General features: G+C 73.7%; 50 protein-coding genes (1 of these 50 only partly in view). 22 read left to right on the forward strand and 28 right to left on the reverse strand.

The annotated features are described in order from the left end of the window. Positions 1-867: the 3' portion of an MFS transporter gene (locus IE287_RS28120; RefSeq protein WP_189852017.1), read on the forward strand. 687 nt of this gene lie to the left of the window's left edge; the window shows 867 of its 1,554 coding nt (coding positions 688-1,554); its start codon lies off the left edge, out of view; the stop codon is at positions 865-867. Positions 868-916: 49 nt separating this feature from the next. Here the strand turns inward: IE287_RS28120 and IE287_RS28125 are convergent, their stop codons facing one another. Genes IE287_RS28125 through IE287_RS28135 form a run of 3 tightly spaced genes read right to left on the reverse strand, consistent with a single transcriptional unit; the run spans position 917 to position 3,865 of the window. Beyond that, positions 917-1,831, reverse strand: coding sequence for an ADP-ribosylglycohydrolase family protein (locus tag IE287_RS28125; RefSeq protein ID WP_189852018.1), 915 nt, complete (start codon positions 1,829-1,831; stop codon positions 917-919). Positions 1,832-1,843: 12 nt separating this feature from the next. Then, a complete protein-coding gene (locus IE287_RS28130) occupies positions 1,844-2,503 on the reverse strand; it encodes a histidine phosphatase family protein (RefSeq protein WP_189852019.1) in 660 nt (219 codons plus the stop codon). 33 nt (positions 2,504-2,536) lie between these two features. Continuing rightward, on the reverse strand, positions 2,537-3,865 hold the full coding sequence (locus tag IE287_RS28135) for an ATP-binding cassette domain-containing protein (RefSeq protein WP_189852020.1): 1,329 nt from the start codon (positions 3,863-3,865) through the stop codon (positions 2,537-2,539). A gap of 91 nt (positions 3,866-3,956) precedes the next feature. Between IE287_RS28135 and IE287_RS28140 the strand changes: the two genes are divergently transcribed. Continuing rightward, entirely contained in the window at positions 3,957-4,622 is a 666-nt protein-coding gene (locus IE287_RS28140; RefSeq protein ID WP_189852021.1) for a TetR/AcrR family transcriptional regulator, read from the forward strand. 32 nt (positions 4,623-4,654) lie between these two features. Here IE287_RS28140 and IE287_RS28145 read toward each other — a convergent pair whose 3' ends face one another. Next, a complete protein-coding gene (locus tag IE287_RS28145) occupies positions 4,655-5,260 on the reverse strand; it encodes a YdbC family protein (protein WP_189852022.1) in 606 nt (201 codons plus the stop codon). 242 nt (positions 5,261-5,502) lie between these two features. Between IE287_RS28145 and IE287_RS28150 the strand changes: the two genes are divergently transcribed. After that, positions 5,503-6,033, forward strand: a complete 531-nt coding sequence (locus IE287_RS28150; RefSeq protein WP_189852023.1) for a TerD family protein — start codon at positions 5,503-5,505, stop codon at positions 6,031-6,033. Positions 6,034-6,135: 102 nt separating this feature from the next. Here IE287_RS28150 and IE287_RS28155 read toward each other — a convergent pair whose 3' ends face one another. Further along, positions 6,136-9,036 carry a vitamin B12-dependent ribonucleotide reductase gene (locus tag IE287_RS28155; RefSeq protein WP_189852024.1) on the reverse strand — a complete coding sequence of 967 codons (2,901 nt, stop codon included), beginning with the start codon at positions 9,034-9,036 and terminating at the stop codon, positions 6,136-6,138. 173 nt (positions 9,037-9,209) lie between these two features. Continuing rightward, the gene (nrdR, locus tag IE287_RS28160; protein WP_189852025.1) at positions 9,210-9,716 is read right to left on the reverse strand and encodes a transcriptional regulator NrdR; all 507 of its coding nucleotides are present in this window, start codon (positions 9,714-9,716) and stop codon (positions 9,210-9,212) included. A gap of 440 nt (positions 9,717-10,156) precedes the next feature. Between nrdR and lexA the strand changes: the two genes are divergently transcribed. After that, positions 10,157-10,945: a transcriptional repressor LexA gene (gene lexA, locus IE287_RS28165; RefSeq protein ID WP_189852026.1), complete on the forward strand. Its 789-nt coding sequence runs from the start codon at positions 10,157-10,159 to the stop codon at positions 10,943-10,945. A 133-nt stretch (positions 10,946-11,078) separates the two neighbouring features. Here the strand turns inward: lexA and IE287_RS28170 are convergent, their stop codons facing one another. From IE287_RS28170 to IE287_RS28190, 5 genes are all read right to left on the reverse strand, one after another. Continuing rightward, positions 11,079-13,052: an ATP-dependent DNA helicase gene (locus tag IE287_RS28170; protein WP_189852027.1), complete on the reverse strand. Its 1,974-nt coding sequence runs from the start codon at positions 13,050-13,052 to the stop codon at positions 11,079-11,081. Positions 13,053-13,102: 50 nt separating this feature from the next. Then, on the reverse strand, positions 13,103-14,923 hold the full coding sequence (locus IE287_RS28175; RefSeq protein ID WP_189852028.1) for an IucA/IucC family protein: 1,821 nt from the start codon (positions 14,921-14,923) through the stop codon (positions 13,103-13,105). Positions 14,924-14,983: 60 nt separating this feature from the next. After that, entirely contained in the window at positions 14,984-15,778 is a 795-nt protein-coding gene (locus IE287_RS28180) for a GNAT family N-acetyltransferase (protein ID WP_189852029.1), read from the reverse strand. 96 nt (positions 15,779-15,874) lie between these two features. After that, entirely contained in the window at positions 15,875-17,752 is a 1,878-nt protein-coding gene (locus IE287_RS28185; RefSeq protein WP_189852030.1) for an IucA/IucC family protein, read from the reverse strand. Positions 17,753-17,790: 38 nt separating this feature from the next. Further along, positions 17,791-19,158, reverse strand: a complete 1,368-nt coding sequence (locus tag IE287_RS28190; protein ID WP_189852031.1) for a diaminobutyrate--2-oxoglutarate transaminase family protein — start codon at positions 19,156-19,158, stop codon at positions 17,791-17,793. 826 nt (positions 19,159-19,984) lie between these two features. Between IE287_RS28190 and IE287_RS28195 the strand changes: the two genes are divergently transcribed. Together IE287_RS28195 and IE287_RS28200 are read left to right on the forward strand one after the other, a co-directional pair. Next, a complete protein-coding gene (locus IE287_RS28195) occupies positions 19,985-21,160 on the forward strand; it encodes a trypsin-like serine peptidase (protein ID WP_189852032.1) in 1,176 nt (391 codons plus the stop codon). A 96-nt stretch (positions 21,161-21,256) separates the two neighbouring features. Then, the gene (locus IE287_RS28200; protein ID WP_189852033.1) at positions 21,257-22,456 is read left to right on the forward strand and encodes a trypsin-like serine peptidase; all 1,200 of its coding nucleotides are present in this window, start codon (positions 21,257-21,259) and stop codon (positions 22,454-22,456) included. A 93-nt stretch (positions 22,457-22,549) separates the two neighbouring features. On the opposite strand, the gene hflX is transcribed toward IE287_RS28200, so the two are convergent. The 6 genes from hflX to miaA all read right to left on the reverse strand — a co-directional run bounded on the left by hflX (position 22,550) and on the right by miaA (position 30,854). Beyond that, complete coding sequence (gene hflX / locus IE287_RS28205) at positions 22,550-24,043, reverse strand: GTPase HflX (protein WP_189852034.1); 1,494 nt, start codon at positions 24,041-24,043, stop codon at positions 22,550-22,552. A 143-nt stretch (positions 24,044-24,186) separates the two neighbouring features. Continuing rightward, positions 24,187-25,707: a M1 family metallopeptidase gene (locus IE287_RS28210; protein WP_189852035.1), complete on the reverse strand. Its 1,521-nt coding sequence runs from the start codon at positions 25,705-25,707 to the stop codon at positions 24,187-24,189. 166 nt (positions 25,708-25,873) lie between these two features. Further along, positions 25,874-28,009, reverse strand: a complete 2,136-nt coding sequence (locus IE287_RS28215; protein WP_189852036.1) for a RelA/SpoT family protein — start codon at positions 28,007-28,009, stop codon at positions 25,874-25,876. Positions 28,010-28,402: 393 nt separating this feature from the next. Continuing rightward, a complete protein-coding gene (gene dapF, locus IE287_RS28220; protein ID WP_189852037.1) occupies positions 28,403-29,278 on the reverse strand; it encodes a diaminopimelate epimerase in 876 nt (291 codons plus the stop codon). Between the two features lie 76 nt (positions 29,279-29,354). After that, positions 29,355-29,807 (reverse strand): hypothetical protein, encoded by a 453-nt coding sequence (locus tag IE287_RS28225; RefSeq protein WP_189852085.1) that lies wholly within the window; start codon positions 29,805-29,807, stop codon positions 29,355-29,357. A 108-nt stretch (positions 29,808-29,915) separates the two neighbouring features. Further along, on the reverse strand, positions 29,916-30,854 hold the full coding sequence (miaA, locus tag IE287_RS28230; RefSeq protein WP_189852038.1) for a tRNA (adenosine(37)-N6)-dimethylallyltransferase MiaA: 939 nt from the start codon (positions 30,852-30,854) through the stop codon (positions 29,916-29,918). Between the two features lie 255 nt (positions 30,855-31,109). On the opposite strand from miaA, the gene IE287_RS28235 reads away from it, so the two are divergent. Together IE287_RS28235 and IE287_RS28240 are read left to right on the forward strand one after the other, a co-directional pair. Further along, positions 31,110-31,481 carry a hypothetical protein gene (locus tag IE287_RS28235; RefSeq protein ID WP_189852039.1) on the forward strand — a complete coding sequence of 124 codons (372 nt, stop codon included), beginning with the start codon at positions 31,110-31,112 and terminating at the stop codon, positions 31,479-31,481. 28 nt (positions 31,482-31,509) lie between these two features. Further along, entirely contained in the window at positions 31,510-31,773 is a 264-nt protein-coding gene (locus tag IE287_RS28240; protein WP_189852040.1) for an antitoxin, read from the forward strand. A 127-nt stretch (positions 31,774-31,900) separates the two neighbouring features. Here IE287_RS28240 and IE287_RS28245 read toward each other — a convergent pair whose 3' ends face one another. From IE287_RS28245 to miaB, 3 genes are all read right to left on the reverse strand, one after another. Further along, positions 31,901-32,605: a class III extradiol dioxygenase subunit B-like domain-containing protein gene (locus tag IE287_RS28245; RefSeq protein WP_189852041.1), complete on the reverse strand. Its 705-nt coding sequence runs from the start codon at positions 32,603-32,605 to the stop codon at positions 31,901-31,903. Positions 32,606-32,740: 135 nt separating this feature from the next. Then, positions 32,741-33,106, reverse strand: a complete 366-nt coding sequence (locus IE287_RS28250; RefSeq protein ID WP_189852042.1) for a hypothetical protein — start codon at positions 33,104-33,106, stop codon at positions 32,741-32,743. A gap of 22 nt (positions 33,107-33,128) precedes the next feature. Beyond that, entirely contained in the window at positions 33,129-34,658 is a 1,530-nt protein-coding gene (gene miaB / locus IE287_RS28255) for a tRNA (N6-isopentenyl adenosine(37)-C2)-methylthiotransferase MiaB (RefSeq protein WP_189852043.1), read from the reverse strand. Positions 34,659-34,791: 133 nt separating this feature from the next. On the opposite strand from miaB, the gene IE287_RS28260 reads away from it, so the two are divergent. From IE287_RS28260 to IE287_RS28280, 5 genes are all read left to right on the forward strand, one after another. Continuing rightward, positions 34,792-35,859, forward strand: coding sequence for a GlxA family transcriptional regulator (locus IE287_RS28260; protein WP_189852044.1), 1,068 nt, complete (start codon positions 34,792-34,794; stop codon positions 35,857-35,859). A 133-nt stretch (positions 35,860-35,992) separates the two neighbouring features. Continuing rightward, a complete protein-coding gene (locus IE287_RS28265; protein ID WP_189852045.1) occupies positions 35,993-36,613 on the forward strand; it encodes a cysteine hydrolase family protein in 621 nt (206 codons plus the stop codon). 192 nt (positions 36,614-36,805) lie between these two features. Beyond that, positions 36,806-37,468, forward strand: a complete 663-nt coding sequence (locus IE287_RS28270; RefSeq protein WP_189852046.1) for a DedA family protein — start codon at positions 36,806-36,808, stop codon at positions 37,466-37,468. Positions 37,469-37,527: 59 nt separating this feature from the next. Further along, on the forward strand, positions 37,528-38,775 hold the full coding sequence (locus IE287_RS28275; protein WP_189852047.1) for a sensor histidine kinase: 1,248 nt from the start codon (positions 37,528-37,530) through the stop codon (positions 38,773-38,775). Further along, on the forward strand, positions 38,766-39,410 hold the full coding sequence (locus IE287_RS28280; RefSeq protein ID WP_189852048.1) for a response regulator transcription factor: 645 nt from the start codon (positions 38,766-38,768) through the stop codon (positions 39,408-39,410). Before IE287_RS28275 ends, IE287_RS28280 begins: the two co-directional genes overlap by 10 nt. Here IE287_RS28280 and IE287_RS28285 read toward each other — a convergent pair. Then, positions 39,395-40,630 (reverse strand): four-carbon acid sugar kinase family protein, encoded by a 1,236-nt coding sequence (locus tag IE287_RS28285; RefSeq protein WP_189852049.1) that lies wholly within the window; start codon positions 40,628-40,630, stop codon positions 39,395-39,397. The two genes, IE287_RS28280 and IE287_RS28285, sit on opposite strands and share 16 nt — an antisense overlap. Before the next feature lie 636 nt (positions 40,631-41,266). Here IE287_RS28285 and IE287_RS28290 point away from each other — a divergent pair. Further along, positions 41,267-42,265 (forward strand): TAXI family TRAP transporter solute-binding subunit, encoded by a 999-nt coding sequence (locus IE287_RS28290; protein WP_189852050.1) that lies wholly within the window; start codon positions 41,267-41,269, stop codon positions 42,263-42,265. Between the two features lie 79 nt (positions 42,266-42,344). On the opposite strand, the gene IE287_RS28295 is transcribed toward IE287_RS28290, so the two are convergent. Beyond that, positions 42,345-43,742, reverse strand: coding sequence for a sensor histidine kinase (locus IE287_RS28295; RefSeq protein ID WP_189852051.1), 1,398 nt, complete (start codon positions 43,740-43,742; stop codon positions 42,345-42,347). Positions 43,743-43,760: 18 nt separating this feature from the next. Further along, positions 43,761-44,483, reverse strand: a complete 723-nt coding sequence (locus IE287_RS28300) for a response regulator transcription factor (RefSeq protein WP_189852052.1) — start codon at positions 44,481-44,483, stop codon at positions 43,761-43,763. 261 nt (positions 44,484-44,744) lie between these two features. Between IE287_RS28300 and IE287_RS28305 the strand changes: the two genes are divergently transcribed. The 8 genes from IE287_RS28305 (at position 44,745) to IE287_RS28335 (ending at position 51,701) form a co-directional block, all read left to right on the forward strand. Then, a complete protein-coding gene (locus IE287_RS28305) occupies positions 44,745-45,530 on the forward strand; it encodes an amino acid ABC transporter ATP-binding protein (protein WP_189852053.1) in 786 nt (261 codons plus the stop codon). 54 nt (positions 45,531-45,584) lie between these two features. After that, positions 45,585-46,406, forward strand: coding sequence for a glutamate ABC transporter substrate-binding protein (locus IE287_RS28310; protein ID WP_189852054.1), 822 nt, complete (start codon positions 45,585-45,587; stop codon positions 46,404-46,406). Positions 46,407-46,523: 117 nt separating this feature from the next. Further along, positions 46,524-47,198, forward strand: coding sequence for an amino acid ABC transporter permease (locus tag IE287_RS28315; RefSeq protein WP_189852055.1), 675 nt, complete (start codon positions 46,524-46,526; stop codon positions 47,196-47,198). After that, positions 47,195-48,085, forward strand: coding sequence for an amino acid ABC transporter permease (locus IE287_RS28320; protein WP_189852056.1), 891 nt, complete (start codon positions 47,195-47,197; stop codon positions 48,083-48,085). The genes IE287_RS28315 and IE287_RS28320 overlap by 4 nt, the downstream gene beginning before the upstream one ends. A 327-nt stretch (positions 48,086-48,412) precedes the next feature. Then, positions 48,413-50,488, forward strand: coding sequence for an FAD-dependent monooxygenase (locus IE287_RS28325; RefSeq protein ID WP_189852057.1), 2,076 nt, complete (start codon positions 48,413-48,415; stop codon positions 50,486-50,488). Between the two features lie 47 nt (positions 50,489-50,535). After that, on the forward strand, positions 50,536-50,607 hold the full coding sequence (locus tag IE287_RS39515; RefSeq protein ID WP_350813796.1) for a putative leader peptide: 72 nt from the start codon (positions 50,536-50,538) through the stop codon (positions 50,605-50,607). A 138-nt stretch (positions 50,608-50,745) separates the two neighbouring features. Then, on the forward strand, positions 50,746-51,291 hold the full coding sequence (locus IE287_RS28330) for a cupin domain-containing protein (protein ID WP_189852058.1): 546 nt from the start codon (positions 50,746-50,748) through the stop codon (positions 51,289-51,291). Then, a complete protein-coding gene (locus tag IE287_RS28335) occupies positions 51,288-51,701 on the forward strand; it encodes a rhodanese-like domain-containing protein (RefSeq protein ID WP_189852059.1) in 414 nt (137 codons plus the stop codon). Before IE287_RS28330 ends, IE287_RS28335 begins: the two co-directional genes overlap by 4 nt. A 129-nt stretch (positions 51,702-51,830) precedes the next feature. On the opposite strand, the gene recX is transcribed toward IE287_RS28335, so the two are convergent. The 5 genes from recX to IE287_RS28360 form a co-directional block, all read right to left on the reverse strand. After that, complete coding sequence (gene recX, locus IE287_RS28340) at positions 51,831-52,397, reverse strand: recombination regulator RecX (protein WP_189852060.1); 567 nt, start codon at positions 52,395-52,397, stop codon at positions 51,831-51,833. Positions 52,398-52,401: 4 nt separating this feature from the next. Continuing rightward, entirely contained in the window at positions 52,402-53,526 is a 1,125-nt protein-coding gene (recA, locus tag IE287_RS28345) for a recombinase RecA (protein ID WP_189852061.1), read from the reverse strand. Between the two features lie 257 nt (positions 53,527-53,783). Then, positions 53,784-54,326 carry a hypothetical protein gene (locus IE287_RS28350; RefSeq protein ID WP_229883788.1) on the reverse strand — a complete coding sequence of 181 codons (543 nt, stop codon included), beginning with the start codon at positions 54,324-54,326 and terminating at the stop codon, positions 53,784-53,786. A 260-nt stretch (positions 54,327-54,586) separates the two neighbouring features. Next, positions 54,587-55,360, reverse strand: coding sequence for an SGNH/GDSL hydrolase family protein (locus tag IE287_RS28355; RefSeq protein WP_189852062.1), 774 nt, complete (start codon positions 55,358-55,360; stop codon positions 54,587-54,589). An 89-nt stretch (positions 55,361-55,449) separates the two neighbouring features. Then, positions 55,450-56,586: an AI-2E family transporter gene (locus tag IE287_RS28360; protein WP_189852086.1), complete on the reverse strand. Its 1,137-nt coding sequence runs from the start codon at positions 56,584-56,586 to the stop codon at positions 55,450-55,452. Positions 56,587-56,690: the final 104 nt, after the last annotated feature.

Consider the following 56,690-nt stretch of genomic DNA (forward strand, 5'->3'; position numbering starts at 1 on the left):
CGCGCCTCGGAGAACGGCTGGAAGGACTCGCTGACGATCGGCTCGTTCGTCGCCGCAGTGCTGCTGCTCGCCTCCTTCGCCCTGGTCGAGTCGCGCGCGAAGGAACCGATCACGCCGCTGAGGATGTTCGCCGACCGGAACCGCTCCGGCACGTACGTGATCATGCTGAGCCTCGCGGCCGCCATGTTCGGCATGTTCTTCTTCATCGTCCTGTGGGTGCAGGGCGTACTGGGGTACTCCCCGATCGCGTCCGGTCTCGCCTTCCTCCCGGTGACGGTGGCCATCGTCACCGGCGCGGGGCTGTCGCAGCGCTTCCTGCCGACCGTCGGTCCGAAGCCGTTCATGGTGGCGGGATCCACCATCACGGGCCTCGGCCTGTTCTGGCTGACCTTCATCGAGGCGGACAGCAGCTACGTCGGCGGGGTCCTCGGCCCGATGGTCCTCTTCGGCTTCGGGATGGGCCTCAACTTCGTCACCCTGACGCTGACGGCCGTATCGGGCGTGGCCCAGCACGAGGCCGGTGCCGCGTCCGGACTGCTCAACGCGACGCAGCAGGTGGGCGGCTCGCTGGGCCTCTCCATCCTGGTGACGGTCTTCGGCACCGCGAGCCGTTCCGAGGGCGAGAAGCAGGCGGCGGACTTCCTCGCCACCGCGACGCCGGAGCAGCAGGCCGCCTTCCTGCGGACGAAGGAGCTCCCGGCGCCGTGGAGCCACGAGGTGCTGACCTCGGGGATCTCGACCGCGTTCGTCGCGGGTGTGGCGATGGTCGCGGTCGCGCTGCTCACCGCCGTCCTGGTGATCCGGGTCCGCAGGAGCGACCTGGAGGCGCTCAGCGGCAAGGCCGGGGCCGCGGGGCCCGCGGCCTGACGGCCGGCGCGGATGCCCGGGCCCCGAGGGGCCCGGGCATCCGCCGCGTTCAGCCCCGGGCGGCTTCCTCCGGCACCCATGCGGGCAGCGCCTCGGTCCGGTCCAACCAGTCCGGGGGCGGCGCGCCCGCCCCCGAGGAGGCCACCACGCCGCCGGCGATCGCGCAGGTCGTGTCGACGTCGCCGCCGACCTGGGCCGTCGTCCAGAAGGTCGCCTCGAAGTCGCCGAGGCTCCGGGCCGCCGACCAGAGGGCGAACGGCACCGTGTCGTGGGCGCTGGTCCGGCGGCCGCTGCCGAGCACGGCGGCGACGGTACCGGCGTCGCCGTAGTCCAGCATGTCGCGGGCCCGGCGGAGCCCCGCGCCGACCGCGCTGCGCGGAACCAGGGCGATGACCCCGTCGAGCAGCGCCTCGGGGGTGGGCGGCCCCGCCGGGTCGGCCGCGAGGGCGGCCGCGGCGGCGACGGCCATGGCCCCGACGACGGCCTCGCGGTGCTGGTGGGTGGGGTAGGCGGAGATCTCGGCCTGGTGGGTGGCCTGCTCGGGGTCGTCGGCGTACCAGGCTCCGAGCGGAGCGATGCGCATCGCGGCGCCGTTGCCCCAGGAGCCCTGCCCCTTGAAGAGCGCGGCGGACAGCTCGCGCCAGTCGCCGCCCTCCCGGATCAGGCGGAGCATCCGGTTGACGGCGGGACCGTAGCCCCGGTCGAAGTCGTGGTGTTCGGCGAAGGAGGCGGCCAGGGCGTCCTGGTCGATGCGGTCGTGCCGGGCGAGGACGGCGAGGACGGAGCAGGCCATCTCCGTGTCGTCGGTCCACTGCCAGGAACCGGGCGGCAGTTCGCGCCGCTTCAGGAGGGGGTAGTGCGCGGGGACGAAGAACTGGGAGCCCAGTGCGTCCCCCACGGCCAGTCCGCGCAGACTGGCGAGGGCGCGGTCGAAGCGCCGGTCGAATGAGGAGTCAGCGGTCATCGGTGCGCCACTCTATCCGGTGGGACCGTACGGTTCCGGGGTACACCAGCGTTCGAACGGGCGGTCCAGTCGGTAGCGCCCCTCCTTTCCGAGCAGCAGGACGCGGGTCTCCGCGTTGCCCGGGTTCGACAGGGATTCGAATTCGGCCACGCTCCAGTGGAACCAGCGCATGCAGAAGAGCCTCATGGTCAGGCCGTGGGTGACGATGAGGACGTTGGGCGGATGGTCAGGGGCCTCGAAACTGCGGTAGAGGCTTTCCAGGAAGGCTCCGACCCGGTCGTAGACGTCGGCTCCCGACTCCCCTTGCGCGAAGCGGTAGAAGAAGTGTCCATAGGCGTCCCGGTAGACCTTCTGGAGGCGCACGTCCTCCCGGTCCTGCCAGTTGCCCCAGTCCTGCTCCCGCAGTCTGGGCTCCTCGCGGATCCGGGTCCGAGCCGGCGGGAGCCGGAAGGCCTGCAGGGTCTCGTGGGTACGGCGGTAGGGCGAGACGTAGACGCTGACCGCCTCGTCGCCGAAGAGCTCCCGGAGCCGCTCCCCCGTCTCCTCCGCCTGGCGCCGGCCCGTCGCGGTGAGCCGGAGGGCGTGGTCGGGCTCCCGTTCGTAGACGGTGTCGTCGACATTGCCTTCGGACTCTCCGTGCCGTACGAGAACGATGCGCCGCGGTCGTGCCATGGTCCGACCCTAGAGGGAGTCGCCCCGTTCGGCTCAGTCGGGCAGGCGGCCGGCATCCATCCGGCACGTCCGGCCGGTGAAGCGGCGCCGCAGCTCGCGGTCGTGCGAGACCACCACGACGGCGCCGGGCCACTCCTCCAGCGCCCGTTCGAGCTCTTCGACGAGGCCGAGGGCCAGGTGGTTGGCGGGCTCGTCGAGGAGCAGCAGGGTGGACTTCCCCGCGCCGTTGCCACCGTGGATCAGCAGCCGCTCGCCGGCCCGGACGGTGAGGGTGTCGACGGCGAGGCGCTCCCCGACCCGGACCCGGTCCAGGAAGATCAGCTCACCGTGGGCCGTGCCGGCTTCGGGTCGGGCGGCGAAGGCGAGGGGCGGGGCCGGCTCGGGCACCGGATCCGCCCGGAGCCGCCGCAGTCTCTCCCGGGCGCTGCGGACGCGTCCGGAGACCGAGGCCTGGACCCGGCCTCCTGCCCGGTCGTAGGCCATCTTGTTGTTGTCCTTCATGCCGCGGCCCACGGCCACGGCGCGGGCCGCGCCCTCCGCGTAGGCCTTCAGGCGCTCGGTCTCGGCCTGCCATTCCCCGAACTCCTGCCTTCGCCTCAGGCGGGCGGCCTCACGGGCGGCGCGGAAGCCGGCGTACCCCTCGCCGTGGCGGACGAGGGCGCGGCGGTCGGCGTCGACCTCGACGAGGGCGGTGGTGACGCGCTCCAGGAAGACGCGGTCGTGGGAGACGGCCACGACGGTGCCCCGGTGGTTCCGGAGGGACTCCTCCAGCCAGTCGAGCGCGGCTTCGTCGAGGTGGTTGGTGGGCTCGTCGAGCAGGAGCGCCTCGGGTGCGGCGGCGACGGCGCAGGCGATGCCGAGCCGGGCCTGCTCACCGCCCGAGAGGCTGCCGAGCCGGCGGTCGCGGGCGATGTGGGCGATCCCGAGGGCGTGGAGGGCCTTGTCGACGCGGGCGTCGGCCTCGTATCCCCCGCGGAGCTCGTAGGCGGTGAGCAGCTCCCCGTACGCGGCGAGGTCGTCGGCGGGCGCGCCGTCGAGGCGGGTCTCCAGGGCGCGCAGGCGCGCCTCCATGCCGCGGAACTCCGCGAGGGCCGAGTCGACGGCGTCGGCCACCGTGTCCCCGGGCGGCAGCTCGGGGGTCTGGCGAAGGAGCCGCAGGCTCTCGTCGGCCGGCGTCACGGCCCGGCCGTCGTCGGGCGCGGCGGTGCCGGCGAGCAGGTGGAGGAGGGTGGACTTGCCCGCGCCGTTCTCCCCCACGATCCCGATCCGCTCACCGGGGCGGACGGAGAGCGAGACGCGGTCGAGGAGTATCCGCTCCCCTCGGGAGACGGTGACGTCGTGGAGCGAGATCTGTGCGGGCACGGCACCTCCCGGAGATACAGCAAACACTACCCGTGTTGCATTAATCGCGAGTGTGGCACACTCTCCACCACTAACGCAACGGGAGTGGCAATTGAACGACTCGATCGAGGACCCCGACGCCCCGGCCCCCGGCAGCCGCCGCCCCGGCGGCCGGACCGCCCGCACCCGCGCCGCGGTCCGGGACGCCGTCCTGACCGGACTGGCCGAGCACGGCTACCCGTCCCTCACCGTGGAGTACGTGGCGGAGCGCTCGGGCGTGCACAAGACCACCCTCTACCGCCGCTGGGGCGGTGTGGAGGGCATGGTGGCCGACGCCCTCGACCTCGCCGGGGAGGACTCCTGGACCCCGCCCGACACCGGCTCCCTCGCCGGCGATCTGCGTGCTCTCGCCAGGGAGGTCGTCGAGGGATTCGGGGACCCGGCCCGCGCCGCGGCGCCCACCGCCTTCGTCGGGGCCGCGTTCCAGTCGCCGCGCGCCGCCGACGCCCTGCACTCCTTCTACGCCGAGCGGTTCCGGCGCTGCGAGGAGGTCGTGAGCCGGGCCGTCGACCGGGGCGAGGCGCCCGCCGCCACCGACGCTGGAGCGGTGGTCCGGGCCGTCTCCGCGCCACTCTTCCTCCGCCTCTTCGTCACCCGCGAACCCGTCGACGGATCCCTGGCCGACCAGGCGGCGGACGCGGCGCTGGCGGCGGTGGCGGCGGGCGTCTACACCCGGCGGACGGGCGCCCCCGTCACCGGCGCCCGGAACAAGGACTGAACACCCGGGCGGTACGGATCAGCCGATCCGGCTCACACGGTCCAGGTGGGTTCGAGCCGCACCACGTCACCCGAGAGGGCGGCCACGTCGGCCTCGGTCTGCGCGCGCAGACCGAGGCGCTCCACCCTTTCCTCGCGGTACTTGCCGTGCTCCGCGGCGGAGTTCCAGAGCGAGAGCACCAGGAACTCGTGGCCGGGCGCCTCGCCGAACAGGCCGCGCAGCATGCCCGGGGACCCGGCCATCGCCGGGTTCCACACCTTCTCCTGCATCAGCGCGAAGTGCTCCACGCGCTCCTCGTGGATCCGGCAGTGCGCCACCCGCGCCACGTCCGCATCGGAGAACTTCGGCTCGAAACCGGTCTTCACGTCGAAGCGGTGGTCGAAGAGCTTGACCTGCGCGTCCCGGTACGTGCCGACCTGCGCGGCGGCCAGCCGGTCGTGCGAGCGGGCCATGAAGGAGTCGTAGAAGGCCCGGCTCTCCCAGAACGCGAAGATGTGCGCGATCTCGGGACGGGCCCGGCTCCAGCCGCCGCCCTGCCCGCGGAATCCCGGCTCCCCGAGCAGCCCCGCCCACTTCCGCTGCCCTCGCTCGAAGCCTCGACGGTCCACGACGGCGCAGCGAATCCACTTGACCAGCACCGCGCCATCGTACGGGGCGGAGGAGCGCCCCGGCAGACCGTCACCACAGATGGGCGACCCGGCGTGAGCCCCCGTCAGGGCCCAGTCCTTTCCGGCCAGTCGGACGTCGAGATCCGGCACGTAGCCGCCCCGGAACCGGGCTCGGCGGCCTCCTCCGGCCCAACTGTCGTACACGCGTGACACCATGAAGTGAGGCCCGGGGCGTCGGGTCTTCACGGGGACACGGGGAAAGGGGAGGCACCGTGAGCGGACTCAACAAGGGCGTCGGCAAGGTCGAGGTGGCGCTCAAGTGGGACCCGGCGCCGGCGGGGGCGCCGGCGCACGACCTGGATCTCGTCGCCGCGGTCTTCACCGCGGACGACTCCCACGGCACGCCCGCCCAGCTCGTCCACTTCGGCCGGCGCTCCCCCGACGGGACGATCACCCTCCTCCGCGACAGCCGTACGGGGCAGGGGTTCGGCTACGACGAGGCGATGACGCTCGAACTGGACCGGCTGGCCGACCGGTACACGCGCGTGGTGGTCGGCGTGGCGGTGCAGCAGGGCGGCGGCCGGGTGGTCTTCGGCCGGATAGCCCACGCCGAGGTCCGCGTCAGCGAGGGCTACACGGAACTGCTCACGTACGACTTCGCCGGCGTCGCCGACGCCACCGCCTCGACCGTCGTCGAATTCGTCCGCGACGGCTCGGCGGGCTGGACGTTCCGTCCCCTGCCGCGGGGCTTCGACACGGACCCGGAGTCCTTCGGCTCCCTCATGGGCACGCCCCGCCCCTGACACCGCCCGCACCGGCTCCGTCTCCGCAGGCTCCGGGCACGCCGAAGGGGACCGACCCGTGGTCGGTCCCCTTCGTCAGTCACTGATCAGCCGTTGCCGGGATCAGCTGCAACCGCTGGTGGAGCCGCAGCCCTCGCAAATGTAGCAGGAGCCGGCCCGCTGCATCTTCGTGCCGCAGGAGAAGCAGAGCGGGGCGTCGGCGCTGATGCCGAGCTGCATCTCGACGAGCTCCGCCGAGGTGTGTGCCTGCTTGGGGGCCGGGACCTCGGCCTTGACCACCGGGGCGGGGGCGGCGACGGCCTTCAGCTCCGTGGCGACCGGGGCGGACTGGGCCAGCCCCTCCACGTCGACGTCGACGTCGTCGGCCTGCTCGTAGGAGCCGGTCTCCAGGTGGCGCTGCCGCTCCTCGGCGGAGTGGATGCCGAGGGCCGAGCGGGTCTCGAAGGGCAGGAAGTCCAGCGCCAGGCGGCGGAAGATGTAGTCGACGATCGACTGCGCCATCCGCACGTCCGGGTCGTCCGTCATGCCGGCCGGCTCGAAGCGCATGTTGGTGAACTTCGAGACGTACGTCTCCAGCGGGACGCCGTACTGCAGACCGACGGAGACGGCGATGGAGAAGGCGTCCATCATGCCCGCGAGGGTCGAACCCTGCTTCGACATCTTCAGGAAGACCTCGCCGAGACCGTCGTCCGGGTAGGAGTTGGCGGTCATGTAGCCCTCGGCGCCACCGACGGTGAAGGAGGTGGTGATCCCCGGGCGGCCCTTCGGGAGGCGCTTGCGGACCGGGCGGTACTCGACGACCTTCTCGACGGCCTCGCGGATCGTCGCCTCGGTCTTCGCGGTCACCTCGGCCTTCTCGTCCTCCTTCTTCTTGGCGGAGAGCGGCTGGCCGACCTTGCAGTTGTCGCGGTAGATCGCGAGCGCCTTGACGCCCATCTTCCACGCCTCGAAGTAGACCTCCTCGACGTCCTCGACCGTGGCCGTCTCCGGCAGGTTCACGGTCTTGGAGAGGGCGCCGGAGATCCAGGGCTGGATGGCGGCCATCATGCGGACGTGGCCCATCGCGGAGATGGAGCGCTCGCCCATGGCGCAGTCGAAGACCTCGTAGTGCTCGGTCTTGAGGCCCGGGGCGTCGATCACATTGCCGTGCTCGGCGATGTGGGCGACGATCGCCTCGATCTGCTCCTCCTGGTAGCCCAGGCGGCGCAGGGCCTGCGGGACGGTGCCGTTGACGATCTGCATCGAGCCGCCGCCGACGAGCTTCTTGAACTTGACCAGGGCGAGGTCGGGCTCGAGACCGGTGGTGTCGCAGGACATCGCGAGACCGATGGTGCCGGTCGGGGCGATGACCGACGCCTGGGCGTTGCGGAAGCCGTGCTTGGCGCCGAGGCGGATCACGTCCTGCCAGGCCTCCGTGGCGGCGGCCCAGATCGGCGAGTCCAGGTCGTCCACGCGGACGGCCTTGGTGTTCTCGTCGGCGTGCTGCTTCATGACGCGCTGGTGCGGCTCGGCGTTGAGGGCGTAGCCGTCGTAGGCGCCGACGACCGCGGCGAGCTCGGCGGAGCGCTTGTACGACGTACCGGTCATCAGGGAGGAGATGGCACCGGCGAGCGCGCGGCCGCCGTCGGAGTCGTACGCGTGGCCGGTCGCCATCAGCAGGGCGCCGAGGTTGGCGTAGCCGATGCCGAGCTGGCGGAAGGCGCGGGTGTTCTCGCCGATCTTCTCGGTGGGGAAGTCCGCGAAGCAGATGGAGATGTCCATCGCGGTGATGACGAGCTCGACGACCTTGGCGAAGCGCTCGACGTCGAAGGACTGGTTGCCCTTGCCGTCGTCCTTGAGGAACTTCATGAGGTTCAGCGACGCGAGGTTGCAGGACGTGTTGTCCAGGTGCATGTACTCGCTGCACGGGTTCGAGCCGTTGATGCGGCCGGACTCGGGGCAGGTGTGCCAGTGGTTGATCGTGTCGTCGTACTGGATGCCCGGGTCGGCGCAGGCCCACGCGGCCTCGGCCATCTTGCGGAAGAGCGCCTTGGCGTCGACCTCCTCGATGACCTCGCCGGTCATGCGGGCACGCAGGCCGAACTTGCCGCCGGACTCCACGGCCCTCATGAACTCGTCGTTCACGCGGACCGAGTTGTTGGCGTTCTGGTACTGGACGGACGTGATGTCGTCGCCGCCCAGGTCCATGTCGAAGCCCGCGTCACGGAGGGCGCGGATCTTCTCCTCCTCCTTGACCTTGGTCTCGATGAAGTTCTCGATGTCGGGGTGGTCGACGTCGAGGATGACCATCTTGGCGGCGCGACGGGTGGCACCACCGGACTTGATCGTTCCGGCGGAGGCGTCGGCACCGCGCATGAAGGAGACCGGGCCGGAGGCGTTGCCGCCGGAGGAGAGCAGCTCCTTGGAGGAGCGGATGCGGGAGAGGTTCAGGCCGGCGCCGGAGCCGCCCTTGAAGATCATGCCCTCTTCCTTGTACCAGTCGAGGATCGACTCCATGGAGTCGTCGACGGACAGGATGAAGCAGGCGGAGACCTGCTGGGGCTGCGGCGTGCCGACGTTGAACCAGACCGGCGAGTTGAAGCTGAAGATCTGGTGGAGGAGCGCGTAGGTGAGCTCGTGCTCGAAGATCTCCGCGTCGGCGGGCGAGGCGAAGTAGCCGTACTCCTCGCCGGCCTTCGTGTAGGTCTTCACGATGCGGTCGATGAGCTGCTTCAGACCGGTCTCGCGCTGCGGGGTGCCGACGGCCCCGCGGAAGTACTTGCTGGTGACGATGTTGACCGCGTTCACCGACCAGAAGTCGGGGAACTCCACGCCGCGCTGCTCGAAGTTGATCGAGCCGTCGCGCCAGTTGGTCATGACGACGTCACGGCGCTCCCAGGCCACCTCGTCGTACGGATGCACGCCGGGGGTGGTGTGGATGCGCTCGATCCGCAGGCCCTTGCTCGCCGCCTTGGCTCCCTTGGTGCGGGAACCACGTGCCGGGCCGCTCGCCGTCTCTGTCATGCCGCCTCCCATATACGGGCAAAACACCCTTTGGCGCCCAGATAATCCCAGAGCACCGTCGTCTGTACTACGTTCTGTACTGCTTGACCCACGGGCACCGCACAGGTCGCCCGGGGCAGGTCTTCACGGCCGCACGGCGACCGGTGCCGGGCCCGCGAGGGCCCGGGCCGCCATCAGTCGGCGGTACCGGCGGGGGCGGGAACCTCGGGGGCACCCGCACCGCCGTTCTCAGCGGGAGGCCGCACGCGGAGTTCCGCGATGGCGGCCTCGAAGTCTTCGAGGCCTTCGAAGGCCTTGTACACGGACGCGAAGCGCAGGTACGCGACGAGGTCGAGCTCCTGCAGCGGCCCGAGGATCGCGAGGCCCACGTCATGGGTGGTCAGCTCGGCACTGCCGGTGGCGCGCACCGCCTCCTCGACCCGCTGACCGAGCTTGGCCAGGGCGTCCTCGGTGACCGGTCGTCCCTGACACGCCTTGCGGACGCCGGAGATGACCTTGGTGCGACTGAAGGGCTCGGTGACGCCGGAGCGCTTGACCACCATGAGCGAACAGGTCTCCACCGTGGTGAAACGGCGGGCACAGTCGGTGCACTGGCGGCGGCGTCGGATGGACGTGCCGTCATCGGTGGTGCGACTGTCCACGACCCGGCTGTCAGGGTGCCTGCAGAAGGGGCAGTGCATCGCGGTTCCGACCCTCTTCCTGATGGCATCACTGAACAGCCCCGCGGGGCCCGTCAAGGCCCTCGAAGCGACCACCAGCATAGGCGATGGACGGCACCCCGGTAGACCGGGGACCACTATCCCTGGGCGGCCGGTGACATCCAACCACTAGATCTTGGGTTCAGGTCGCTTCGACACCACCCGCGTGTCGCGGGGTCCCCGAAGCCGCGCCCATGCTCCGCGAATGGGAGACTGGGAGGGCGCGCCGGGGCCCGGGAGCCCAGCGGGGAAGGCTACCGTAAGGGCGGGATCGGCCCTGGAGGACCCACCCCCCATACACCCCCACTCGCACACGTGTAAGGCAATCTGCGGATTTTCACTCGAACGTGTGTTTGGCGCAACCTTTCGAAAGCTACTACCGTTGTGCCAGCCAGGGAGACCATTCGAGAGGGGCCGACGACGTGACCACCACCGCAGACAGCGCCACCATCACCGCCCAGGACCGCTCCCAGGGCCGACTCGAGCCGGTGCACGCCATGAACGAAACCGCCATGAACGGCGAGGAGCCCGGGCGCCCCACCCGAGCCCTCCCCGGAAGGCCTCCAGGCATCAGGGCCGACAGCTCCGGCCTCACCGACCGCCAGCGCCGGGTCATCGAAGTCATCCGCGACTCGGTCCAGCGGCGCGGTTACCCGCCGTCGATGCGCGAGATCGGACAGGCCGTCGGCCTGTCCAGCACGTCGTCGGTGGCCCACCAGCTGATGGCCCTGGAGCGCAAGGGCTTCCTCCGCCGCGACCCGCACCGCCCCCGGGCGTACGAGGTCCGCGGATCGGACCAGCCCAGCACCCAGCCGACCGACACCACCGGCAAGCCCGCCGCGTCCTACGTGCCCCTGGTGGGCCGGATCGCGGCCGGCGGTCCCATCCTGGCCGAGGAGTCCGTCGAGGACGTCTTCCCGCTTCCCCGGCAGCTCGTCGGCGACGGCGAGCTGTTCGTCCTCAAGGTCGTCGGCGACTCCATGATCGAGGCCGCCATCTGCGACGGCGACTGGGTCACGGTCCGCCGCCAGCCCGTCGCGGAGAACGGCGACATCGTCGCCGCCATGCTCGACGGCGAGGCCACCGTGAAGCGCTTCAAGCGCGAGGACGGCCACGTCTGGCTGCTCCCGCACAACGCCGCGTACCAGCCCATCCCCGGTGACGAGGCCACGATCCTCGGCAAGGTGGTCGCCGTACTGCGGAGGGTGTGACCCCACCTGCCGGCTTCGACCGGGCCCCGGGACCCACTGCGCCGGTCCCGGGGCCCGCTGTTCGTCCCGCTCTCTCCTGGCTCTCGTCCGGCCCCGGCATCCGCCGGGGCCGGACGTGCGTCCGCCGCCGGACTCAGGCGCCGTCCGCCTTCGCCTTGGCGTCGATCGCCGCGAGCGACTTCCGCACCTGATTGCGGTCGGTCGTGTACCAGAAGTCGGGCATCGAGGCCTTCAGATAGCTGCCGTACCGCGCGGTGGCGAGGCGCTGGTCCAGGACGGCCACGACTCCCCGGTCGCCGGTGGCCCGGACCAGGCGGCCGGCCCCCTGGGCCATCAGCAGCGCCGCGTGCGTCGCGGCGACCGCCATGAAGCCGTTCCCCCCGGCCTCCTCGACCGCCTTCTGGCGCGCGCTCATCAGCGGGTCGTCCGGGCGCGGGAAGGGGATCTTGTCCATGACGACCAGCTGGCAGCTGGCCCCCGGCACGTCCACGCCCTGCCAGAGCGACAGCGTGCCGAAGAGGCAGGTCCGCGGATCGGCCGAGAAGTTCTTGATCAGCTCGCCCAGGGTGTCCTCGCCCTGGAGCAGGATCGGGAACTCGGGGATCCGGGTCCGCAGCTCCTCCGCCGCCAGCTGGGCGGCCCGCATGGAGGAGAAGAGCCCCAGGGTCCGGCCGCCGGCCGCCTGGATCAGCTCCGTCAGCTCGTCCAGCATGTCGCCGCGGTCGCCGTCCCTGGCCGGCTTGGCCAGGTGCTTGGCGACGTACATGATGCCCTGCTTGGGATAGTCGAACGGGGAGCCGACGTCGATGCCCTTCCAGACGGGCAGGTCGTCGCCGGTGGTGCCCTCGGGCGCGAGGCCCAGGGAGGCACCCACCCCGTTGAAGTCGCCGCCGAGCTTCAGGGTGGCGGAGGCCAGCACGACGGAGCGCTCGGTGAAGAGCTTCTCCCGGAGCAGCCCGGAGACCGAGAGCGGCGCGACCCGCAGCGAGGCGCCGAAGCGGTCGTGGCGCTCGTACCAGACGACGTCCCACTCGGAGCCCTGGGTGATCCGCTCCGCGACGCCGTACACGGTCTCGACCGAGGCCATCGCCTGCTTGCGGACGGCGTCCTCGTCCTGCACCGAGCGGTCCCGGGTGTTCCCCAGCGCGGTGATCACCGCGCGGGCCGCGTCACGGAGTGCCATCAGGGCGTACGCCAGGTCCTCCGGAACCTTCTCCAAGCGGCCCGGCAGCGCCAGCTCCATGACCCGCTCGAAGCCCTCCGCCGCGGTCTGGAGCTGGTCGGCGACCTTCTCGTCCACGAGCTTGGCGGACCGGCGCACCGCCCGGTTCACCTGCCCCGGGGTGAGCTCGCCGGTGGCGACGCCGGTGACCCGGGAGACCAGCTCGTGGGCCTCGTCGACGATCAGCACCTCGTGCTGGGGCAGCACGGGGGCGCCCTCGATCGCGTCGATGGCGAGGAGGGCGTGGTTGGTGACGACGACGTCGGCGAGCTTGGCGCGCTCCCGCGCCGCCTCGGCGAAGCACTCCGCCCCGTAGGCGCACTTGCTCGCGCCGAGGCACTCCCGGGAGGAGACCGAGACCTGGGCCCAGGCCCGGTCGGAGACTCCGGGCGTCAGGTCGTCCCGGTCGCCGGTCTCCGTCTCGTCCGCCCAGTCGCGCAGCCGGAGCAGGTCCTGGCCGAGCTTGCTGGTGGGCGCGGCCGCCTCGAAGGGGTCGAAGAGGCCGTCCTCCTCGTCCTGCGGGACGCCTTCGTGGAGGCGGTGCAGGCACAGGTAGTTCGAGCGGCCCTTGAGCATGGCGAACTGCGGACGGCGGCGCAGCTGCGGATGGAGCGCGTCGACCGTCCGCGGCAGGTCGCGCTCGACGAGCTGGCGCTGGAGCGCCAGGGTGGCGGTGGCGACCACCACCCTCTCCCCGTGGGCGAGCGCCGGCACCAGGTAGCCGAGCGACTTTCCGGTGCCGGTGCCCGCCTGGACGAGCAGGTGGGAATTGTCGTCGATGGCCTCGGCCACGGCCTCGGCCATGGTGACCTGGCCGGGCCGCTCCGTGCCGCCGACGGCGGCGACGGCGGCGTGGAGGAGGTCGGGGAGGGATGGCTTCGTCATAGCCGTCCCAGACTACGGGGCCGCACCGACAGCGGAGGCACTCCCCGGAATCACGCGAGGGGGTTGGGGACGGTGCCGTGGACGGCCGCGTGCGGGCGGTCGGAGCGGTCCCGGTAGCCGTCCATGTGCAGCCGGTTCCGGTTGAGGCAGAGCCGCTCGATCCGTGGGGTGAGCAGGTCGAAGAGCTCGAACCGCTCCTTCAGCTCGGGGAACCGCTCCTGGTGGCGGAGGATCTCTGCGCGGACCAGGGACCAGAAGTCCGCTTCGGCGACGTCGAGTTGTTCCTCGCACAGCGGGGCGAGGTAGCGGAAGACGCCGACGAAGAGCCCCGAATGGATGAACTGGGTGAGGAAGCCGGGCTCCTCGGTGAGGAGGACGGCGCGGACGTCGTCGGGCATCGCCTCGTGCTCGGGGAGGGGGTGGGCGCTGATGTTGACGTCGTCGACGAAGTCCTTGATCGCCAGCCGGACGGGGACGTCCCGGTCGTCGTAGACGACGATCGCGTTCTCGCCGTGCGGGGAGAAGACCGTGCCGTAGCGGTAGAGGAAGTGGAGCAGGGGCGGCAGCAGCGCGGCGAACAGGCGCCGGAGCCACACGGCCGGTGCCAGGCCGGAGCGCTCGACCAGCTCGGCGACGAAGGCGCGGCCCGCCGGGTCGGTGTGGAGCAGGGAGGCGAGGGTGCGGGCGCGCTCGCCGGGCGGCAGGCGGAGCGGTTCGCGCCAGATCGCGCCGAGGAGTTCCTTGTACTGGTAGGGGACCTCCGGCAGCCGGTCGTAGAGGGGGTGCTCGACGGTGACGGAGGCGACCTCGCCGAGGAGGATCACGCCGCACTCCTCGCGGAGGAAGGCGTCGGCGTCGCGCAGGCCGTGGACCCAGGCGGTGACGGCGGGGGCGGCGAGGGTGCGTTCGGTGGGGAGGCCGCGCCAGACGAGGGTGTTGAGGACGGAGAGTGGGAGTTTGACGGTGTGCCGGTCGGGGCGGCTGGTGTTGAGGAAGGTACGGATGGACTGCTGCGGCAGGCGGAGGTCGCCGTCGGCGGGGAGCGGGACGATGGCGCCGGAGGCGACGGCGGGGGCGTAGAGCGGCAGCAGGATCTCGTCCCACTGCCAGGGGTGGACGGGCAGCAGCAGGTAGGCCTCGGGGTCGAGGCCGCGGGCGGTGAGTTCGGCGCGGAAGGCGTCCCGGACGCCGGGGTCGAGTTCGCGGGCGTAGAGGCGGTCGGGGGTGTCGAGGCCGTCGACGCCCCGGTAGTCGGCGATGCGGTCGCTGACCGCGATCCACGGGAGGCGGGTGGCGCGGCGCGCCTCCGGGGCCCAGCGGGCGGCGTCGCCGGCGGAGAAGCCGATCCGGCCCTTGTTCAGGACGAGCCAGGGGTGCCCGGTCTGGTGGCCTTCGAGTTCGGCGTAGGAGAGGTCGGCGAGGCGGCCCGCGGGGAGGGCGGTGTGGTCGAGGCGGGCCTCGGCGGCGAGGGTGGTGGAGAGCTCGCGGATGAGGTGCCCGAGGGTGGCGCCGTCGAGGCCGAGGAGTCCGCGTGCCCCGACGAGGAGGGCGAGCGGGTCGGTCAGCGGCCGGCCGTCGTGGGTGATCGTGTCGGGGTCGACGCGCCAGCTGCCGTAGGCGCCGCGGCGGGCGGTGAAGGCGAGGGAGGTGCCGTCGTCCAGGGCGAGGGCGTACCGGCCGGGGGCGCCGTCGTCGGCCGGGGCGGGTTCGAGGATCTCCTCGTAGGCGAACTCGCCGAGGGCCTTGGCGAGGGTACGGGCGGAGGCGCGGGCCCAGGCCGCGGGGTTGAGCTCGGGCGGCGCGAGCAGTTCGGGGGCGGGGGCGGTCGCCGCGGGTCGTGCGGAGTCGTGGGGTGCTGGGGACGGCGTCACAAAGACTCCTCGAAGTGGGAACCGGTGTGGGTCGAGCGGTGTATCAAAGGCAGAGGGTGTTCACAGAACGTGACGGAGGGCCCTGTCGCGGATCATGAGCGCGGCTCGTTTGTCGGGCAGGTCGATCTCCGCGGCATAGCGGAAGCCTGCGCTGAGGAAGGCGGAGACGGAGGGGGTGTTGCGGATGTCGGGTTCGGCGACGACGCGGGTGCACCGGGGGCGGTGGTCGAGGACGAGATCGGCGACGGCCCGCAGGAGGGCCGTGCCGACCCCGCGGCCTCGGTCGGCGGTGCCTCCGAGCAGCAGGTGGATACCGGTGTCGTGGGGACGGGCCGGGTAGGCGCGGGCGAGCGGGTCGAGGTCGGCGCGGTAGATCTCGAAGTAGCTCATCGGGGCGGAGTCGAGCACGCCGAGGCAGGGGACGCTGCGGCCGTCGCCTTCGAGCTGGGCGCGGACGTGGTCGGCGGTGACGGTCTCGGGTCCGGCGAGTTCCCAGAAGGCGGCGACGGCGGGGTCGTTCATCCACCGGGTGAGGAGGGCCAGGTCGCGGGCCGGGCGGACGGGAGTGAGACGGAAGCTGCCGAAGCGGGTGTCCGCCGGGGACCAGGAGGCGACGGAGTCGAGCAGGTCACCGTCGAGGCGGGCGTCGCCGGCATCGGCATCGGCATCGGCGGTGCCCGTCGGATGGGCCGCGATCGTGGGTGCCGGCTGTCGCCCGGTGAGGAGGGCGACGAGGTCGTCGACGCGGAGGTCGAGGGTGTCGTCGCCCGCCGGGTCGGCCGCGGGGGTGTCCGTCGGGTCGGCCGGTGAGGGGGTGGTGCCGGCGGACTGTCTGTGGTCCGGATGTATGGACATGAGGCGCTTTCGTGGTTCGTGGACGCCCCGGCGAGGGGTGGCCGGGGGCGGGTCGGTGGGTGCGGGCCGGGGGCGGCGGGGGTGGGCCGCCGGGGCTCAGGCGCGGAGGGGGTTGGTGACCGTGACGTAGACGGACTGGGTGTCGACGGGGCCGACGAGCTCGTCGAGACCGTGGAGACGGGTGAGGAGGTTGGCCTTGCTGCGAAGGGTGGACGCTTCGAGGAGGCGGTGCGGGAGGGGTGAGCCGAGACCGGTGGCGGAGGTGAGGAAGGAGCGGAAGGCGGCGAGCAGGATCCGCTCGTCGGCGAGGCGCTGGGCGCCGAAGGCGCCGATCAGGCCGAGGACGTTGTTGATGCCGAGGTAGTAGGCGAAGCGCTCGTCGGTGACCTGGTCGGAGACGAAGGTGTCGCTGTGTGCGCCGATGCCGGGGAGGCGGCCCTCCAGTTCGGCCTGGTGGGATTCGCGGAAGTAGTAGCCCTGGTTGTCGCGGTAGCGGCCGCCGGTGGGCCAGCCGTCGGCGTCGAGGAGCACGAGGGTGTTCTGCTGGTGGGCTTCGAGGGCGATGCCGGCGTGACCGTCGAGCCAGAGGATGGGCCGGACGACCTGGTCGAGGTAGCGGAGGAACCACTCGGCCGAGACGGCCGGGACGGGGCGGCCGGTGCGGGCGGCGAGCCGGCCGACGAGCTCGGCGAGGCGGGAGCTCATGCCGGTGGCGCCGGGACGGGGACGGGGGGAGGTGAGGGCCGCGAGGCAGACGGCGTCGTCGCCGGGGCCGAAGGGGTTGTGCCGGATCATCAGGTCGAGCCCGGGGACGGGGGCCCCGTCGGGGGCGTCGACGGCGAGCCAGGCGGGGTCGCGGACGATGTCGAAGCCGGGGTGGACGGCCTGCCACTCGTCGACGAGGCCGGTGCGCAGGAGACGGTGGACCTCGACACCGCGGTGGAGTTCCTTGCGGAGGTTCTCGCGGCGGGAGTTGGTGATGCGCACGCCGAGGGAGAGCTTGAGCATGGCGCGGGCGCCGGGGCGGTGGACCGTGCGGACGGAGGAGGTGGGGTGCCAGTGGCTGCCGTGCGGGCCCAGGTCGTGGAGGAGGCCCCGGTCGAGGAGGACGCGGATGTCGGGGCGGTGGAGGAGCTCGCGGGCCTGCCAGGGGTGCAGGGGCAGGGGGGCGGTGCCGGTGGGGTGCGCGAGGCCTTCGGCGAGACCGGCGGCGAGCTGCTCGGCGGTGACGTGGCGGCCCTGCTCGGTCCAGGCGGAGTCGGAGACGAGGAGGGAGTGGTCGACGGCGAACCAGTGGAGGGAGAAGGAGCCGTGGAGCTCGGGTGAGTAGAGACGGGACTCGGCCTCGGAGAGCCCTTCGCGGCTCTTGGGGGTGGGGTGGAGGGGGTGGCCGAGGAGGAGGGACTGTTCGGCGGCGAGGAAGAGGTCGGCGTCGGGGTGGGGCCGGGGGTCGCGGCGGCGGGCGGTGAGGAAGTCGGCGGTGCGGCGGGCGGAGTCGGCGACGCGGCCCACGAGTTCGGTGGCCTCGGGGCGTCCGGTCTCGCGGCTGAGCAGGGCGGCGAGGGTGACGGCGTCGACGGTCGGCGCGGTGGAGGGGAGGCCTTCCAGGGAGGGGGCGCCGAAGCGGTGCCAGCCGGTGGGCGACCAGTAGGCGACCGGGACGAGGAGGGCGGTGCCGGTGGCGTCGAGGGGGACGCGGAGGGTGGAGGTGTCGGGGGCGGGGAGGTTCTTCTCCCGGACCCAGCAGCGGAGGAGGTTCTCCAGGGCGGCGGCGTCCGCGGCGCGCTGGGGGTCGGGGTCGTCGAGCGGGTCGGGGCCGGGGGTGCCGGGCCGGTGCGGGTCGGCTGCCGGGGCGGCTTCGGGGCGGGACGTCCGGAGGGCGCCGGGGCCGGTGTGCTGGCGCGGGACCGTGTGCTCCTCGGTGTCGGGGCGGGTCTCGGTCTCGGGCACCTGGGAGGTGGGGGTGACGTTCACGCGGGTTTCCTTGGAGAGGGGGCCGGGGGCGGTCCGGGTCAGTGGGACGGTCCGGGGACGGGCCGGTGGGGGGCGGGCGGCCGGGGGACGTGGGCCCGTTCGGCGGCGGCGAGGGCGTCGGCGAAGCGGTCCAGGACGGCGGTGGCCTGCTCGTCGGTGAGGGTGAGCGGGGGAAGGAGACGCACGACGGCGGAGTGCCGGCCGCCGAGCTCGACGATGAGTCCGCGGTCGAGACAGGCGCGCCGGACGGCCCGGGCGAGTGCCGGGGCGGCGGGCGGGACGGGATGGCCGGGACCGGCGGCCTCGGGGTCGACGAGCTCGACGCCGATCATGAGGCCGCGGCCCCGGACGTCTCCGACGCAGGGGTGGGCGGCGCGGAGGCCCTGGAGGTGGGCGAGCATCCGGGCGCCGAGGGTGGCGGCCCGCTCGGCGAGGCGGTGTTCCCGAACGTACGCGAGGGTGGCGGTGCCGGCGGCCATGGCGAGCTGGTTGCCGCGGAAGGTGCCGGCGTGGGCGCCGGGTTCCCAGGAGTCGAGGGAGGAGCGGTACACGATGACGGCGAGGGGGAGGGAGCCGCCGATGGCCTTGGAGAGGACCATCACGTCGGGGACGACGCCGCTGTGCTCGACGGCCCAGAAGGCGCCGGTGCGGCCGACGCCGGTCTGGACCTCGTCGACGACGAGGGGGACGGAGTGCCGGGCGGTGATGCTCCGCATGCGGCGCATCCAGGTGTCGGGGGCGGGCAGGACCCCGCCCTCGCCCTGGACGGCCTCCACGATCATCCCGGCGGGGGTGGTGACACCGCTCTTGGGGTCGTCGAGGAGGGTCTCGGTCCAGCGGGCGGAGAGCTCGGCGCCGCGCTCGCCGCCGACGCCGTAGGGGCAGCGGTACGTCTGGGGGTACGGGAGGCGGGTGACGCGGACGTCCTCGGCGCCGCCGGAGACGGCGAGGGCCCCGGCGGTCATGCCGTGGTAGGCGCCGGTGAAGGCGAACAGGCCGCGCCGGCCGGTGGCGGTGCGGACCAGTTTCAGGGCGGCCTCGACGGCGTCCGTGCCGGCGGGGCCGCAGAACTGGATGCGGGCGTCGGCGGCGAGTTCCGGAGGGAGGGTGGCGAAGAGTTCGGAGGTGAAGGCGTCCTTGACGGGGGTCGCGAGGTCGAGGACGTGGAGGGGGGCGCCGGAGTCGAGGACCTTGTGGATGGCTTCGAGGACGACCGGGTGGTTGTGGCCGAGCGCGAGGGTGCCGGCGCCGGAGAGGCAGTCGAGGTAGCGGCGGCCGTCGGCGCTTTCGATGGTCAGGCCGCGGGCGCGGACCGGGACGATCGGCAGCGAGCGGGCGTAGGTGCGGGCGGCGGACTCGCGCTGGGACTGCCGCCGCAGGATGGCCTCGTAGCCGCCCCCGGCCACCGTGCCGTAACCCCGCCGCGTCGACGCCGAGGGCTCCCCCGCGGTGCCCCTCCCCCGGCCGTGGCCCTCCGCGCCACCACCGCCACCACCGCTGCCGCTGCCGCCGCCGCTGTCGGCAACCTCCGCAGCCGGGGCGCCGGCAGAGGTGCGGACCGGAGGACCACCTGCGGCCTGGGCCGGGACACCGGCTCGGAGCTGGGCCTGGGTCCCGACCGGATCCCGGGCCGGGACACCGGCCGGAGTCTGGGCCTGGGCAGGAGCACCGCCTCCGGCCTGAGCAGGGGCACCGCCTCCGGCCTGGGCGGGGGCATCGCCCGCGGCCTGGGGCGGGGTATCCGTCGCGGCCTGGGTGGGAGCATCGCTCGCGGTCTGGACCGGGGCATCGGCTGGGAGGGCGGCCGGGGGGCGGGGCGGGGGTGGTGCCGGGGGGGCCTTCGGGGCCGGGTGCGCCGGCGTGGAGACGGGTGCGGTGGCTGGAGCTGATTCGGTCACGGCCACGGCTCGGTGTCCTCCCGCGATAACGGTTGCGTTGCACATCGACGGGGCGCCGGACCGTGCCCAAAGGCCGCTCCGGACGCCGTCGTTGTGTCCCCCGTACGTACCAACGACGGGAACAGCCGGGGAACACGGGCTCGACGCAAGATCCTTGGCGTGTCCCGGATCACGCCTTGGCAACGGCCGTACCGGCTCCGGAACCGCCGGTGGAGCGCGTACCGTCCCCTCCGGCACCGGCATAGTGGGGGCCGTCGCCCCCGGGTCCGTCCGGTCGCGGGTGCGGCAGAAGCCCAGACGTGCACAGTTGACGTAGTCCCAGGGGGATCAAGAGATGCGATCGATTCGTCCGCTGCTGATGGCGGCGTCCGCCGTCGCGGCGCTGACGCTCACCGTGACGGCCTGCGGCCCGACCGAGGAGAACGCGGGAGACAAGCCCAGTGCGCCGGTGAGCGAGAACCCGGTCGACAAGATCAAGATTCCGGAGGACCTCAAGCAGCGGCTGAAGGACCACGGCATCGACCTCGACAAGTGGCGCAACGGCGAGTGGAAGAACTGGGACAAGGACAAGTGGCTTCGCGAGGCGAAGGACTTCGTCAACCCGATCATCGAGGACCTCTGGGACCCGGACCGGATGCGGGACGCCGAGCGCCCCGAGCGACCGGTCGAGGAGGAGGACATCTCCGGTGACGAGGGCGTCACCGACCCGACGCCCGACCCCGTGAAGGCGAAGGCGGTACCGGCCAAGTACCACGCCAGCTCGCCCGCCTCCGGGAAGGTGTTCTTCGACGGGCCCGACGGCTCGATGGTCTGCTCGGCCACCGTGGTGAAGGACCCGGCGCACCCGGGCAAGTCCAACCTGGTGTGGACCGCCGGCCACTGCGTCCACAAGGGCAAGGAGGGCGGCTGGTACCGGAACATCGCCTTCGTCCCCTCCTACAACGACTCCGTGATGGAGACGTCCGCGCTGGAGAAGGCGTCGCGCGAGCAGATCGCCCCGTACGGCGTGTGGTGGGCGGACTGGGTGAAGACCTCCGACCAGTGGATCGCGCAGGGCGCGTCCACCGGCGGCGCGGGCGCCCCGTACGACTTCGCGGTCATCCAGGTGACGCCGGAGAAGGGTTCGTCCGGCAAGTCGCTGGAGGAGACCGTCGGCACGGCCCTGCCGGTCGACTTCAACGCCCCGGCGGTGCCGAAGATCAAGGACATGACGGCGACCGGCTACCCGGCGGCGCCGCCGTTCGACGGCCAGAAGATGTACCGGTGCGCCGACAAGCCGGGCCGGCTGTCGCTGAAGGCGGAGCAGCCGACGATGTACCGGATCGGCTGCACCATGACGGCCGGTTCGTCCGGTGGCGGCTGGGTCGCCACGGGCAGGGACGGGCAGCCGGCGCTGGTGTCGAACACCTCGATCGGCCCGGCCACGGCCGGCTGGCTGGCGGGTCCGCGCCTGGGCCCCGAGGCCGAGGCGATCTTCGACGAGGTCAGCAAGAAGTACGCCGGCCAATAGGCCGGTGAATCACGGCACGTGACCGGAGGGAGGCGGGACCGGAAGGTTCCGCCTCCCTCCGGTCGCTCAGGCACACCTTCCAGGGGGACCCACCACATGCGTTCCGTACGACTCATACCCGCGGCCCTCGCCGCGGCGACGGCGCTCGCGCTGACCGTCACGGCCTGCGGGCCCACCGAGACGCCCGCCGCGGACAAGCCGGCCGGCGGCGCGAGCACCTCCGCGTCCGCCCCGTCGGAGAACTCCGACGGCGGGACCGGGGGCGGGACCGGCGCCGCGGACGGCCTCGCCGGCGGTCTCGCCGACAAGCTCAAGGAGCACGGCGTCGACCTCGACGCGTGGAAGCGCGGCGGGTGGAAGGACTGGGACACCGGCACCTGGCTGCGCGAGGCCGAGGACTTCGTCAACCCGGTCATCGAGGGCCTGTGGGACCCGGCCCGCATGCAGTCCGCGAAGAGCCCGGATCCGACGATCACCGCGCAGGCCGGCGCCTCCGGCTCCGACCCCGTGCCGCGGCCGGTGACGGCGCAGCGCGAGAAGACCCCGTACCACCGCAACGCCGCGCCGGTCGGCAAGATCTTCTTCGACTCGCCGCAGGGGTCGATGGTCTGCTCGGGCACGATCGTGAAGGACCCGCGCCGGCCCGGGAAGTCGAACCTGGTCTGGACGGCCGGGCACTGCGTCCACGCCGGGAAGCGCGGCGGCTGGTACCGCAACATCACCTTCGTCCCGGCCTTCAACGACCTGGGCAAGTCCCCCTCCGCGCTGCGCAACGCGCGGCCGCACGAGGTCTACCCCTACGGCCAGTACTGGGCGGACTGGGCGGTGACCTCGGGCGAGTGGATCCGGAGCGGCGGATCGAACCAGGCGTGGCCGTACGACTACGCCGTCCTGCACGTCCAGCCCCAGCGGGGCGGCAAGTCGCTGGAGGAGACGGTCGGCGCGGCGCTGCCGGTCGACTTCTCCGCCCCGGCGCCGGCCCGGGCCGGGACGGTGGGGGCCTGGGGCTACCCGCAGGCCGCTCCGTACAACGGTGTGATCATGCACAAGTGCCTGACCGGGGCCTCGCGGCTCACGACGGCGCCGGCGACGCCGGTGATGTACCGGATCGGCTGCACGATGACGGCGGGTTCGTCGGGCGGTGGCTGGTTCCGGGTGCTGCCGGGCGGGAAGACGGCGCTGGTGTCGAACACCTCGATCGGCCCGGCGCGCGGGAACGGCTGGCTGGCCGGTCCGCAGCTCGGCCCGGGGGCCAAGGCCGCGTACGACCTGGTCAGCAAGAAGTTCGCGCGCTGACGCGCCGACGGGCCGGCGGACCGCCGGCTCCCCGAACGGGCTCCGGCCCCCTCCCGGGTCGGGAGGGGGCCGGAGCCTTCGTGCGGTCCGTGCTCAGTGCGCGGCGGGGACGTACGGCGCGAGCGCCGCCGCCAGTTCCTCGTGCACCCGGGCCTTGACCAGGGTGCCCTCGGGGGTGTGCTCCTCGGAGAGCATCTCGCCCTCGGCGTGGACGCGGGAGACGAGGCCGCCCTGCGTGTACGGCAGCAGGACCTCGATCTCCACCTCCGGGCGCGGCAGCTCGCGGTCGATCAGGGCGAGCAGCTCCTCGATGCCCTCGCCCGAGCGGGCGGAGACGGCCATGGAGTGCTTCTCGACGCGGAGCAGACGCTGGAGGACCAGCGGGTCGGCCGCGTCGGCCTTGTTGACGATCACGATCTCCGGCACGTCCACCGCGCCGACGTCCCGGAAGACCTCGCGCACGGCGGCCAGCTGCTCCTCCGGGGCGGGGTGCGAGCCGTCCACCACGTGCAGGATGAGGTCGGCGTCGGCGACCTCCTCCATGGTGGAGCGGAAGGCCTCGACCAGGTGGTGCGGCAGGTGCCGGACGAAGCCGACGGTGTCGGCCAGGGTGTAGACCCGGCCGGACGGCGTCTCGGCCCGGCGGACGGTCGGGTCGAGGGTGGCGAACAGGGCGTTCTCCACCAGGACTCCGGCGCCCGTGAGACGGTTGAGCAGGGAGGACTTGCCGGCGTTGGTGTATCCGGCGATGGCGACCGACGGCACCTTGTGACGGCGCCGCTCCTGCCGCTTGATGTCACGGCCGGTCTTCATCTCGGCGATCTCCCGGCGCATCTTCGCCATCTTCTCGCGGATGCGGCGCCGGTCGGTCTCGATCTTGGTCTCACCGGGACCACGGGTGGCCATGCCGCCACCGCCGCCGCCGCCCATCTGGCGGGAGAGCGACTGACCCCAGCCGCGCAGGCGCGGCAGCATGTACTGCATCTGCGCGAGGGCGACCTGTGCCTTGCCCTCGCGGGACTTGGCGTGCTGGGCGAAGATGTCGAGGATCAGGGCGGTCCGGTCGACCACCTTGACCTTGACGACGTCTTCGAGGGCGATGAGCTGGCCGGGGCTGAGCTCACCGTCGCAGACGACGGTGTCGGCGCCGGTCTCGACGACGATGTCCCGCAGCTCCTGGGCCTTGCCGGAACCGATGAAGGTGGCCGGGTCGGGCTTGTCGCGGCGCTGGATCACGCCGTCGAGGACGAGGGCGCCCGCGGTCTCGGCGAGGGCGGCGAGCTCCGCGAGGGAGTTCTCGGCGTCCTGCACGGTCCCCGAGGTCCACACGCCGACGAGCACGACGCGCTCCAGACGGAGCTGTCGGTACTCGACCTCGGTGACGTCCTCGAGTTCGGTGGAGAGGCCGACGACGCGGCGCAGCGCGGCGCGCTCGGAGCGGTCGAACTGGTCGCCGTCCCGCTTTCCGTCGATCTCGTGGCTCCAGGCGACGTCCTCTTCCATCAGGGCATCGGCCCGAAGGCTCTCGGTGCGGCGCGACTGCGCGAAGCTCTGCTCGTCCTGGGAAGGGGAAGAAGAGGAGGTCATTGGATCCTTACGTCGGTCGGAACGATGGTGTCGGTACAACGTGCGGCGGCTCCGGAAGATTCCCTCGCGGGGTCCTCCGGCCGGCCGCGTCGCCGACGTGAAAATGGTGACACGGCCGCCGGGCGCCCGTCACCCGGGTTTCGTCAGTGCTTCGCGCCGGCGGGCGGGAGGCTGCGCCAGTCGGGTCGGCCGGGCATCGGCGGGGTCTTCTCCCCGTACAGCCAGCCCTTGAAGAAGGCGCCGAGGTCGCGGCCGGAGACCTCTTCCGCGAGGGCCGTGAAGTCGGCGGTGGAGGCGACGCCGTCCCGGTGGGCGGCGACCCACCGGCGCTGGAGGCGGTCGAAGGCGCCGGTGCCGATCTCCTGCCGGAGGGCGTAGAGGACGAGCGCGCTGCCGTCGTAGACGACGGGCCGGAAGAGGCTGATCTTGGCGCCGGGCGTGGGCGGGCGGGGCTGCGCCGGGGGGCCTCCGTCGGCGCGCCAGCCGTCGGAGGCGGCGTAGGCGGCCTTCATGCGCTGCTCCAGGGACTTGCCGGCCGTCTCGTCGGCGTACAGCGCCTCGTACCAGCTGGCGTGTCCCTCGTTGAGCCACAGGTCGGACCAGGTGCGCGGGGAGACGCTGTCGCCGAACCACTGGTGGGCCAGTTCGTGGACCATGACGGCGTCGACGTACCACTCGGGGAAGCGGGGGTCGGTGAAGAGCCTGCGTTCGAAGAGGGAGAGGGTCTGGGTCTCCAGCTCGAAACCGGTGGTGGCGTCGGCGACCAGGACGCCGTAGGTCTCGAAGGGGTAGGGGCCGACCTTGCCCTCCATCCACTCCAGGTGGCCGGGGGTCCTGCGCAGCCAGGGTTCCAGGGTCTCGCGGTCGCCGGCGGGGACGACGTCCCGGACGGGGAGGCCGCGGGGGCCGGTGCGGTGCGGGACGGCGGAGCGGCCGATGGAGACCTGGGCCAGTTCGGTGGCCATGGGGTGGCGGGTGCGGTAGGTCCAGGTGGTGGTGGCGCCGTGGTCGGCGCGGCCGGCGGGCAGGCCGTTGGCGACGGCGGTCAGCTCGCTGGGGGCGGTGATCCGGAAGGTGAAGGCGGCCTTGTCGGAGGGGTGGTCGTTGGAGGGGAAGACCCGGTGGGCGGCGTCGGCCTGGTTGGCCATGGCGAGGCCGTCGGAGGTGCGGACCCAGCCGCCGTTCGCGGCGGGGCCGCGCGGGTCGCTGGTGTGGCGGACGGTGACGGTGACCGGCTCGCCGGCGTCGATCGGGACCGCCGGGGTGACGACGAGGTCCTCGCCGCTGGTCTCGTGGGCGGCGGGGCGGCCGTCGACGGTGACGGCGGAGACGGTGCCGTGGGTGAAGTCGAGGTGGAGCCGTTCGAGGTCGGCGGTGGCGAGGGCGGTGACCCGGGTGACGGCGGCGAGCGGCCGGGTGTTCACGCCGGAGTAGGTGAGGTCGATGTCGTAGGAGAGGACGTCGTAGCCGGGGTTGCCGAGGTGCGGGAAGAGGGGGTCGCCGATGCCGAGCGGCGCCGGGGCGGGCAGCGTGGCGGCGACCAGGCCCGCGCCGGCGGCGAGGAGGCCGGCGGTCCGGAGCCACGGCCTGCGGACCGGCCGCCGGGCGGGGCCGCCGGCGGCCGGGGCGGGGGCCGGCGGGAGGGGCGGGGGAGTGTGCGCCATGCGCCAGGGCTACCAGGGCGGCGGCCCGCTCCCCGGGCCGACGCGCGCACCCGCCACCCGAAGGGGTCACGCGCGGGCGGGCGCCCGCGCACGGCGCCGGGTGGCGGGAACCGCCGGGCCGGCACCCGGCGGTTCGTCGGGGGTCCGGGGGCGGGGCCCCGGCCGGTCAGAGGCGGTGGGTGCGGCCGACGTCGTAGACGCCGGGGACGTCGCGCATGGCGCGCATGAGGTTCGGGAGCCGGGCGGCGTCGACGAGCTGGAGGGTGTACGTGTGGCGGACCCGCTGTTCGTTCGGCGGCTCGACGGTGGCGGAGACGACCTCGGCGCCGGCGGTGGCGATGGCCTCGGTGAGGTCGGCCAGCAGTCCCGGGCGGCCGAACGATTCGGCGACCAGGGTGACCCGGCAGTGGGCGGCGTCGCCCCAGCGGACGGGGACGACGGCCCGGCCGAGCCGGTGCATGACGTCCACGGCGGGGCAGCCGGTGCGGTGGGCGGTGACGGCGCCGCCCCGGACCCGGAAGCCGGTGATGGTGTCGGGAGGCACCGGGGTGCAGCAGCCGGCCGGGCGGACCGGGGCGGGCGGGCCGCCGTCGAGGTCGGCGTGGAGCTCGGCGCCGGAGCTGCGGTCGGCGGCGACGCTGAGCGGCGGGCGGGGGGCGGCGGCGGGCTGGGCGGCAGCCTCCGGGTGGGCCCGGAGCCAGGCGGTGATGGCGATCCGGGCGGCGGGGGTGCGGGCGTGGTCCAGCCATTCCGGGGAGGGTCCGGAGCCGGTGTCCTGGGCGAGGAGCAGCTGCACGGTGTCGCCGTCGGAGAGGACGGTGCCGAGCGGGGTGAGCCGGCCGTTGACCCGGGCGCCGAGGCAGGCGTGGGCGGCCTCGCCGTGCCGGGCGTAGGCGGCGTCGACGCAGGTGGCGCCGGCGGGCAGGCCGAGCGTCCCGCCGTCGGCGTGGAAGACGGTGATCTCGTGGTCCTCGGCGAGGTCGGCGCGGAGCGAGCTCCAGAAGGTGTCGGGGTCCGGAGCGGACTCCTGCCAGTCGAGGAGGCGGGCGAGCCAGCCGGGCCGGGTGGGGTCGGTGCGCTCGCCGTCCTCGGCGGGCTCGGGGGGCTCGGTCTGGTCCGGTGCGGTGCGGTGCGGGCTGCCGAGGGCGACGACGCCGGCCTCGGCGACCTTGTGCATGCGGTGGGTGCGGATGAGGACTTCGGCGACGGCTCCGTCGGGAGCGGCGATCGCGGTGTGCAGCGACTGGTACAGGTTGAACTTGGGGGCCGCGATGAAGTCCTTGAACTCGGAGATCAGCGGGGTGAAACAGGTGTGGAGCTCGCCGAGGACCGCGTAGCAGTCGGCGTCCTCGGCGACGAGGACGAGCAGCCGTCCGAAGTCGCAGCCGCGCAGGTCGCCGCGCTTGAGGCGGACGCGGTGGACGGAGACGAAGTGGCGGGGGCGGACGACGACGTCGGCGGCGATGTCCGCCTCGCGCAGCACGGCGCCGACCTGTTCGGCGACGGCGGCGAGCGCGTCCGGGGAGCCGGAGCCGGTGGCGTCGGCGATGAGGGCGCGGGTGGCCTCGTACTCCTCGGGGTGGAGGATCGCGAAGACCAGGTCCTCCAGCTCGGTCTTGAGCGCCTGGACGCCGAGCCGCTCGGCGAGGGGGATGAGGACGTCCCGGGTGACCTTGGCGATGCGGGCCTGTTTCTCGGGGCGCATCACGCCGAGGGTGCGCATGTTGTGGAGCCGGTCGGCGAGTTTGATCGACATGACGCGGACGTCGTCGCCGGTCGCGACGAGCATCTTGCGGAAGGTCTCGGGTTCGGCGGCGGCGCCGTAGTCGATCTTCTCCACCTTGGTGACGCCGTCGACGAGGTACGCGACCTCGTCGCCGAACTCCCGGCGCACCTGATCCAGCGTCACCTCGGTGTCCTCGACGGTGTCGTGGAGGAGGGAGGCGGTCAGGGTGACGGTCTCGGCGCCGAGTTCGGCGAGGATGAGGGTGACCGCGAGCGGGTGGGTGATGTAGGGCTCGCCGCTCTTGCGGAACTGTCCCCGGTGCGAGGACTCGGCGAGCACGTACGCCCGGCGGAGCACCGACAGGTCGGCCTCGGGGTGGTGGGCCCGGTGCGCCTCCGCCACGTGGCTGATGGCGTCGGGCAGCCGGTCGCGCGGGGCGGGGCCCGCGGTGGCGCCGAGCAGGGCGGCCCGGCCGATCCTCCGCAGGTCCAGCCGGGCGCGTCCGCGCCTGCGGACGCCCGTGTCGGTGGCTGCGGCCTCGGCCGCGCTCACGGGGTTCGTGGCCTCTGCGCTCATGGGGCACCTCCGGCGACGTCGACCGGCGGTGGACGGGCGGGGAGAGCCCGGAGGGCCGGTGCTTGATGCTACCGACCCCACCACGTGGCGCAGTCACGCTCTCGCCCAGCGTGAATCGGATCACCCATTCGAGCGACACGGCAGTCGTTGACTGTTTCGATTTCACCGCCCGGCGCAGCGCGGCGGGAAGCCCGCGGGCGGGCGCCCCGGCGGACGCCTTCGGCGGCGGGGCGGCCCGGGGGCCCTTGGGGGGCACGGGGCGGCCGGGGAGTGCTCGGGGGCGCCCCGGCCCGTCCGCGGACGGCTGCGGGGCCCGTGCCGCCGACCGGACGACGTGGGGCCGTCCGGCCGAGGCGACGTGCGGCCGTCCGGCGGACGGCAGCGTCCGGGGGGTCAGCCCTGGGCGAGCCAGGAGGGCTCCAGGGTGCCCTCCGCGACGATGACGGCGGGACCGGTCATCTCGATCGCCCCGTCGGGGTGCTCGGTGATGACGAGGGTGCCGCCGAGGACGTCGACGGTGTACGTGACGGGGGCGCCGGTCTCGGCCGGGTCCGCACCGTCGCGGCGGGCGGTGGCGACCGCCACGGCGCAGGCGCCGGTGCCGCAGGAGCGGGTCTCGGCGGCGCCGCGCTCGTGCACGCGCATGGCGACGTGCCGGGGGCCCCGGTCCGCGACGAACTCGATGTTGACCCCGTCCGGGTAGACGGCCGCCGGCTCGTACGGCGGCTCGTCGTAGAGCGTGCCCGCGTGGGCGAGGTCCTCGACGAAGGCGACCGCGTGCGGATTGCCCATGTTCACGTTCCGCGCGGGCCAGCTGCGCCCGTCGACGGTGACGGTGACGCTCCCCTCGGGGAGGACGGCCCGGCCCATGGAGACGGTGACGGAGCCGTCCTTGTCGAGGTGGACGTGCTTGACGCCGCCGCGGGTGGCGACGGCGACCTCGCCGGCGGCGACGTGCCCGGCGTGCTCCAGGTAGCGGGCGAAGACCCGGACCCCGTTGCCGCACATCTCGGCGACCGTGCCGTCGGCGTTCCGGTAGTCCATGAACCACTCGGCCTCGCCGGCCATGGCGCGGGCCTCGGGGTGGGCGGCGCTGCGCACGACGTGCAGCACGCCGTCGCCGCCGAGGCCGGCGCGGCGGTCGCAGAGCCGGGCGACGAGGGCGGGGGGCAGGTCGATCTCGTTCTCCGCGTCGGGGACGATCACGAAGTCGTTCTCGGTGCCGTGGCCCTTGAGGTAACGGAGCGGGGTGGTCTGCGTGCTGGTCACGCGATCAACTGTACGGTGCCGCCCGGACACCCGTTCCGGTTGTCCACGGGGCGGGCCCGGGCGGGCCGCGCGGGGCTCAGCGGAGCCGGGCGACGCGCCAGACCGCGAGCGCGACGAGGGCCGCGATGGTCGTCACGTACAGGGCGAGCACGCGCCAGTCGGGCCGTTCGCCGGAGCCGCGCTGCGGCAGTCCCGGCCAGGTGTAGCCGACCTTGCGGGCGGCCATCATGCCCCAGCCGGCGGCGCAGAAGCTGATGAGCAGTCCGAGCATCGCGACGACCGCGCCGCCGTCCCCGGAGCCGAAGGCCAGCGGGAAGGCGAACATCAGGGAGCCGACGGCGGCGAGACCGACGATCGGGGCGAGCTGCCAGATCCTCAGCAGGCGCCGGGGGCGCAGCTCGACCTCCACCTCGCCCGCGTCGACCTCGACCGCCGAACCCTCGGCGTCATCGGGCCCGTCGGGCGTCAGCCCCGGGGCACCCCCGGGGACCGACTCGTGCTGTTCTCTGTCGCGAGGGCCGGCCTCCATCGCCACGCGCCCTCCCCACTCGGACTCCACTTGGTCGATCGATGCTCGATGATGGCACGCTCACGACCGCCGAAATGACGGGCAGGGCGTCCCGATGCCATCACGTGATCAGGCTGTAACCGCTCGTTCGACCAACGAGAGCGCCTCCCGCGGGAGTTCCCCCCGGTGATCGGCGGCCCCGCTGAGCCAGTGGACGCGCGGGTCGCGGCGGAACCACGAGTCCTGGCGGCGGGCGAAGCGCTTGGTGGCGCGCACGGTCTCGGCGCGTGCCTCGTCCTCGGTGCACTCCCCCGCGAGCGCCGCGAGCACCTGCTGGTAGCCGAGGGCGCGGGAGGCCGTGCGCCCCTCGCGCAGGCCGAGCGCCTCCAGGGCCCGGACCTCGTCGACGAGCCCGGCCTCCCACATGCGGTCCACGCGCGCGGCGATCCGCTCGTCGAGCTCGGGGCGGGCCACGTCGACGCCGATCTGGACCGTGTCGTAGACGGACTCGTGCCCGGGGAGGTTGGCGGTGAAGGGCTTCCCGGTGATCTCGATGACCTCCAGGGCGCGGACGATCCGGCGTCCGTTGCTGGGGAGGATCGCGCGGGCCGCCTCCGGGTCGGCGTCGGCCAGCCGGGCGTGCAGGACGCCGGAGCCGCGCTCGTCGAGCTCCGCCTCCAGGCGGGCCCGGATCGCGGGGTCGGTGCCGGGGAACTCCAGGGCGTCCACGGCGCCGCGCACGTACAGGCCGGAGCCGCCGACGAGGACGGGGGTACGGCCTTCGGCGAGCAGCCGGTCGATCTCGGCGCGGGCGAGGCGCTGGTACTCGGCGACGCTGGCGGCCTCGGTGACGTCCCAGATGTCGAGGAGGCGGTGCGGGACCCCGCCGCGTTCCTCCGGCGTCAGTTTGGCGGTGCCGATGTCCATCCCGCGGTAGAGCTGCATCGAGTCGGCGTTGACGACCTCGCCGTCGAGCTGCTGGGCCAGGAACACACCCAGATCGGACTTTCCGGCCGCCGTGGGGCCGACGACGGCGATGACCCGCGGTGCGGGAGCTGCACTTCTCACCGCCCCAGTCTCGCAAACCTCCGGGGGCGCCCCCGAACGAGCGACGTGACAGGGGGGTGGGGGGTTCGTTGCCCGTTGCGTGGTTCCGGCCGCGTTCCGCATGGTTCCGGCCTCGTTCCGCGGGGTTCCGGCCGTGTTCCGCGGGGTTCCGGCCGTGTTCCGCGGGGTTCCGGCCGTGTTGCGCGGGGTTCCGGCCGTGTTGCGGACGGCGCTCCCCTGCGCGGCACCCCCTCACGCGTACGCTATGGAGTGGATATGGGCGTTTTCTCAAGGTTTCGCCGGAAGAAGAAGGGCACGGCGGAGGATGTGGCCGAGGTCTCCGCGGTGGCGGAGGCCGCGGAGACCGGTGCGACGGATCCCGCGGAGGGGACCGAGGAGGCCACGGAGGTGGACGGAGCCGTGACGCGGGTGGCGGTCGCGGGACTGACCGCGCCCCTGAGGTCCACCGGTCCCGCGGGGTCCGCGGACTGCGCGCGGAACGCTCCGGAGGCCGGTGCGGTCGCCGGGGCGGTCGGGGCCGTGGAGATCCCTCGGCAGCAGTCGGCCGGCACCGCCGCGGACTCGGACGCGCGCCCGGACGCCGAGCCGGAGACGGACGGCGAGACCGGCGAGACCGCCCGCAGGTAGGCAGGACACGGACACGGAGAGGTGCCCCATGGGTCTCCTGGATTCACTGAAGGCCAAGCTGGGCCCGGCCAAGGACAAGGTCGCGGACCTCGCGCAGCAGCACGGGGACAAGATCGACCAGGGCCTGGACAAGGCCGCGAAGGCGGTCGACGAGAAGACCAAGGGCAAGTACAGCGGCAAGATCCAGTCCGGCACCGGCAAGGCCAAGGAGGCCATCGACCGGATCGGGAACAAGGGGGACGGCGGGACCCGCGGCGACGGCACGCCCCCGCCGCCGCCACCGGCCGCCTGAAGCCACACGCGGAACGCGTGGAACACGCAGAACGCCGGGTGGGCGGTGGTCCCGGAGGACGTCCTCCGGGACCACCGCCCACCCGGCGTTCCCGCGCGGTCGGGGCGCCCGCTCCGGCCGCGCGTTCCTAGGACCAGACGGCGACCAGGTACGCGACCCCGTACGGGGCGTCCTCGTGGAGGAGGCGGCCGGAGAGGTCCGAGCCCTCGGCGGCGCCCGCGAGGACCTGCCAGGGGGCGCGCCCGGCCGCCTGGAGCTCGCGGGCGAGGCCCGCGTCGAGCGCGAGGACGCCGGCCGGGTCGGCGGAGCCCAGGACGCGGGCGGCCTCGGCGTCGAAGCCGGCCGCGCGCTCGTCGAAGTAGCCGGGGGCCTTCACGGTCCGGCAGGCGCTGCCGTCGCCCAGGACGAGCAGGGCGACCCGCCCTGCCGAGGCGGCCAGCGCCCGGCCGGTCTCCGCGCACTCCTCGGGCGTGGCCCGCTCGTCGACCCCGTACCCCTCCACGGGCACGTCCGCCCGCTCGGTACGGGAGAGCAGCCAGGCGCCCACGGCGAGCGGGGCCGGCAGCGTACGGCCGCCGGGGCCGTCCCCGAGGCGCACGGTCAGGTCGACCCCGAACCCGGCGAAGGAGCCGGTGGAGCCGGCCGGGAAGGGGCCCAGGGCGCCCCCGGGCGCCGGTCCGACGACGAGGAGCCGGTCGGGCCGGGCGGCGGCGAGCACCCCGAGGGCGTCCGCGCAGTGCGCGCGGACGGCCTCCAGCTCGGGGGCGGCACCACTCGCGACCTCGGGCACGAGGAGCGGCGGGCAGGGGCACACGGCTGCGGCGACAAGCATGATCCGCAGCCTACTGCCCCGCCCTCCGGGACAGGCCGGGCGACGGGCACAGCCGACCGGCCGGCGGGTGACCGACCGGCCGACCCCTCGGCCCGGCAGTCCGGCAGTCCGGCAACCCGACGGTCCGACAGCCCGTCAGCCGGACGAGCCCGCGCCCGAGCCCGCAGCCTCGTCGCCGCCCGTCTCCTCCGGCCTCTCCGACCCGTCCGCCTCCGCCGCGGCCCGGGCGATCGACGGGTCCGCCGAGTCGTAGACGAGCTCGGCGATGCTCACGGTCGTCTCCGTGCGGGACAGGGCGCCCTGGACGACGACGAGGTAGCTGTCGCCGCCGGGGAAGCGGTACACCGACCGGTGCTTCTCGCGCATCGGCTTGCGGACGACCCGGGTGGCCTCCGTGAGCGCCGCGCGGGCGTCCTCGCGGCTGCCGGTCACCCGGGTGACGATCTCCGTGTTGTACGTCTCGCCCGCGCCCCACTGCGCGACGACGGCCCATCTGCCCATGGGGTCCCCCCTCTGTGTGATGTCAGTGACTGGCGCCGCAGGCCGGGACCTCGGCCGCCGGGAGCGGCTCCGGGGCGCCGATCCTCGGCAGGCCGAGCAGGACGCCGGCCGGCTTGGCGGCGGCCGCGGCGGTGCGCTTCTCCCAGGCGTCGCCCGCGCGGGTGCGGCGGACGGCGGTGGTCGGACCCTCGGCGAGGAGGTGGTGCGGGGCGGCGTAGGTGATCTCGACGGTCACCACGTCGCCGGGACGGACGTCCTCGTCGGGCTTGGTGAAGTGGACGAGCCGGTTGTCGGGCGCGCGGCCGGAGAGGCGGTGGGTGGCACCGTCCTTGCGGCCCTCGCCCTCGGCGACCATGACGTCCAGGGTGCGGCCGACCTGCTTCTTGTTCTCGTCCCAGGAGATCTCCTCCTGGAGGGCGACCAGGCGCTCGTAGCGCGCCTGCACGACCTCCTTGGGGATCTGGCCGTCCATCTCGGCGGCGGGGGTCCCGGGGCGCTTGGAGTACTGGAAGGTGAAGGCGTTCGCGAAGCGGGCCTCGCGGACCACGTGCATGGTCTGCTCGAAGTCCTCCTCGGTCTCGCCGGGGAAGCCGACGATGATGTCGGTGGAGATGGCGGCGTGCGGGATCGCCGCGCGCACCTTCTCGATGATGCCGAGGAAGCGCTCCTGGCGGTAGGAGCGGCGCATGGCCTTGAGGATCGGGTCGGACCCGGACTGGAGCGGCATGTGCAGCTGGGGCATCACGTTCGGCGTCTCGGCCATGGCGGCGATGACGTCGTCGGTGAAGTCGCGCGGGTGCGGGGAGGTGAAGCGGACCCGCTCCAGGCCCTCGACGGTGCCGCAGGCGCGCAGGAGCTTGCCGAAGGCCTCGCGGTCGCCGAGGTCGGAGCCGTACGCGTTCACGTTCTGGCCGAGCAGGGTGATCTCGGAGACTCCCTCGGCGACCAGCGCCTCGATCTCGGCGAGGATGTCGCCGGGCCGGCGGTCCTCCTCCTTGCCGCGCAGGGCGGGGACGATGCAGAAGGTGCAGGTGTTGTTGCAGCCGACCGAGATGGAGACCCAGGCCGCGTACGCCGACTCGCGGCGGGTGGGCAGGGTGGAGGGGAAGGCCTCCAGGGACTCGGCGATCTCGACCTGGGCCTCCTGCTGGACGCGGGCGCGCTCCAGGAGGACCGGCAGCTTGCCGATGTTGTGCGTGCCGAAGACGACGTCGACCCAGGGGGCCCGCTTGACGATGGTGTCGCGGTCCTTCTGGGCGAGGCAGCCGCCGACGGCGATCTGCATGCCGGGGCGGGCGGTCTTCATCGGGGCGAGGTGGCCCAGGTTGCCGTACAGCTTGTTGTCGGCGTTCTCGCGGACCGCGCAGGTGTTGAAGACGACGACGTCGGCGCCGTCGGCCTCCTTGGGGGCGCGGACGTAGCCCGCCTCTTCCAGCAGACCGGAGAGCCGCTCGGAGTCGTGGACGTTCATCTGGCACCCGTAGGTGCGAATGTCGTAGGTCTTCGGTCCTTCGATGCCCACTGTGAGACTCCGGTCGCTGCTGCTGGTCATGCATCCAAGAGTAGGCGGTCCCCGGTGGGCTCCCGGCCGGGCTCCGGAGCTCGCGCCCGGGAGCGCCCCGGTGTCCGGATGTGACAGGGAATCGTCATTGCCGTCACGGGCCGGGGCGGGCGAAGGTGGGCGCATGTCCGAGACACGTACCGAAGCGGCGGCCGGCGGCCCGGGCGGGGAGCACCCCGTCCACCGGGTCGTCGTCGCGGTCTTCCCCGACGTGGACCTCCTCGACGTCACCGGGCCGGCCGAGGTCTTCGCGCTGGCCAACCGGGAGGCGGGCGGCCGCGCCCGCTACCGGGTGCGGCTGGCCGCGCCCGGCGGCGCCGGGGAGGTGCGGACCTCGGCGGGGGTGCGGCTGGTCGCGGACCTGGGCTTCGACGAGGTCGGCGCGGACGTGGACACCCTCCTGGTGCCGGGGGCGGTGGACCCGGCGGAGCACGACGGGGTCACCGCCCGGCTCGACCCGGAGGTCGTGCGGTGGGTGCGGGAGACCGCCCCGCACGCCCGCCGGGTGGCGTCGGTCTGCGTCGGCGCGCACGTCCTGGCGGCGGCCGGACTCCTCGACGGGAAGACCGCCACGACCCACTGGTCGACGGCCGCGCAGCTGGCGGCCGACCACCCGGAGGTCACCGTGGACCCCGATCCAATCTTCGTGCGGACGGACCGGGGGCGGCTGTGGACCGGGGCCGGGATCAGCGCCTGCCTCGACCTGTCCCTGGCGCTGGTCGCCGAGGACCTGGGCGAGGAGGCCGCGCTCGCGGTCGCCCGGCAGCTGGTCATGTACCTGAAGCGGCAGGGCGGGCAGAGCCAGTTCTCGGTGCCGCTGAGCCGTCCGGCGGCCGGCCGGAGGGACATCGACGAGCTGCGGCTCTGGATCGCCGACCACCTCGACGGGGACCTGTCCGCGGAGCGGCTGGCCGGCCGGATGTGCCTCAGCGAGCGGCACTTCGCCCGGGTCTTCGCGCAGGAGACGGGGTCCAGCCCGGCCGCCTACGTGGAGGCGGCCCGGATCGAGGTGGCCCGGCGCCACCTGGAGACCTCGGACGCGCCGCTGGCGGAGGTGGCGGCGCGGGCCGGGCTCGGCTCGGTGGAGACCCTGCACCGGGCCTTCCGCCGGCAGCTCGCGACCACACCGGCGGCCTACCGCCGCCGCTTCCGCACCGGGTCCGGGTCCACCTCCGACTCCGGCACCGGCTGACCCGCGGCTCCCCCTCCCCCATCCCCTTCTTCCCCTGCCGCTTCCTCGCGGCGGGGTGGGCGGCTCCACCGCCACGCCCTCACGCAGACCCTTTTCCACCGAATTCACACCAAGAGATCCGAAAGGTTCCGACATGAGCGTCACTCCGTCCACCTCCCTGCGTTCCCTCTCCGGCCTGAGCGACGAGCCGGCCCGGCTCTCCGAGGCGGCCCTGGTCCTCATCGACGTCCAGAACACCTACCGCTCCGGCGTCATGGCCCTGGAGGGCGCCGAGGAGGCCGTGGCCGAGGCGGCACGGCTCCTCGCCCGGGCCCGGGCGGCCGGAACCCCGGTCGTGCACGTCCAGCACGACAGCGGCGAGGGGTCCCCGTACGACCTGACGGCCCCGGTCGGCGCGATCAGCGACGAGGTGGCGCCCGCCGAGGGCGAGCCGGTCGTGGTGAAGAACTTCCCCGACTCCTTCCACGCGACCGACCTGGAGAAGGTCCTGACGGACCTCGGTTTCGCCGCGGGCGCCGGGAAGGAGCTGGTCCTGGCCGGGTTCATGACCCACATGTGCGTGAACCACACCGCCCAGGCCGCGTTCAACCTGGGCTACCGCCCGACGGTCGTCGCCGAGGCCACCGCCACCCGGGCGCTGACCGCGCCGGACGGCACCGTGGTGCCCGCCGCCGAGCTCAAGCGGGCGGCGCTGACCGCACTGACCGACGTGTTCGCCGTGGTGGTGCCGACGGCGGCGGACCTCCCGGCCTGAGCCCCGGACCGTCGCCGGCGGCGCCTCCGCCGGCGACGGTCTGGGGGACGGAAGCCCGGCCTCCGCACCCTGCGGTTTTCCGCAGGGGGGTCGGGCGGGAACGCGCATACCGGCTCCGAGCAGCGCTTCCTATGGTTGAGGAAGGTCTTCCGGCGCATCCGCCGGGGACCTTTCCCGACCCGTGGAGGGCCCGTGACGCCGTACCCGACCGTTCTCGCGCAGGAGCCCGCCGGCGGCATCGCCGGCTGGGCGGCCGGGCTCGTCGAGACCCTGGGCGGACCGGGCGCCGGTCTCGCCATCGCGCTGGAGAACCTCTTCCCGCCGCTGCCGAGCGAGGTGATCCTGCCGCTGACCGGCTTCGCCGCCGGACAGGGCGTGCTCAGCCTCGCCTCCGCGCTGTTCTGGACGACGCTCGGTTCGGTGGTGGGCGCGCTGGCCCTGTACGGGATCGGCGCGCTCTTCGGCCGGGAGCGGATGCACGCGCTGTGGGCGCGGCTGCCGCTGGTGAAGGTCTCGGACCTGGAGCGGACCGAGGAGTGGTTCCGCCGGCACGGCACCAAGGCGGTCCTGCTGGGCCGGATGGTTCCGATCTTCCGCAGCCTGATCTCCGTCCCGGCCGGGGTGGAGCGGATGCCGGTGCCGCTCTTCCTGCTGCTCACGACGGTCGGCAGCCTGATCTGGAACAGCGTCCTGGTCCTCGCCGGCTACGCCCTCGGCGACCGCTGGGAACTGGTCGAGTCGTACGTCGGCGTCGCGTCCAAGGCCGTCGCCGTCCTGGTCGTCGCGGCCGCCGCGACCTGGCTGACGGTACGGCTCCGGGCGCGCGGCGCGGCGGCGCGGCACCGGCGCGGCTAGGCGTGGCCGCACCGGCCGGGCCGGGCCCCCTCGGCGGAGCCGACCTTAGGGTGGGAGGCGTGGACGGGGGCGGACGGAGCGACGCGGGGGCGCGGTCGGCGGCGCGGCGGGCGACGGGGGTGCTTGCCGGCTGTCTGACCGCGCCGGTCGGGCTGCTGTACCTGCTGCTCGCGGGGGCGCCACTCGGGGCCTTTCTGCTGTGGCCGCGGACGCGGGCGCGCGCCTTCGGGGTGCTCGGCTCCGGTGCCCGCCGGCTCGCGGGGCTGGAGCGGAGGCGGCGGTCCCGGTTCTTCGGGGACCGGTTCCCCGAGGCGTACGGGGCCGGAACCGGGGACGGCCACGGGGCAGGGGCGTACGGGACCGGGACCGGGGACGGCAACGAGGCCGGGGCGTACGGGACCGGGGACGGGGACCTCGTGCGGTATCTGGCGGTCAGGTCGTGGGCCGGGCTCGTCTGCGGGGTCGTGCTGGCACTGCTCGGCTTCGGCCTGGTGCTCGCGGGACTGCTGGTCACGGGAGTGGTGCGCGGGACCACCGGGGCGATGGAGCTGCTGCCGCAGCTGGTGCTCGAGGGCGTCCTGCTCTTCCTGGGGCTCCAGGGGCTGGCCGCGCTCACCGCGCTCGACACCCGTCTGGCCCGGGAGTGCTTCGGGCCCTCGGAGCGGGAGCTGCTGCGGCGCCGGATCGACGAGCTCTCGGTGAGCCGGGCGGCCGTCGTGCGGGCCGTGGACGGGGAGCGGCGGCGGATCGAGCGGGACCTCCACGACGGGGTGCAGCAGCGGCTGGTGGCGCTCGCCATGCTGATCGGGCGGGCGCGCCGGGGCGGCGGACGGGATCCGGAGCGGGCGGCGGACCTGCTGGGCCAGGCGCACCGGGAGGCCCAGGAGGTGCTGGCCGAACTCCGCAAGGTCGCCTGGCGGGTGTATCCGTCGGCACTGGACAGCCTCGGTCTCGAGGAGGCGCTGGGCGGGGTCGCGCAGCGGTGCGCGCTGCCGCTGCGGATCGCCTACGAGGTGACGGGGCCGCTCCCCCGCCCGGTGGAGACGGCCGCCTACTTCGTCGTCTCGGAGGCCGTCACCAACGCGGCCAAGCACGCGGCGGCCTCGGCCGTGTCGGTACGGGTCGCGGGGGCGCCCGGCGGCCCGCTGACCGTGCGGATCGAGGACGACGGCCGGGGCGGCGCGGATCCCGCGGGCAGCGGCCTGACCGGGCTGCGCGGACGGGTCGCCGCGCTCGACGGCGTCCTGAGCGTCGACAGCCCCCTCGGGGGACCCACCACCATCGTCGCGGAGCTGCCGTGCGTGTGATCCTGGCCGAGGACTCGACCCTGCTGCGGGAGGGGCTCGCCCGCCTGCTCGCGGAGGAGGGGCACGAGGTCGTCGGGGCGTTCGGGGACGCGGTGGGGCTGGTCGCCGCGGCGGAGGCGCTCCGCCCCGACGTGGCCGTCGTGGACATCCGGATGCCGCCGACCCACACCGACGAGGGCCTGCGGGCGGCCGTCGAGATCCGCGAACGGCTGCCGGGGACCGGCGTCCTGGTCCTCTCGCAGCACGTCGAGCGCAGCTACGCGGCCCGGCTGCTCGCGGCCGGCGCGGAGCGGGTCGGCTATCTGCTGAAGGACCGGGTGGCGCAGGTCGAGGAGTTCCTGGACGCGCTGGAGCGGATCCACTCGGGCGGCGCGGCGATCGACCCGGAGGTCGTCCGGCAGCTGGTGGTCCGCAGCGCGCACGCCGATCCGCTGGCCCGGCTGACCCCGCGCGAGCGGGAGGTGCTCCAGGTCCTCGCGGAGGGCTGCACCAACACGGCCATCGCGCGGCGGCTGCACCTGTCGCTGAGCGCGGTGGAGAAGCACCTCAACGCGGTCTTCGACAAGCTGGAGCTGCGGGGCGCCGAGGGCCACAGCCCCCGGATCCTCGCGGTGCTGCGCTATCTGGAGGCGTGACCCCCGCCCCGTCCGCCGCGGGCCCGGGCCGGGTGGCCCGTGAGGAGGGCGTGCAGGCGCAGCAGGGCGCGCTCGTCGCCGAAGCCGCCCGCCTTGACGACGACCGGGACGCGGGGGACGCCCGCGGGCCCGGTGAGGGTGCCGCGGGCGACGCCGGGCTCGGGCTCGTCGTGGAGGTCGATGCCGTGGGCGCCGAGGGCCCGCAGCACGGCCTCGGCGGTCTCCCCGCCGGTGAGGACGAGCCCGTCGAAGGGGGCGCGGCCGGCCAGTTCCGCCACGGAGGCGGCGAGGAGCCGGGTCGACCCGGCCGGTCCGGGGCGGCGCTCGTGGGGCGTGTGGAGGATGCGCACGGGGGCGTCGGCGGCGAGCAGGCGGGCCGCGGTGTCGGCAGGGTCGGCGGTGCCGTCGGTGTCGGCACAGACCGCGCCCGGCTCGGCGGCGAGCAGGGCGAGCTGGCGCCGGGTGGCGGGGTTGGCGCTGCCGACGACGGTCAAGGGCCTCCGGGCGAGCGGGAGTTCACCGGCCGGACCGGCGGATCCCGGGAGCGCGTGGTGGCGGGCGAGGGCGGCGGCCAGTCCCGGCGAGCCGACCCAGAGGACGGCCCGGTGGTCGGGGACGGCGGCGACGATCCGGTCCAGGTCGGCGTCGGTGGCGGCGGAGCAGGCGAAGAGGCCGCCGCGCGCGAGGAGTTCGGGCAGGAGCCCGGTCCGGCCGGGTGCGACGGGGACGGCGTCCGGCAGGAGCCGGGCGAGGTCGGCGGTGCGGACGGGGTGGGCGGGGTCGCGGGCGAACTCGCTCTCGTCGACCCGCACTCCGCGGACGTACTGCACGCCTTCGAGGGTGGTGCGGCCCTCGGCCGGGAAGGCGGGGGCGATCACCACCGCCCGCCGCCCCGAGCCCTCCCGGGCGGCGTGGAGCTCGGCGGCCACGTGGCCGCGCAGGGTCGAGTCGACGGTCTTCAGGAGCAGCCCCGCGCCGGACAGGGCGCGGGCCGCCTCCCGGGTGCGGCGCGCGGCCCCGGCCTCGTCCAGGAGCCGGCTGCCGAGGTCGACGGCGAGGACGCCGTCCTCCCGCCCGTGGCCGGCGAGCGGACCGCCGGAGAGGAGCACCCGGGCCGGAAGGCCGGCCCGGCGGAAGGGTGCCGCGCCGTCCCCCGCGCTGGTCAGGTCGTCGGCGAGGACGGCGACGCGGGGCGGGACGACGGGCGGGGCGACGGGCATCGGGGGCTTCCTCGGGTCGTACGGGCGCGGCCGGCGCGCGGTGGTGCACCACCCTCGCCCGCACGGCCCGCCCCGTCCAGTGCGGCCCGCCGCGCCGGGGCGCGGGGAGCGGCCCCGGTTCTGCGGGCGGCGGGGCCGGGGGCACCGGTACCGCGGGACGGGAACGACGGGGCGACCAGCATGCGGAGACTCCCTCGGGACAGGGGTGAGTCGGCTGCTCGGCAGGGGCCAGGGGCGGGCAGGGGGAACTACCCTCAAGATCACCGAGCGCCTTCCGACGCTAACCGGACGGACCCCCGCCGCCCCGGCAGGACACACGGCACGGCGCCCCTCCGGAGAACCGCTCACCATTTCGGCCGAGCGCGCCCCGCCGCCACCGGGCGGCCCGAGGCTCCCCCGGTACGGCCCCGGTACGCCTGCGGTACGCCCCCGGGCGCAGGGCCGGCGGCACGGCCCCGTACCGTCCCCGGACGCGGAGTCCGCCGCACGGGACTCCCCGTCCCCGTCACCCCCGTGGCTCCCCGTGGCCCCGGCACCACCCGGAGCCACCCCGCGGCTCCGGGGCAGTCGACATCACAGCCGTCGCCCTCCGGCCGCCCTGGCCAGGGTCGCGGGGCACCTGGCAGGATCGCAGACATGTTCGCCTCGCTCAGCCGTGCCGCCCGCCGCCGCGTCCTCGCGCTCGCGGCCGCGCTGCTCGCGGTGTGCGGGGTGCTGCTGTGGTGGCTCGCGCCCTTCGGGAGCTCGACGCCCAGCGGCTCCGTCACCTTCAGCACCGGGGTCCCCACCGGCGTCTACCAGCGCTACGGCGTGCTGCTGAAGCAGGCCATGGCCAAGGAGCTCCCGGACGTCACCATCACCCTGAAGGACAGCGAGGGCTCCCAGCAGAACCTGGCGCGGGTCGCCTCCGGCGAGGCCGATTTCACCGTGGCGACCGCCGACGCCGTGGCGCAGTACATCCGCGACCGCCGGCCCGGCTTCGAGCGGCTGCGCGGCTGCGCCCGGCTCTACGACGACTACGTCCAGCTGGTCGTCCGCAAGGGCTCGGCCATCCAGACCGTCTCCGACCTGCGCGGACTGCGCGTCGGCGTCGGTCAGGACGGTTCGGGCGTCCGGCTGATAGCGGACCGGGTCCTCGCGGCGGCGGGGCTCACGCCGTCCCGGGACGTGACCGCGGTGCCGGTCGGCATCGACTCGATGCCCCAGATGCTGGAGAGCGGCTCCCTGGACGCCTTCTTCTGGTCCGGCGGGCTGCCGACCCAGGCCGTGCAGACGCTGTCGGAGCGGACCCCGGTCCGGCTGGTCCCGATGGACGCCCCGCTCGTGGAGGCGCTGCGGGACGTCGGCGAGTCGACCCGGCACTACCGCTCCGCGGTGATACCGGCCGACGCCTACGCGGCCGCCCAGGACGGGCAGCGGGTGGAGACGCTGGCGGTGGCGAACCTGATGGTGACGACCGTCGAGGCCGATCAGGACCTGGTGGAGGGGTTCACCCGCTCGGTGATCGACAGCCGGGACGGCATCGGCAGCAAGGTGCACCCGGCCCAGCTGGTGGACCTGCGGACGGCCGTCTACACCGAACCCCTCACCCTCCACGACGGCGCCCGGCGCTACTACCGCTCGGTCAAGCCCTGAGCCGTACGGGCTCCGCCCCGCCCCACCCGCACGGTCCCTGACGATCGGCGATCGGCGATCAGCGATCAGCGATCAGCGATCAGCGATCAGCCGGTGCGTACCGCGGGACCGTGACCGTCACGCGCAGTCCGTGCGGCTCGTTCGGGGCGAAGGCGATCCCCCCGCCGGTGGCGGTGAGCAGGACGCGGGCGATGGAGAGGCCGAGGCCCGAGCCCTTGACGTTCTGGTGGCGGCCGGAGCGCCAGAAGCGGTCCCCGACGCGGCTCAGCTCCTCCTCGGTGAGGCCGGGCCCGAGGTCGGCGACCACCACCTCGACGCCGTCGCGTCCCGGGAGGACCCGCACGGTCACCCGCTCGCCCTCCGGCGTGAACTTCAGCGCGTTGTCGACGACCGCGTCCAGGGCGCTGGAGAGCGCCACCGGGTCCGCCCAGCCGGTGGCCGCCCCGCACTCCCCGACCAGCCGGACGCCCTTGGCGTCGGCGACCGGCCGCCAGGAGGCGATCCGCTCGGCGGCGAGGGCGCCGACGTCGGTGAGCCGCAGGTCGGCGGCGGCGTGCTCGGCGAGGGCGAGGTCGAGCAGGTCGTCGAGGACCTGGGCGAGCCGCTTGCCCTCGGTGCGCACGGAGGCGATCTCCTCGTTCCCCTCGGGGAGTTCGAGGGCGAGCAGCTCGATGCGGAGCAGCAGCGCGGCGAGCGGGTTGCGGAGCTGGTGGGAGGCGTCGGCGACGAAGGCCCGCTGCTGTTCGAGGGATTCCTCGACGTGGTCGGCCATCTCGTTGAACGAGCGGGCGAGACGGCGCAGTTCGGGCGGTCCGCCGGCCTCGGCGACCCGGGAGTTCATCCGGCCGGTGGCGATGTCGTGGGTGACGCCGTCCAGGACCCGGACCGGGCGCAGGACCCAGCCGGTGAGGCGGACGGCGGCGCCGACGGCGAGCAGCATGGCGGCGGCCTCGCCCGCGAAGATCACCAGCCAGCCGCGCAGGATGCGGGCGCGGAGCTCGCCGGTGGGCGAGTCGGTGACGACGACGGCGACGACGTCCCCGTCGCGGACGACCGGGGAGGCGATGGTGAGGCGGGCGTGCGGCTGCCAGGGCCAGACCTGCGGCGGGTCGTGGCTGCGGCGGCCGAGCAGCGACTCGTTGAAGGCCCGGCGGCCCTCCCCTTCGTACGGGACGACCCAGTCCTCGGGGGCGGCGGCCATGGCGCGGTTGTCGCGGTAGAAGATGCCGGCCCGGATGCCGTAGACGTCGTGGTAGCTGGCGAGCTCGCCGCTGAGGGTGGTGCGGCGTTCGTCGCTGCCGCTGGCGGGGTCGCCGACGAACTGGGCGAGGGCGGCGAAGCGGGCGGCGTCGTCGAGGCGGTCGACCACGACCCGCTGCTGCTGGGCGGCGGCGAGGCTGGCGGCGAGCGGGAAGCCGAGGGCGAGCAGGACCCCGGCCATCAGGACGATGAGCAGGGGGAGGAGGCGGGTGCGCACGGGCGGGGCGGCCGGGGGTTACGCGGCCGGGACGACCAGGCGGTAGCCGACGCCCCGCACGGTCTCGATCAGGGCGGGCATGCGCAGCTTGGCGCGGAGCGAGGCGACGTGCACCTCCAGGGTGCGGCCGGTCCCCTCCCAACTGGTCTGCCAGACGTCGGAGATGATCTGCTCGCGGCGGAAGACGACGCCGGGCCGCTGGGCCAGGAGGGCGAGCAGGTCGAACTCCTTGCGGGTGAGGGCGACGGGCTCGCCGTCGACGCTGACGCGCCGGGTGGGCAGCTCCACGGCGACGGCGCCGAGGCGGAGCACGGTCCCCTCGGCGGCGGAGCCCGTGCCCCCGGCGGTGTCGTCGCCGGCGGGGCCGCTGGTGCGCCGGGAGACGGCGTGGATGCGGGCGAGCAGTTCGCCGGTGTCGTAGGGCTTGACGACGTAGTCGTCGGCGCCCAGATTGAGGCCGTGGATCCGGGAGCGCACGTCGCTGCGGGCGGTCACCATGATCACCGGGGTGGTGGTGAGCTTCCGGATGCGGGCGCAGACCTGGTAGCCGTCGAGGTCGGGGAGACCGAGGTCCAGCAGGATCACGCCGTACGAGGGCCGCTCGCCCTGTGCGGTGGGGAGGACGGCCTGGAGGGCCTCCTCGCCGTTGCGGGCGTGGGTGACGGCGAAGCCGTGCCGGGCGAGGATCGCCGAGAGGGCCGCGGCGACGTGGTCGTCGTCCTCGACGAGCAGCAGTCGCATGGTCGTCTCCTCTCGTTCGCCGGGGCGCCCCGGGCCGGGGCATGAACGCCCATGAATGCCGATCACGGACGTCTCAGTCAAGTGCCACCCTGCGGACCGTCCGCTTCCGTTATCCAGCCGGTACGGCGTCCCTGGTCACCTTCACCCAGGGTGGCCGTCCGTGGCCTTATCGTTATCCTCAATTTCCGCTCAGATGTGATGACGGTCATCCGAACGTGTCTCTAGTGTCCTCCCAACCGAGGAGGACGGAGCAAGAGGCCGATGAGCGGAGTGGCAGTGTCCAAGGACAACGAGGACGCCCCCCGGGCCCAGGAGGACCTGGTCGTCCTGTCCGGAGTGAACAAGCACTTCGGCGCGCTGCACGTGCTGCAGGACATCGACCTCACGATCGGCCGCGGTGAAGTCGTCGTCGTCATCGGGCCGTCGGGGTCCGGCAAGTCGACGCTGTGCCGCACGATCAACCGCCTGGAGACGATCGACGCGGGAACGATCACGATCGACGGAAAGCCGCTGCCCGCGGAGGGCAGGGAACTGGCCCGGCTGCGGTCGGACGTCGGCATGGTCTTCCAGTCCTTCAATCTCTTCGCGCACAAGACCGTGCTCGAGAACGTGATGCTGGGTCAGGTCAAGGTCCGCCGGACGGCGAAGGGCGAGGCCGAGGCCAAGGCCCGGGCCCTGCTGGAGCGGGTGGGCGTGGCCGCGCAGGCCGACAAGTACCCGGCGCAGCTCTCCGGCGGCCAGCAGCAGCGCGTGGCGATCGCCCGCGCGCTGGCCATGGGACCGAAGGTGATGCTCTTCGACGAGCCGACCTCGGCCCTGGACCCGGAGATGATCAACGAGGTCCTGGAGGTCATGCAGCAGCTGGCCCGGGAAGGCATGACGATGGTGGTCGTGACGCACGAGATGGGCTTCGCCCGCTCCGCCGCGGACCGCGTCGTCTTCATGGCCGACGGCAGGATCGTCGAACAGGCCACCCCCGAGGAGTTCTTCAGCAACCCGCGCAGCGACCGGGCGAAGGACTTCCTCTCCAAAATCCTGCACCACTGAGCGAGTCGACGACCTAGTCTTCGCAACTCACCGCTATCCAAGGGACGTTCACCCATGAAGCTTCGCAACGCCTCCGCGGCCGCCGCGGCCGCCGTCGTCCTCGCCCTGACCGCCACCGCCTGTGGCACCGGCTCGGACTCCGGCAGCAACGGCGACAAGATCACCATCGGCATCAAGTTCGACCAGCCGGGCCTCGGCCTGAAGACCCCGGACGGCTCGTACGCCGGCTTCGACGTCGACGTCGCCAAGTACGTCGCCAAGGAGCTGGGTTACGACGAGGGCAAGATCACCTGGAAGCAGGCCCCGTCCGCCGAGCGCGAGAACCTCATCAAGAACGGCGACGTGAAGTTCGTCGTCGCGAGCTACTCGATCAACGAGAAGCGCCTGAAGGAGGTCGACTTCGCGGGTCCGTACTTCCTGACCCACCAGGACCTGCTGGTCCGTGCCGACGACACCTCGATCACCAAGGTCGAGGACCTCAACTCCAAGAAGCTCTGCTCGGTCACCGGCTCGACCTCCGCGCAGAACGTCAAGGAGAAGCTGGCCCCGCAGGCCGACCTCCAGCAGCTCGGCGGCTACTCCGAGTGCCTGACCGGCCTGGAGAACAAGGCCGTCGACGCCCTCACCACGGACGCCTCCATCCTCGCGGGCTACGCCTCGCAGAAGGAGCACCAGGGCAAGTTCAAGCTCGCGGGCCTCTCGATGAGCGACGAGAACTACGGCATCGGCCTCAAGAAGGGCGACTCCGACCTCAAGGGCAAGATCAACAAGGCCCTGGAGAAGATGGTGTCCGACGGCACCTGGGACAAGCTCGTGAAGCAGCACTTCGGCCCGTCCGGCTACAAGAACGAGCCGGCCCCGAAGATCGCGGGCTGACCTCGCCCCTCACCGTGACGGCCGCCCCCGCGGGGTGCGGCCGCCACGGCACCCCCGGCCGCTGCCGACGCACCGGCCGTCCGACCGACCGACCACCAGGGGAGAGCGCGGGGCATCGTGTTCGACTTTCTTGATTCCGGGCAGTACGACCTGCTCGGCGCCTTCTGGGTGACGGCTCAGCTCGCCCTCTACTCGGCGATCGGCTCGCTGGTCTGGGGCACCGCCCTGGTCGCCATGCGGGTCAGCCCGGTCCCGCTGATGCGCGGCTTCGGCACCGCGTACGTGAACCTCGTCCGCAACACCCCGCTGACCGTGGTCGTCGTGGCCTGCTCCTTCGGCCTCAACCAGACCCTCCAGGTCACGCTCGGCGGCGACGACTTCAAGGAGATCGGCTTCCGGCTCGCGGTGCTCGGACTCACCGCGTACACCGGCACCTTCGTCTGCGAGGCGCTGCGCTCCGGCATCAACACGGTCCCGGCCGGCCAGGCGGAGGCGGCCCGCGCCCTGGGCATGAGCTTCACCCAGGTCCTGACCCTGGTGGTCCTGCCGCAGGCGTTCCGCGCGGCGATCACCCCGCTCGCCAACGTGCTCATCGCCCTCACCAAGAACACCACGGTGGCGGCGGCGATCGGCGCGACCGAGGCGGCGCTCCTGATGAAGGAGATGATCGAGAACGAGGCCCAGGCGCTCTTCACCGTCTTCGGGATCTTCGCCTTCGGCTTCATCGTCCTGACCCTCCCCACCGGCCTGGTCCTGGGCTGGGCGGCCAAGCGACTGGCGGTGAAGCGGTGAACTCCGTCCTCTACGACGTCCCCGGCCCCCGGGCCAGGCAGCGCAACGTCGTCTACACGATCCTCTTCCTCGTCGCGCTGGGTCTGGTGGCCTACTGGGTCCTCTCCGCCATGGCGGACAAGAACCAGCTGGCGGCGGAGAAGTGGAGCCCGTTCGTCACCGACTCCCAGGTCTGGACGACGTACCTGCTGCCCGGTCTGGCCGAGACGCTGAAGGCCGCCGCGCTCTCCATCCTCATCGCGCTCCCGCTCGGCGCCGCCCTGGGCATCGGCCGGCTCTCCGACCACCGCTGGGTGCGGGTCCCGGTCGGCGCGGTCGTCGAGTTCTTCCGGGCCATCCCGGTGCTGCTCCTGATGATGTTCGCCAGCGCCGTCTACGCCCAGTTCACGCCCGTCAGCTCCGACTTCCGCCCCCTGTACGCGGTCGTCACCGGCCTGGTGCTCTACAACGCCTCCGTCATCGCCGAGGTCGTCCGCGCCGGCGTCCTGTCGCTCCCCCGGGGCCAGGGCGACGCGGCCGTCGCGCTCGGCATGCGCAAGGGCCAGACCATGCTGTACGTGCTGCTGCCGCAGGCCGTCACGGTCATGCTGCCCGCCCTGGTCAGCCAGCTCGTCGTCATCGTGAAGGACACCGCGCTCGGCGGCGCGCTGCTCGGCTTCGGCGAGCTGCTCAGCCAGAACCGGCAGATCACCGCGAACTACGGCGCCAACACGATCGCCGCCTTCACGGTCATCGCCCTCGTCTACATCGTGCTCAACGCCCTCCTCACCCACCTCGCCGCCCGCCTGGAGAGGCGACTCCGCCAGGGCCGCAGGGCCGCCGCGGTGAAGGACGTCGCCCCGGTCACGAACGTCGAGATGGGCGGGGCGAACGCCGGCGGCGTCTGAGCCCCGCCCCTACGACCACCACCCCGACCGGCCCGGTTTCCCCCAAGTTCCGCGCCCGTCCACTTCCGGCCCCGTCGCCCTCCCCCGGACCGCATGCCTCCGGTGAAAGCGGCGGGGCCGGAGGTCCTGGTGGGACGCGGAGCGGTACGAGAGGCACCCGCCCCGCCCGGGAACGGCCCTGACCGGACATCAGGCGCACCACGCCCACCGCGTCACTTGACGCAAAACACCCTGAGTGGGTTGCATACGGTCTGTGATCAAGCACCGGGCCCATGCCACACTCTGCTGTGCTGCCCCTCTGTCCGTCCGGCCTCCAGGAGCCGCGCCGTGGACCCGGTGATCATCGTGGGCGCGGGGCCGGTCGGCCTCGCGCTCTCCCTCGCGCTCGCCGCGCAGAACGTGCCCAGCGTCGTCCTCGACGAGACCTCCGGCAAGGAGGAGCCGCGCCCCGCGCGGACCGTCGTGCTCCGCGCCGACACGGCCGCCCTCGTCGAGCGGCTGGGCTGTGCCACCGTCCGTGACGAGGGCCTGCGCTGGGTGGGCTGGCGCGGGATGCGCAAGCGCCACCAGACCCGGCAGGTCGCCTTCGACCTGGGGCTCGGCGGCACCGAGGAGTGGTCGGAGGACCCGGCGTCGCCGGCCGCGCCGGCCGCCCCCCTGCACATCCCCCAGCACGCCCTGGCCCGCGGCCTGCGCGACGCCATCGCCCGCGAACCGCTCGTCCGGCTCGTCACCGAGGCCCGCCTGGACGCGGTCGAGCAGGACCGCGCCGGAGTCACCGCCCACACCCGCGGCCCGGACGGCACCTGGTGGCGCGGCAGCCACCTCGTGGGCTGCGACGGCGCCCGCTCGACCGTCCGCAAGCTGCTCGGCGTCCGCTTCCCCGGCCGCACCGCGGTCGAGCGGCACGCGGTCGCCGCCCTGCGCACCGAACTCCCCTGGCCCGGCGAGGCCCTGCTGCACCGTCAGCCCCCGTGGCGCGGGGCAGGCGAGGAGATCAGCGCCCGTCCGCTGCCGGACGGGGTGTGGCGGATCGACTGGCTGCTGCCGCCGCGCGGCGAACTCGTCACCCCGGACGCCCTGGTGGCCCGGATCCGCGAGACCCTCGCCGGCTGGTGCGACGGCACCACGCCGCCGTACGAGCTCCTCGACACCGGCGTCCACACCCTGCACCACCGGCTCGCCCGCCGCTGGCGCGTCGACCGGGTGCTGCTCGCCGGGGACGCGGCCCACCTGCTGGGCGCGATCGGCACCCAGGGCCTCGACGAGGGCCTCCGGGACGTCGACAACCTCGCCTGGAAGCTCGCCCTCACCTGGCACCGCGCCGCCCCGGACGCCCTGCTCGACAGCTACCAGAGCGAGCGCCGGGCGGCGATCGCCGCCCGTCTGCGCGCGGCCGACCAGGCCCTTCCGGTGCTCCGCGGCGGCGGCGGGCTGCGCGGCTACCTGCCGGGCGTGACCCGCGGCCACGACGCCCTGCTGACCGACGGCCACCTGGGGCGCGGCCCGCTGGGGGCCTCTCCGGCCTACCCGCACTCGCCGCTCGCCGCGCCGTACGCCGAGGGCATGGTCCCGGTGGGCACCCCGCTCGGCGCCCCCGTCGAGGACGTCCGGGTGACGGCCCCCGACGACACCACGGTACGGCTCCGGGACCGGCTGGGCCGGGCCCGGCTGCTGGTCCTGCTCGTCGCTCCCGGCTCCGGCGTGTGGGAGCGGCGGCACTGGCGGACCGCCGGGCTGATGCCCCGCCTGGAGGAGGCCGCCGAGGCGCTTCCGGTGGCGTCGGAGGTCCTGGTGACCGACGCCTACCCGGGCGCCCCGGCCCACGCGGTCCTGCTGATCCGTCCCGACGGGCACCTGGTCGCCGCCTTCGCCGGCGTGCTGCCGGAGGAACTGCACGCGGCGGCGGAGGCCGCCCGCGGCAGCGTCCCCGAGGAGTCCGCGCCGCCCGCCGGCCCGGAGCGGGGCCGCCGTGCCCTCCCTCCGGGGGAGGCCCGGTCGGCCCTGCCCCCGGGGCGGACCCGGTCGGCCGCCACCCGGGAGGAGGACGCTCCGGAGGGGGCCCGCACGGCCCCGCACGGGGGAGGGGGGCGCCCCGGGGGCTCCGGCGCGGGCCCGACGCCCGACGCGGCGCCCCGCGCCGCGAGCGGTGCCCCGAGCGGTGCGGCGACCGGCGCCGCGACCGGTGCCGCCGCCGGCTCCACGACCGCTGCCGCCTCGGGGAGCGCCGCCGGTGCGGCCGGCTCCGGTGCGCCCGGCCCCGGGGACGGCAGGAGGGCCTCGCAGGCCCTTTCCCCGCAGGGTTCCGGCGACGGCGAGCGGCCCCCGGCCGCCGTCTCCGCCGAGGTCCCGGCGCCGGCCGAGGCGTCCCGGGGACACGACCGGACTGCGGACGTCCATTGATTCGCGCGGGCGCGCGTGGTGTACTCCGGAACGTGACCGACACCGATGTGCGCCTGTGGCGGAGGGTCCATATGGACCTGATCCGCTATGCGGGCTGCGTGTGTCGCCCGTCCTTCTGAACTCGCTTCCCTTCCCCCCGCGCGCCCCGCCCCGCGCCGGACGTCCGTCCGGCGCGGTGACCTCGGTGTCCCCCGGACCTCCCGCCGGTTCCTCCCGGCGGCGCGGCGCGCACCCCAGCGATTCCAGGACGGTCACCCGTGCCCGCGTCTTCTGTCACCCCCTCCCCCGTCGCCGCCCGGGCGGCCGCCGGCCCGCCGACGGCCGCCGAACTGCTCGACTTCGCCCGCCGCACCGCGGCCGACCAGGCCCTGGTCGACTCCCTCCCGCTCGATCCGGAGGGCCGTACCTGGGTCCGGCTGGACGGTCCCGGCGGCAGCGAGGCCTGGCTGATCGGCTGGCCTCCCGGCACCGGCACCGGCTGGCACGACCACGCCGAGTCCTTCGGCGCCTTCGCCACCGCCCGCGGCAGCCTCACCGAGCACGCCCTCGCCGTACGCCTCCCGGCGGGCGGCTGGAAGACCCTGGAGCTGGCCGAGGACCTCGACCGCTCCCGCCGTCTCGGCGCGGGCGACGGGCGCGCCTTCGGCCGCGACCACCTCCACGAGGTGCTGAACCCCTCGCCCGACACCCATGCGGTCTCGGTCCACGCCTACTACCCGCCGCTCCCGCTGATCCGGCGCTTCAGCCGGACGGGCGCGGTGCTCCGCCTGGAGCACGTCGAGCGTCCGGAGGACTGGCAGTGAGCACGGACCACGTCGGCATCGACGAGCTGCTGGAGCGGGTGCGGTCCGGCCTGGACCGGGTCGACGCCCACGCGGCGTACGAGCAGTACGAGGCGGGGGCGGCCCTCCTGGTCGACACCCGCTACGCGGCCCTGCGGGAACGGGACGGTCTGGTGCCGGGCGCGCTGGTCGTGGAGCGGAACGAGCTGGAGTGGCGGCTCGATCCGCTGGGCAGCCACCGGTCCCCCCGGGCGACCGGCCACGACCTGCGGGTGATCGTGTTCTGCAACGAGGGCTACGCCTCCTCGCTGGCGGCGGAGTCCCTCCGTCGGCTGGGCCTGCACCGCGCGACGGACCTGATCGGAGGCTTCCAGGCCTGGAAGGCGGCGGGGCTCCCCGTCCTCCTCCCGGCCGGCCGGTCGGCCCTCTGACCCGTCCCCTCTCCCCCGGCGCGGCGCCCGCCCTCCCCCAGGCGGGGCGCCCGGGCCTCGCCCCCTCCTCCGGCACGCCCCCCGCGTGCCGTCGGACCGTCCCCCCGGGCCGGTCCGGGACGGAGGGTGCTAGTAGCCCTCCTCCAGGCCGTCGGTGGACTCGCCCTCCTCCTCCAGGGCCTGGCGGACGACCCGCAGGGCCATGCCCTCCGGGTACCCCTTGCGGGCGAGCATGCCGGCCAGGCGTCTGAGCCGGCGGTCGCGCTCGAGACCGCGGGTGGCGTGGAGCTTGCGCGCCACCAGTTCGCGGGCGGTGGCCTCCTCCCGTTCGGAGTCCAGCTGCCCGATGGCCTCCTGCACGAGGCCCGGGTCGACGCCCTTGGTCCGCAGCTCACGGGCGAGGGCCCGGCGGGCGAGGCCCCGCCCGTGATGCCGGGACTCCACCCAGGCGTCCGCGAAGGCCGCGTCGTCGATGAGGCCGACGTCCTCGAAGCGGGCGAGGACCTCCTCGGCGACGTCGTCGGGGATCTCCCGCTTGCGCAGCGCGTCGGCCAGCTGCTTGCGCGTGCGGGGGGTTCCGGTGAGCAGGCGCAGACAGATCGCCCGCGCCCGCTCCGCCGGATCCTGGGGTGACGGCTCCTTCTCGGCCCTCGACGAGTCGGGGCCGTCACCCGGCCATTCGGTGCGACCGGTCACCGGTTCAGCTCTTGGCCGCGGTGGCCTTGGTCGCCTTGACGGTCTTCACCGCCGTGGCCTTGGCGTCGTCCGCGCCGGCCGCGTCCGCCGCCTCGGCGGTGTCGGTGGCCGCGTCGGCCTTCGCCGCGTCGGGCCGGACGCCGACGCCCAGCTTCTCCTTGATCTTCCGCTCGATCTCGTTGGCGAGGTCGGGGTTGTCCTTCAGGAAGTTGCGGGCGTTCTCCTTGCCCTGGCCGAGCTGGTCGCCCTCGTAGGTGTACCAGGCACCGGCCTTGCGGACGAAGCCGTGCTCCACGCCCATGTCGATCAGACCGCCCTCGCGGCTGATGCCCTGGCCGTAGAGGATGTCGAACTCGGCCTGCTTGAACGGCGGGGCGACCTTGTTCTTGACGACCTTGACGCGGGTGCGGTTGCCGACCGCCTCCGTGCCGTCCTTGAGGGTCTCGATGCGGCGGATGTCGAGGCGCACCGAGGCGTAGAACTTGAGGGCGCGGCCACCGGTCGTGGTCTCCGGCGAGCCGAACATCACGCCGATCTTCTCGCGGAGCTGGTTGATGAAGATCGCGGTGGTCTTGGACTGGTTGAGCGCGCTGGTGATCTTCCGGAGCGCCTGGCTCATCAGACGGGCCTGGAGACCCACGTGGGAGTCGCCCATCTCGCCCTCGATCTCCGCGCGCGGGACGAGCGCGGCGACGGAGTCGATGACGATGAGGTCGAGGGCGCCGGAGCGGACCAGCATGTCGACGATCTCGAGGGCCTGCTCGCCGTTGTCCGGCTGGGACAGGATGAGGTTGTCGATGTCGACGCCGAGCTTCTTGGCGTACTCGGGGTCGAGGGCGTGCTCGGCGTCGACGAAGGCGACCTGTCCGCCGGCCTTCTGCGCGTTGGCCACGGCGTGCAGGGTCAGGGTCGTCTTGCCGGAGGACTCCGGGCCGTAGATCTCCACGACACGGCCGCGCGGCAGACCGCCGACGCCGAGCGCGACGTCGAGGGCGGTCGAGCCGGTGGAGATCACCTCGATCGGCTCCTGGGTGCGGTCGCCCATGCGCATCACGGCGCCCTTGCCGAATTGGCGTTCAATCTGTGCGAGCGCGGCGTCGAGCGCCTTCTCGCGGTCGGTTCCTGCCATGGGTTCCACCCGGTTTGCTTGAGTCGATCGCTTCATGTGAAAGACGCTAACCCCTGCCACTGACAACGGGCTCCCGCGTCCCTCCGACCTGTGGACAACTCGCCGAGATGCCCGCGATTCCCAGGGCCGGAACCTTCATAAGAATAGATGTTCGATTTTCGTGTCAAGCGCGCCACGCGCACCCTGTGGACAACCTCCGGCCCCATGCGGCACCCCCCGCCCACCTCCCACCGCTCCCCCACCCCCTCCCCCTCCCCCTACTCGTCCCCGCCCCCGCCCCAGCTCGGATCGGACCCCGGGCCCCCGCCGGCCCCCGCCGCCGCTTCCCCCTCGGCTCGGGAGAGGGCCTCAGCGATCATGCGGGTGGCGAAGTCGCGGTCCCCGGCGATCCGGTTGACGTGCTCGGCCAGCAGGAGGGCGGTGGCCTCCAGGGCCGTCATCTCCTCCTTGGTCCACTCCCCGTACGGGCGGCGCCAGAGACTGGGGCTCAGCCCCGTGCCCGCCGCGATCACCAGTCCGGCCATCGTGGGGATCGCCTCGGGGCTGACGCTGCGGGGCATCATGCGCAGGGTGGTCACGAGGCTGGGCACCACGTGCCCGATGACGTCCCGGTCGCGCCCCTCGTGGACCCCGCGCAGCCACTTCATGAACATGAAGACGAGCGTGCAGGCGCCGTCCAGCAGGTCGTGGACGCCTTCCAGATCCAGGGACGCCGTGTACTGGTCGAGCAGCTTCTGCCGTTCGGGGTCGGTCCCGGTCCTGCCGTCGTGGACGGCCTTGAGACGGGAGTCGATCACCATGAGCGCCCCGTCCACGTCACCGGCGGGGGCGTGGCGGGGTCGCAGGGCGATGACACGGGCTTCCTCCTCGTGGGACCGCCTCGGCGCGGTCAGTCCGTACGGCAGGAGGCTGGTCGGACGGATTCCCGAAGATCACCGGAAACGACCTTCAGACGACTGAACGGGACCCGGCGCGTTGACCGGCGGGACACGCGCCGGGCACCCCTCCCCCTCCGACCGCTCCACGGCCTCCCGCCCCGACCGCTCCCGCCCGCCCCGGGTCAGCCCACCGGCAGCAGGTCCGGACGCTTGGCCGCCCGGCCGTCCCCGGAGGAGCGACCGCGCAGACGGCGCCCGATCCAGGGACCGAGGAACGAACCGGCCCAGACGAGTTCCCCGGCGGCGGCGCGCACCCCGCTCGGGAGCGGAAGCGGCGGCAGCGGCCGGGTCCAGGAGTCGTCGCTGCCGGGCAGGGCGAGCACCTCGGCGACCGCGGCCGCGATGCGCGCGTGCCCGAGCGGCGAGGCGTGCAGCCGGTCGGCGCTCCACATCCGCGGGTCGGTGACGACCTCGGGGCGGGCGGTCTCGGCGACGGTCACGCCGTGGCGGCCGGCGGCTTCCCGGATCCGCTCGTTCAGGGCGTGGACGCGGGGCGCGAGGGGGCGGGCCAGCGGGGTGATCCGGCCGACGTCGGGGAAGGTCAGGGTCACCACCCGGGCGCCCTGCGCGGTGAGGGCCTCGAAGACGGCCTCCAGGTGGCCCGCCGTCCCGTCGGCGTCGAAGCCCGGCCGGAGCAGGTCGTTCACGCCCGCGACGACGGTGGCCAGGTCGGGGCGGAGCGCGAGGGCGGCCGGGAGCTGCTCCGCGCGCACCGCGGCCGCCAGGCGGCCCCGCACGGCGAGGTTGGCGTACCGCAGGCCGGGCCCGGTCCGGTCGAGGTGCTCGGCGAGCCGGTCGGCCCAGCCGCGCAGCCCGGTGCGGTCGTCGCCGTCGCCGACCCCCTCGGTCTGACTGTCACCGAGGGCCACGTACCGCCGGTACCCGTGCGCGCTCATCCTTGGACCGCCTCCCCTACCCCACCCAACACCTATTCAATTTATTTACCATAGAGGAAGCGGTGGCGTGCCGCCCGCCGGTCGGCCGGTCACTCCTCCCCGGAGCTCCCCGACGCCTCCTTCTTGTGCTGGAGGGCCTTCTGGAGCCGGGCCACGACCGCCTCGCCGTAGCGCCGGTGGCCGTGGACCCGGGGGTCGTCCGTGACGTCGTACCGCTTCACGTACGCCCCGAGGAAGGCCTGGAGGGTGGCCACGGCCGGGATGGCGATCAGCGCGCCGACCGCGCCGAGCAGGGCGGTGCCCGCGATGACCGAGCCGAAGGCCACCGCGGGATGGATGTCGACGGTCTTGGAGGTGAGCTTCGGCTGGAGGACGTAGTTCTCGAACTGCTGGTAGACCACGACGAAGCCGAGCACCCACAGCGCGTACCAGGGGTTCACCGTGAAGGCGATCAGCATCGGCAGCGCGCCCGCCAGGTAAGTGCCGATGGTGGGGATGAACTGCGAGACGAGACCGACCCAGACGGCGAGGGCGGGGGCGTAGGGCACGTCGAGGATCTCGAAGAGCACGAAGTGCGCGACGCCGGAGATGAGCGCCATCAGCCCGCGCGAGTAGAGGTAGCCGCCGGTCTTGTCGACCGCGATCTCCCAGGCGCGCAGCACCTCGGCCTGGCGCGCGGGCGGCAGGACGGAGCAGAGCGAGCGGCGGAGCCTCGGCCCGTCGGCGGCGAAGTAGAAGGCGAAGAGGAAGATGGTCAGCAGTCTGAAGAGCCCGCCGAGGACGGTCGCGGAGACGTCGAGGACGCCGGTGGCGCTGTTCTGCACGTACTTCTGCAGCCAGTCCGAGTTGAGCACGCTGTCCTGGACCTCGACCCGGGAGAGCTCGGTGTGGAAGGTCTCGTTGATCCAGTTGATCAGCGAGTCGAGGTACTGGGGGAAGTTCTCCACCATGTCGACGATCTGGCCGGCGAGCATCGAGCCCAGCAGCACGACGAAGCCGACGCCCGTGACCAGCACGCCGAAGAAGACGAGGAAGGTGGCGAGCCCCCTGCGCATGCCGCGCGCCGCCATGCGGCCGACGGCCGGTTCGATGGCGAGCGCGAGGAAGAAGGCGAGCAGGATGTTGACGAGCAGGCCGACGAGTTGGTGGAAGGCCCAGTTGCCGAGCAGGAAACAGGCGTAGAGGGCGAGGGCGAGGACCATCGCGCGGGGCAGCCAGCGGGGCATCCGCGCGCCCGGCGCGTGAGCGGTGGGGAGGTGTCCCGAGGGGGGCGGTCCGCCGGGGGCGCCGGGGTCCGCCGCGAGGACGCCGGGGTCGGCGGCGGGGACGC

The sequence above is a fragment of the Streptomyces omiyaensis genome (assembly GCF_014650895.1).
GTDB classification, from domain to species: Bacteria; Actinomycetota; Actinomycetes; order Streptomycetales; family Streptomycetaceae; genus Streptomyces; species Streptomyces omiyaensis.

Excerpts from the sequence above, each read along its gene's own strand:
- IE287_RS28125 (WP_189852018.1), bottom strand. The coding sequence starts at position 1,831 with ATGACCGCTGACTCCTCATTCGACCGGCGCTTCGACCGCGCCCTCGCC.
- IE287_RS28130 (WP_189852019.1), bottom strand. The coding sequence starts at position 2,503 with ATGGCACGACCGCGGCGCATCGTTCTCGTACGGCACGGAGAGTCCGAA.
- IE287_RS28155 (WP_189852024.1), bottom strand. The coding sequence starts at position 9,036 with ATGACAGAGACGGCGAGCGGCCCGGCACGTGGTTCCCGCACCAAGGGA.
- nrdR (WP_189852025.1), bottom strand. The coding sequence starts at position 9,716 with ATGCACTGCCCCTTCTGCAGGCACCCTGACAGCCGGGTCGTGGACAGT.
- IE287_RS28170 (WP_189852027.1), bottom strand. The coding sequence starts at position 13,052 with ATGACGAAGCCATCCCTCCCCGACCTCCTCCACGCCGCCGTCGCCGCC.
- IE287_RS28180 (WP_189852029.1), bottom strand. The coding sequence starts at position 15,778 with ATGTCCATACATCCGGACCACAGACAGTCCGCCGGCACCACCCCCTCA.
- IE287_RS28195 (WP_189852032.1), top strand. The coding sequence starts at position 19,985 with ATGCGATCGATTCGTCCGCTGCTGATGGCGGCGTCCGCCGTCGCGGCG.
- IE287_RS28200 (WP_189852033.1), top strand. The coding sequence starts at position 21,257 with ATGCGTTCCGTACGACTCATACCCGCGGCCCTCGCCGCGGCGACGGCG.
- hflX (WP_189852034.1), bottom strand. The coding sequence starts at position 24,043 with ATGACCTCCTCTTCTTCCCCTTCCCAGGACGAGCAGAGCTTCGCGCAG.
- IE287_RS28210 (WP_189852035.1), bottom strand. The coding sequence starts at position 25,707 with ATGGCGCACACTCCCCCGCCCCTCCCGCCGGCCCCCGCCCCGGCCGCC.
- IE287_RS28215 (WP_189852036.1), bottom strand. The coding sequence starts at position 28,009 with ATGAGCGCAGAGGCCACGAACCCCGTGAGCGCGGCCGAGGCCGCAGCC.
- IE287_RS28225 (WP_189852085.1), bottom strand. The coding sequence starts at position 29,807 with ATGGAGGCCGGCCCTCGCGACAGAGAACAGCACGAGTCGGTCCCCGGG.
- IE287_RS28235 (WP_189852039.1), top strand. The coding sequence starts at position 31,110 with ATGGGCGTTTTCTCAAGGTTTCGCCGGAAGAAGAAGGGCACGGCGGAG.
- IE287_RS28240 (WP_189852040.1), top strand. The coding sequence starts at position 31,510 with ATGGGTCTCCTGGATTCACTGAAGGCCAAGCTGGGCCCGGCCAAGGAC.
- IE287_RS28245 (WP_189852041.1), bottom strand. The coding sequence starts at position 32,605 with ATGCTTGTCGCCGCAGCCGTGTGCCCCTGCCCGCCGCTCCTCGTGCCC.
- IE287_RS28250 (WP_189852042.1), bottom strand. The coding sequence starts at position 33,106 with ATGGGCAGATGGGCCGTCGTCGCGCAGTGGGGCGCGGGCGAGACGTAC.
- miaB (WP_189852043.1), bottom strand. The coding sequence starts at position 34,658 with ATGACCAGCAGCAGCGACCGGAGTCTCACAGTGGGCATCGAAGGACCG.
- IE287_RS28260 (WP_189852044.1), top strand. The coding sequence starts at position 34,792 with ATGTCCGAGACACGTACCGAAGCGGCGGCCGGCGGCCCGGGCGGGGAG.
- IE287_RS28265 (WP_189852045.1), top strand. The coding sequence starts at position 35,993 with ATGAGCGTCACTCCGTCCACCTCCCTGCGTTCCCTCTCCGGCCTGAGC.
- IE287_RS28285 (WP_189852049.1), bottom strand. The coding sequence starts at position 40,630 with ATGCCCGTCGCCCCGCCCGTCGTCCCGCCCCGCGTCGCCGTCCTCGCC.
- IE287_RS28290 (WP_189852050.1), top strand. The coding sequence starts at position 41,267 with ATGTTCGCCTCGCTCAGCCGTGCCGCCCGCCGCCGCGTCCTCGCGCTC.
- IE287_RS28300 (WP_189852052.1), bottom strand. The coding sequence starts at position 44,483 with ATGCGACTGCTGCTCGTCGAGGACGACGACCACGTCGCCGCGGCCCTC.
- IE287_RS28305 (WP_189852053.1), top strand. The coding sequence starts at position 44,745 with ATGAGCGGAGTGGCAGTGTCCAAGGACAACGAGGACGCCCCCCGGGCC.
- IE287_RS28310 (WP_189852054.1), top strand. The coding sequence starts at position 45,585 with ATGAAGCTTCGCAACGCCTCCGCGGCCGCCGCGGCCGCCGTCGTCCTC.
- recA (WP_189852061.1), bottom strand. The coding sequence starts at position 53,526 with ATGGCAGGAACCGACCGCGAGAAGGCGCTCGACGCCGCGCTCGCACAG.
- IE287_RS28350 (WP_229883788.1), bottom strand. The coding sequence starts at position 54,326 with ATGGTGATCGACTCCCGTCTCAAGGCCGTCCACGACGGCAGGACCGGG.
- IE287_RS28355 (WP_189852062.1), bottom strand. The coding sequence starts at position 55,360 with ATGAGCGCGCACGGGTACCGGCGGTACGTGGCCCTCGGTGACAGTCAG.
- IE287_RS28360 (WP_189852086.1), bottom strand. The coding sequence starts at position 56,586 with ATGCCCCGCTGGCTGCCCCGCGCGATGGTCCTCGCCCTCGCCCTCTAC.